We start from the raw sequence: 54,447 nt of genomic DNA, 5'->3' as shown, positions 1-54,447 counted from the left end.
GGCGTTTATCGACCCGGACTTCGTCATCACCGATGATGAAACCCTCCGCCCCTATGAGTGCGACGGTCTGGCCATGTACCGGGAAATGCCGATGCTGGTGGTACTGCCGGAAACGGTGGCGCAGGTGCAGCGGGTGATGCGCATCTGCCGCGAGCACGAGGTCCCGGTGGTGGCGCGGGGAGCCGGAACCGGTCTGTGTGCCGGTGCCATGCCCCACAAGGACGGCGTGGTGCTGTCGCTGGCAAAGTTCAACCGCATTCTGGACATTGACCCGCTGGCCCGCACGGCCCGATTGCAGCCCGGCGTGCGCAACCTGGCGATCAGCGAGGAAGCGGCCCGCTATGGCCTCTACTATGGGCCGGATCCGTCGTCCCAGATTGCCTGCACCATCGGTGGCAACGTGGCCGAGAACTCCGGTGGCGTGCACTGTCTGAAATACGGGCTGACCGTGCATAACCTGCTGAGCGTGCAGATGGTCACCGCCGATGGCGAGCGGGTGACCCTGGGCAGCGATGGCCTCGATGTTTGCGGCATGGACCTGCTGGCGTTGATCACCGGCTCCGAGGGCCTGCTGGGCGTGGTGACCGAGGTCAAGGTCAAACTGCTGCCCCGGCCGGAAGTGGCACAGGTCATCATGGCCGGTTTCGACAGCGTCGAGAAAGCCGGTGACGCGGTGGGCGGCATCATCGCCCATGGCATCATCCCCGGCGGCCTGGAGATGATGGATAGCCACGCCATCATCGCCGCGGACGATTTCGCCGGGGCCGGTTACCCCCGCGAGGCCAAGGCCCTGCTGCTGTGCGAGGTGGACGGAACCCGGGAAGAGGTGCACGAACACATCGCCGAGGCCGAGGCGGTGTTCCGCAAGCTGGGCGCCACCTCGATCCGCACCTCCCAGAGTGAGGAGGAGCGGGCGCTGCTGTGGAAAGGGCGCAAATCCGCGTTCCCGGCGGTGGGGCGGATTTCGCCGGATTACTACTGCATGGACGGCACCATTCCGCGCCGGCACTTGGCCCGGGTGCTGCTGGCCATGGAGGCGATGTCGAAGGAGTTCGGCCTGCGCGTGGCCAACGTATTTCACGCCGGCGACGGCAACTTGCATCCGCTGATCCTGTTCGACGCCAACGTGCCGGGGGAATTCGAGCGCACCGAGGCTTTCGGTAGCCGCATCCTGGCGCTGTGTGTTGACGTCGGCGGCTGCATCACCGGCGAGCACGGCGTGGGCGTTGAAAAGATCCGGCAGATGGCGGTGCAGTTCAACGACCTCGAGCTGCAGCAGTTCCACGACGTGAAGGCCGCGTTTGACCCGAGCGGCATCCTCAACCCCGGTAAGGGGGTGCCGACGCTCAAGTTCTGCCAGGAATACCGCTCGCTTGAACACTCACACAACACGCAGGAATCGACGGACGCCAGCCATGGCTGATCTTACCCAACAGTTGCAGGAGCAGGTGCTCCAGGCCCGGGCACAGGGCCAGAAACTCAATATCGTCGGCGGTGGCACCAAGGTCTTCCTGGGCCGGGCCGCCGACCCGGAAGCCGGCACCCTGAGCCTAGCCGGACACACCGGCATCGTTGAATACCACCCGGTAGAGCTGGTGATGACGGTACGGGCCGGTACGCCGATCCAGGACATCGAGGCGGCCCTGGAGGAACAGGGCCAGGCCCTGCATTTCGAGCCGCCCCGGTTGGGCGCGGCCTCGACCATCGGCGGCACCCTGGCCTGCAATCTCTCCGGCCCGGCCAGGCCCTGGAGCGGTTCGATCCGGGACCAGGTGCTGGGCATCCGGCTGCTCAACGGCAAGGGCGAGCACCTGCGCTTTGGTGGCCAAGTGATGAAGAACGTCGCCGGCTACGATGTCTCCCGGTTGCAGGCCGGGGCCATGGGCACCCTGGGCGTGATCACCGAGATCAGTCTGAAGGTGATGCCAAGCCCGGCGGCGACCCTGACCCTGGTTCAGGACATGGCGATGGACGAGGCCATTGCCTATATGAACCGCCGGGCCGGTGAGCCCAAGCCGCTCAGCGGCGCCTGCTGGCTGGACGGCCGGGTGTACCTGCGTCTGTCTGGCGCCCGCACCGCCGTGGAAGCGACCGCCGAACAGTGGGGTGGGGAGGTGCTGGCGGATGGCGAGGACTTTTGGCAGCGGCTGCGTGACCTGCGGCACGACTTCTTCGCGGATGCCGACGCACCGCTCTGGCGCTTCTCCGTCAACTCGACCGCGCCGACGCCGCCTCTCAACGGCCGCTGGCTGATTGATTGGGCCGGCGCCCAGCGCTGGTATCTTGGCCGGGCGACGCTGGCCGATCTGGCGCCGCTGGCGCGGGAGGCCGGAGGGCAGGTCAGCCTGTTCCGGGGCGGCGACCGCAGTGGCGAGGTGATGCATCCCCAGCCCGAACCGCTGCGGGCGATTCAGCGCCGGCTCAAGCATGCGTTTGACCCCGACGCCCTGTTCAATCCTGGCCGTCTCTACACCTGGTTGTAATTATGCAAACGAATCTGGTTCAACAATTCGCCAATACCCCGGAGGGCCGGGAGGCCGAAGCCATCCTCCGGGCGTGTGTCCATTGCGGCTTCTGCACGGCCACCTGTCCCACCTATCAGGAACTGAACGATGAGCGGGACGGACCGCGCGGCCGCATCTATCTGATGAAAATGTTTCTCGAGGGCGAGCCGGTGACCGAGAAAACCCGGGAGCACCTGGACCGCTGTCTGACCTGTCGCAGTTGCGAAACCACCTGCCCCTCCGGGGTGCAGTACGGGCGCCTGGTGGACATCAGCCGCGCCTTGATCGAGCGGGAAGTGCCGCGCCAGCCCCGAGACCGCTGGCTGCGCTGGGCGCTGGCCCGGGTGCTGCCCAACCGGCACCTGTTCGGAGTGCTCCTGCGTCTGGGGCAGCTGTTTCGGCCGGTGCTGCCGCCGGCACTGAAAACCAAGGTGCCGCCGCGCAAACACGCCAGCCCCTGGCCGACGGCCCGTCACAACCGCATCGTGCTGGGCCTGGCCGGCTGTGTGCAGCCTTCGGCCACACCCAACACCAATGCGGCGGCGGCGCGGGTGCTCGACCGGCTCGGCATTACCCTGGTGGAGGCTACGGAGGCCGGTTGCTGCGGCGCGGTCAATTACCACCTGTCCGAACACGAGCGGGGGCTCGACCGCATGCGCCGCAACATCGATGCCTGGTGGCCCGCCATCGAGGCCGGCGCCGAGGCCATCGTCATGACCGCCTCGGGGTGTGGCGCCATGGTTCAGGACTATGGTCATCTGCTCAAGGACGACCCGGTCTACGCCGCCAAAGCCCGCCGGGTCAGCGAGCTGTGCATCGATCTCGGCGCCTTCCTGCTCAAGCAGGATCTGGAAACGCTCCGGGTCGGGCGGGATCCCGGCAAGGTGGCATTCCATTGCCCGTGCACCTTGCAGCACGCCATGAAACAGAATGGGGTGGTGGAGCAGGTGCTCACACGCGCCGGCGTGACCCTGGCGGAAACCCGGGACAAGCATCTGTGCTGCGGCTCCGCCGGTACCTATTCGGTGTTGCAGCCGGACCTGAGCCAGCGCCTGCTGGACAACAAGCTCAAGGCACTGACCGTGGACAACCCGGACCGTATCGTTACCGCCAACATCGGCTGCCAGATGCATCTGGAAAGCCGTGCTCCGGTTCCGGTTCAGCACTGGATCGAACTGCTGGACGCCTGACTTGGCCGGCGCCTGGCCCGGCCCAGGCACCGACGCTATACTCCGGGGCGACAACCGACGAACCACAGGGAGTGGAATACGATGCCAAGGATGCTGGCTCTGCTGCTGTCGTGCCTGTTGCTGCCAGGCACGGCCCAGTCCGAGGTTTACCGCTGGATCGACAGCCGCGGTTCGGTGCATTTTTCGGACCGGCCGCCGGGCCGGTCCCACCAGACCGTCACCCTGTCACCCACCGTCACCGTGCCCATGGCTGACAATCTGGAGGCATCCCGCCGGGTTACCGAAACCCGCCAGGATGTCAGCCGCCTGCTGTCCGACGGCGACCGACCCGGCAGGCCGGACCGGCCGGCGGTGGCGGATGAACCGGAGCCGGACCCGTGTGACGGGTACCGGCGGAAATTGGAACAGGTGCAGGCGCAACTGCGCGCGGGCTACCGGAACGACCGGGGCAACCGGTTGCGGGCCCGGCGCCGGGAGCTGAGTCAGGCCTACAGCCGTGAATGCGTGCTGCGCTAGGCCGCGCGCTTGAAGCTGGCCAGGGCCACGGCCGCGGTCACGAACAGGCCGCCGAACAGCCGGTTCATTTGCCGTTGCCGGCTGGGCGTGGTCAGGAACCGGAACAGCTGGCTCGCCAGCAGGGCATAGCCCAGCATGACCAGGCAGTCCACCGCGATCAGAGTTATCCCCATGGTCAGCAGCTGCGGGCCGTGGGGCGCATCCGCCACCAGAAACTGGGGAAACAGGGCGATCAAGAACACCGTCGCCTTGGGGTTGGTCAGGTTGACCAGGGCTGCCTGCCAGAACTGCTGGCGGTGGCTGACCACGGCCGAGCCGGTGGTGTTGGCGATATGCACCGGTTCCCGCCACTTCTGCACCCCCATCCAGACCAAGTAGGCCACCCCCAGCCACTTGATGACCAGCAGCGCGGTGGTGGAGGAGGCGACCAGCGCGCCGAGCCCCGCGCCCACCAGGAGGATCTGGGCGCCATAGCCCAGTTGCAGGCCGAGAATCGCGGGCAGGGACCGCCGGACCCCGTATTTGAGCCCGTTGCTCATGGTGTTCACCGCCCCGGCGCCTGGCGACAGGCTGATCAGGACGGCGGCCACGAGGAAGGTTAGCCAGAGGGTGAGGGTCATGACCTGGACTCCTGAATACGGCGCTGGGGGCTGGGTTCTGTCGCGACGTGAACGGCGTCGCGTCAACGGTACATTCTGTACCCATGCCCGGCGGGATTCAAATGGCGGTTGAACGTCCACGCCGGCGGTTTTCCGGGCCCGGCCGGCCGTCTCTTCCGCCGTTGACACAAAAGCTTCACATCCCGTCGGGCCGAACCTGCTACCCTGTTGTGTTTCTTCGAGCACAGAGACGGAGCCAGGGTTCGATGAGAATCATCGCCTTTTACAGCCCCAAGGGCGGCGTGGGCAAAACGGCCGCGGCCGTCAACATCGCGTACCTTGCCAGCCGTGACCAGGTGGCCACCCTGCTGTGGGACCTGGACCCCCAGGGGGCGGCCGGCTTCTATCTTGCCGGCGCCCAGCCGGTCAAGGGCCGCAAGTTGTCCCGCCTGCTGGAGGGCAAGGCGCCCATCGCCCGCTTCGTCCACGATGATGTGTATCCCGGCCTCGATGTGATTCCGTCCCACCCCAGTTTCCGCAATTTCGACATTCGCCTGAACCAGGACGAAGAGGGCAGCCATTCCCTGAAGAAGCTGCTGGCTCCGCTCTCGGAGGAAACCAGCCTGGTGGTGCTGGACTGTCCCCCCACGCTGTCCCGGCTCACCGAGCAGGTGCTGGAGCTGGCCGACCGCGTCTATGTCCCGCTGGTACCCACTTGGCTGTCGCTGAACAGCTGGAAGCAACTGCAGGCATTCGTCAAAAGCCAGAAGCTGCCCGCCAAGAAACTGCGTCCTTACTTCTCGTTGGTGGACCGTCGGAAGAAGCTGCACCGGGAACTGACCGAATCCTCCGACCCAGGCATTGAGCGGCTGCTCGATGTGGCCATTCCCTACGCCAGCGTGGTGGAACAGATGGGCGAGCAGGGACAGCCGTTGGAAGTGCTGGCGCCCAACACCCCTGCCGCAGAAAGTTTCCGGCGACTTTGGCAGCGTATTCGCGAGGACCTTTGGTAGCGGATACCCGGGCGTCGGGTCATCAAACTGTCATTCCTTTTCGTTTGAATGCCTCTGCGGACCGCCCCGGCAACGGGGGATTCGGTCATTCCTGGCCGGGCACACAGCCCCCGGCGTTTTCTGGATGAGCGGAGAAACGACGTGTCGATCATGCTGGAAGCGGTGCAGTCCCTTGCCGTACAGACCGTCTGGCAGGGTGAGGGCGTGGAAGTGGTCGCCCTGGGGACCCGGGATGCAAGCGGGTTTTTCTCACCGCGGCGCTTCGAGGTTCACATCCCCGGAGACGCCGTGCTCTACCGCAGCGACAGCCAAAGCGCCGCCTTTCATTATCTGGACATATTGTTGGGCTATGCTGTGATGGAAAACTGACCCGGCTCAGTTTTTTCCGACGTGACATGATTTACAGTGCGGTTGTTACGTTATGTAACCCTTTCCTGAACAGGAGGCTCCCATGAACGCCCGCCACTTGTCATTGTTCGCCCTTGATGACCCCCTGCTGACCATCCAGCCGCACCCCTCCGAGCCCGGAGCCGAGCCGGACCCGAACAAGGAAACCTTCGACCTGTGCGGCAAGGATGGCCGAGTCCTGGGCTATGTGAAAACCTGGATGCACGCCGACGGCTTTGCCGGTTACGTGCGTTTTGATCTCGACGGCAACATTCAGCAGTGGGAAATCTGCGGCAAGCCCGGCAGCGACCTGCACTGATTCGTCCTGGTGTCTGCCCGCGCCCGTCATGCGATGTGATTGGATCCGGCTCGAGAGTCCGGGGAAAAAACCGTAGTATGGGGTCGGGTGGTTGTGGCTGGCGTTCGCCGGCCCGCCGAGGCGCAAGACACCGGGATGACTCATGAAAGACCTGGATCAACACAAGAAAATTGCTGTATTGATTGACGCCGACAATGCCCAGCTCTCCAAGCTGTCGCTGATACTGGAGGAGCTGTCGTCCCACGGCCACGTGGTGACCAAACGGGCGTACGGAGACTGGTCGGCCGATACCCTGAAAAACTGGAAGACCACACTGAACGAGCTGGCCATTCAGCCCGTCCAGCAGTTCGCCTATACCCGGGGCAAGAACGCCACCGACGCATCGATGATCATCGATGCGATGGACCTGCTGTACTCGAAGAAATTCGATGCCTTTGCCCTGGTCTCCAGCGACAGCGACTTCACCAAACTGGCCTCCCGGCTACGGGAAGACGAAATCTACGTGTTCGGCTTCGGCGAACAGAAAACCCCCGTGTCCTTCCGGAATGCCTGTGACGACTTCCTGTTTACAGAGAATCTCTCGCTCGATCCGGCCGAGGACTTGGCGGAAACCGCCCGGCCGGCCCAGAAATCCGGCCCCACCAAGGCTCCCGAGATCGTCCGCCTGCTTCGCCGTGCCTGGGACCACGTTCAGGATGACCAGGGCTGGGCCACGCTCTCCGCCGCCGGTTCTTTCCTTAAGCGCGCCAAGTCCGACTTTGACCCCCGCACCTACGGGGCGAAAAAATTCTCCGATCTCTTCTCCGACCTGAGCGATTACTTCGAAACGCAGAAGGCGCCGGGCGGCGGTGGCATCCGGGCCTACCGGCCGGCAACGGGGAAGAAGGGGTAGGGGAGCCCGCCCGATACAAGGAGACATACCGTGACAGAACTCTTCGAGCTTGGTCTGAAGATCCTGAAGAGCCAACCGTTCAGCATGCTGCTGGGCACCGAGCTGGAGGTGTTCGAGCCCGGTAAGGCGGTGCTGTCCCTGGCCATCAACGACTCGCTGAAACAACAGCACGGCTTTGTGCACGGCGGCGTGATCAGTTACCTGGCCGACAATGCACTGACGTACGCTGGCGGGTCGCTCCTGGGAGACTCGGTCACCTCCGAGTACAAGATCAATTACCTGCGCCCCGGTATCGGCGACACGCTGGTCGCCCAGGCCTCCGTGTTGTCGTCCGGAAAATCCCAGGCCGTATGTCAGTGCGAAGTCATCGCAATCCAGGACGGAGAACGGCGCACGGTGGCGTTTGCCCTGGGGACCATTCGAAAGGTCGGCGACTGATCGGAATCAGGAAAACCGCAACGCATGGGCCCTGCGGGCCTCGCGATACCCTGATTTCTGCCCGGGGATGACGGAACACCGGCCGCCGAGTCAATCTCCTGACAACGGGAGAAAAAAGAGACGAGGACATTTCGCGGGCATTAGAAGCAACAAAGCCCGCACAAGGCGGGCTTTGTCAGGGAATTCGGATGGTGCCCGGAGGCGGAATCGAACCACCGACACGGGGATTTTCAATCCCCTGCTCTACCAACTGAGCTATCCGGGCGTGTTGCGTGCTGCGCTGCAACGGGGCGCTATTAAACCGGTTTCGATGGGGCGAGTCAAGGCCGTCCGGCAAAAAAAATCCGCATCGTTTCAAGGCCCCGACGCCGGTGTCGAAGCAGGTTATTTTTCCGGCGGAACGTAGCCTTCGGCCTTGTCGAAAGGCTCGTTGTTGAAGAAGCGTTCCATCTGCGCCTGGAGGTATTTCCGGTTGTTCGGGTCCATCAGGTTCAGGTGTTTTTCGTTGATCAGCATGGTCTGCTGGGCCTGCCACTCTTCCCAGGCTTGTTTCGAGACGTTCTCGTAGATGTCCTGGCCCTTGGGGCCGGGCATTGGGGGGAAGTCCAGGCCTTCCATCTCTTTCTGGTATTTGCGACAGAATACGGTGCGGCTCATCTCGGCTCCTGTATCGATTGGCAACCAGCCGGGATCATACCAGATCGACCCCGGCGATGGGGGGCGGCTAGAGCAGGGCGGCCTGTTCGGGTTCGGTGAGCAGGCCGCGGATCGGAGCCGGCAGCCCCAGGGTGAGGGCTTCGTCCCGGTACAGCCAGCGGAACCTGGCCGGCTCGGCGATGGGGGGCTGGGCGAGCACGGTCAGGCGGGCCGGCTGTATGTGCAGGTGGTAGTGGCTAAGGGTATGGCGGAAGGCACCGATCAGTGTGGCCTCGGAGCACGCCAGCCCCAGCTCGCTCAGGCAGGCGTGGGGCAGCTCTTCGGCGGTGTAGGCCGGGTCCAGCTCGGGCAGGCTCCAGAGTCCGCCCCAGATGCCGGTAGGGGGGCGGCGCTCCAGCAGGATGCGGCCGTCCCGGTCTTCCAGGATCACCATCCAGGTGCTCTTTTCCGGTTTGGCCTTTTTCGGACGGGGCTCCGGGAAACGGCCGGTTGCGCCCCGGGCCCGCGCTTCGCACCCGCTGCGCACCGGGCAGGCATCGCAGCGGGGGGCGCTCCGGGTACAGATCAGGGCGCCGAGGTCCATGATGGCCTGGGTGTAGTCCCGCACCCGCTGTTCCGGGGTGTGGGTTTCCGCCAACGTCCACAGGCGGTTGAGCACGCGGGTCTGGCCCGGCCAGCCGGGAACGGCATGGTAACGGGCAAGCACCCGTTTGACGTTGCCGTCGAGGATGGCGGCTCGCCGGCCGTAGGCCTGGGCCACGATGGCGGCGGCGGTGGAGCGGCCAATACCGGCCAGGGTCTCCAGGGTCTCCGGATCCTCGGGGAAGCGACCGCCGAACTGTTCCACGACTTGGCGCGCGGCCTTGTGCAGGTGACGGGCCCGGGCGTAATAGCCCAGCCCGGACCAGTGGCTGAGCACGTCGTCCACCGGGGCCCGGGCTAGGGTTTCCACGTCCGGGAACCGGGCCATGAAGGTTTCGTAGTAGGGGATGACGGTGGCCACCTGGGTCTGTTGGAGCATGATTTCCGAGACCCAGACGCGGTAGGCGGTGCGGTCGTGGTGCCACGGCAGGTCGTGCCTGCCGTGTTGGTCGTACCAGGTGAGCAGTTGCTCGGCGAAACGGTCGGTCATTATTGGAACAGGCCCTTGAGTTTATCTCCCAGTGTGTCTTCAAGCTTTTCTTTGACTTTGTCCTCGGCCTTGCTCCTGGCTTTTTCCAGTTCCTTCTTCGCTTTGGCCTTGGCGGCGTTCGCGGCGATGGTCTTCAGGGTGTCGCGGAAACGGGAGCCGTCGAAGGAGCACAGACCGGCTGGGTCCTCGGTGAAGTTGCCCCGGCATTCCACGGGAATCACCACGTTTTCAACGTATTCGGTGACCCGGCAGGCCGGGTCCCGGTGCACCTCGCCAACGATGCGCAGGCCGGCCTCGTAATCCAGGTGGCTGCGTGCCAGGTCGACGGTACCCTGGCCTTCCAGCTTCATGCCGGCCAGGGAGGCGACCAGTTGGGTGTTGTTCAGGGTATTGCCCTTGATGACGAGGGTGCCGTTCATGTCGTTGAACGGCGTGGTGCTGCCCCAGTCGGTGGTGGTCAGTGATTCCTGGTTGACCAGGGCGATGCCCTGGCAGGCCATGTGGGTCAGGTTCATGCGCCGGAACTCGCCCTGGGCAAGATTGAAACGTACCTGACCGTCGGCGTTTTCCCGCAAGGTGGACAGGCGGTTGCCCCGGCTGTTGAGCTTGAGCTCCAGGTTGGCGCCGCCGGCGAGCAGGTCCATGTCGGCGAGATCCTGCAAAAGCGGCAGGGCCTGAACGTCGGTCACGCTGGAGGCGAGGTTCCAACTTGGGGTGTCGCTGCGAGCATCGAGCGTAGCGTTGGCCGTGAATCCGCCCTGATAAAGCTTGCCTCCGAACTCATCCAGTTTCAGCACGCCGTTGCGGGCAAGGAGGCTGGCCTTGAGGTCGTCGATGGTCAGATGGCTGATCACCAGTTGGCTCAGGCCGAAGTCGATGTCCAGCCGCAGCGAGCGCAAGGTCTCAAGCGGCAGCAGCTCGGCGTCCTCCGATGCTGAGCGGGCCGTGGCGGTGGCCTCGGTGTTTGGGGTGTCGTCGGTCGCCGTGGGTTCAGGTGGCAGGTAGCGGTCGGCGTCAAGCCGGTCACCCTGCAGGCGGAAGACGAGCGCGCCGTCGGCGAGAGTGTAGCGGCCGCCGCCCTGGAAGCGGGTGTCGTCCAGCCTCAGGGTCAGGTTGTTCAAGGCCACCTTGCCCGCTGCGCCGCCGATGTCGGTGGACAGGGCAAGGGCGTTCAGGACATCGTTGTCCCGGGTGTCGATCGGAGCCTGGCCCAGTGCTGAGAGCAGGTTCTTCAGGGAGAATTCCTGAATTGCCAGCGAGCCGTTCAGGGCGGCGTTGTCGCCGAAGCCCTGGATGTTCAGGTCGGTGGTCAGGGTCAGGTCGGCAAGGCTGGCCTTGAGGTTGGACAGACGGGCGGTTTCCGCCGCCAGGTTAACCTGCGTGGCGCCGCTGAGCTCGGCACGGACGGTTTTCCCCGCGAACGGCTCTCCCGTCAGGTCGAAGGTGGCCTGCAGCTGCGAGGCGGTGAAGTCGTTCAGTGCCTCGTTGACAGCGAGTCGGGCATCGATGTGACCCTCCACCGTCAGGTCGGGGTTGGTCGTGCTTACCTGGAACTGGATGGCCAGCGGGAATTCGGAGCCCAGGGTGATGTCACTGGCGGTGAGCGAGAAGCCGTCCAGCGTGACCGACTGGCCAGCCGCCGGGTCCCGGTAGTGGACCCGGGCATCGCGGATTTCCACGTTTTCCACGTTGAAGTCGAGCGGCCGGCGCTCGCCGGTTTCCTCGACCGGAGTGTCGGTTCCGGCGGTGGTCTCGGTGGCAGCGGCCGGGGCGCCGCTCTCCGGCTTCATGATCCGGGTCCAGTTACCCTCACCCTGGGCGTTCACCTCCAGGTTGGCTTCCAGGCCGTCGAGCACGAAGGTGTGGACCCGGGGGGACAGGGTGATCAGGGACCACAAGTCAACCTGCGCGACCAGCTGGCGTAGCGCCACGAAACGCTGACCTTCGAGGGTGGCGTTGACGTCGTTCAGTTCCAGGCCGAGCGGCAGCAGGGACCAGCCAATGTCGCCCTCGAGCTGGAGGTCCAGGCGGGTTTGCCGCTCAACGGCCTGCTCGATCTGGGGCTTGTAGTCGTTGGGGTCGATCACCGCCATGGCGATGGCCACAGCCAGCACGGCGAGCATGACAATGGCGACGATGGCGATCAAAAGGTAGCGCACAGCTTTCATGGTCAAGGCGTCCTTTTCCGGTGAACTTGGGGGGGCCAGGTGCCTACCCGGGCGGATAACGGCAAGGATAACGCAGGGTTAACAAATTAACAGCGCGGGAATATGACAATGCGGTAGTGTTGGTACAGAATATGGAGTCTGATTTTACTGAGCGGCGCGGTTCCGGCTGCCGGGAACATGCGTCTATAAGGACAAGAAGGAGTAGGCTGTGGCGATCACTGTGTCGATCGAGTTGAACCGGGATATTGAACTGCCCGCGGGGTATGACGAAGTCTTTGAGCTGCTGGCCGATGTGCCGCGTTCCGCCAGCCACTTTCCGAAAGTGGACAAGCTGACGGATTTGGGTGACAACTGCTACCGCTGGGAAATGGAGAAGGTGGGCGTGGACAAGCACGCGATTCAGTCCGTGTACGCCTGTCGCTATGTCGCGAACAAGGACGCCGGCCGGATCACCTGGGAGCCGATTCCCGGCGAGGGCAACGGTGTGGTGCGGGGTTCCTGGACCCTCACGGCCAAGGGCGATGCGGTGACCGCCGTCCGGTTCCAGACCAGCGCGGAACTGACGGTACCGCTGCCCAGCCTGCTCAAGCTGGCCATCAGTCCGGTCATCAAGCACGAGTTCAACAGCCTCGTGGATACCTACATGAGCAACCTCAAGAAGGCGTTCTGACGCTATTGCTCCGATAGTGACCGTTGCGGGACTCCGCTGTCCAGAATCGGTATAATCCGCACTCAAAGAGTCGACGGCAGTCCCGCCGGTTACTGATAACGGAGTCTCCATGGCCGAACGCAAGGCTCGGGTAGAGCGCAACACCCTTGAAACCCAGATCACGGTTGAGATCAATCTCGATGGCACCGGCAAGGCCAGTTTCGATACCGGTGTCCCTTTCCTGGAACACATGATGGACCAGATTGCCCGTCACGGGCTGGTCGACCTGAACATCGTGGCCAAGGGCGACCTGCATATCGACGACCACCACACCGTGGAGGACATCGGTATTACCCTCGGTCAGGCGTTCAAACAGGCACTGGGCGACAAGAAAGGCATTCGTCGCTACGGCCATGCCTATGTGCCGCTGGATGAGGCCCTGTCGCGGGTGGTGATCGACCTGTCCGGCCGCCCCGGGCTGTCCATGGATGTGCCCTATACCCGCGCGTCCGTGGGGGGCTTCGACGTGGACCTGTTCGAGGAGTTCTTCCACGGTTTCGTCAATCATTCCATGGTGACCCTGCACATCGATAACCTGAAGGGCAAAAACACCCACCACCAGATCGAGACGGTGTTCAAGGCCTTTGGCCGTGCCCTGCGCATGGCCATCGAAATGGACGAGCGCATGGCCGGGATCACCCCGTCCACCAAGGGTGCGCTGTAACCCGATATCGACAGGACCTCTCACTGACCTATGAAAACCGTCGCCATCATTGACTACGGCATGGGTAACCTGCACTCCGCCCGCAAGGCCGTGGAGCATGTTGCCCCGGACGTCACCGTCCTGGTGACCGACAACGCCGACCACATCCGCGAGGCCGATCATGTCATCCTGCCCGGGGTGGGGGCCATCCGTGACTGCATGGCCGAGATCCGCCGGCTGGGCGTCGATGCCCTGGTCCGGGAGGTTTCCCGGGATCGCCCGTTTCTGGGAATCTGCGTTGGTATGCAGGCGCTGATGGCGCGCAGCGAGGAGAACGGCGGGGTTGACGGCATTGGCCTGTTCCCCTCGGAAGTCCGCTATTTCGGCGACCGCCTGATGGAGCAAGGAGAGCGCCTGAAAGTGCCGCACATGGGCTGGAACGAGGTGTTCCAGACCCAGGCACATCCCCTGTGGCACAAAATTCCCGACGGCGACCGTTTCTACTTCGTGCACAGTTACTACGCCGAGGCCGACGGCAACCCGGACATGGCCGGGCGCGCCCACTATGGCGTCGATCTGGCGGCCGCGGTTGCCCGGGACAACATCTTCGCCGTGCAGTTCCACCCGGAAAAAAGTGCCCGGGCGGGGCTGCAACTGCTGAAAAACTTTGTGGAGTGGTCCGGCAACTGACGGCCACCGGAACGAACAACACGGACATTGCCCTATGCTGATTATTCCCGCCATCGACCTCAAGGACGGTAAATGCGTCCGCCTGCGCCAGGGCCGGATGGACGATTCCACCGTCTTTGGTGACGACCCCGTGGACATGGCTTCCCGCTGGGTGGAGGCCGGTGCCCGCCGCCTGCACCTGGTGGACCTGAACGGCGCCTTCGCCGGCGAGCCGGTGAACGGCGAGATCGTCCAGGCCATCGCCCGAAAATACCCGGATCTGCCGATTCAGATCGGCGGCGGCATCCGCTCCGTCGAGACCATCGAGGCGTACCTGAACGCCGGGGTGCAGTGGGTGATTATTGGCACCAAGGCGGTCAAGGAGCCGGACTTCGTGACGGAGATGTGCCGCCGTTTTCCCGGCCACATCATCGTCGGCCTGGATGCCAAGGACGGGCGGGTCGCCACGGATGGCTGGGCGGAAGTCTCCGAGGTGCAGGCGGTGGACTTGGCCCGGCGCTTTGCCAACGATGGCGTCGAGGCCATCGTCTACACCGACATCAGCCGCGACGGCATGATGCAAGGGGTGAATGTGGAGGCCACCGCGGCGCTGGCCGAGCAGGGCGGCATTCCGGTAATCGCCTCCGGGGGGGTCACCAACATGGACGACATCCGGCGACTGGCGTCGGTGGCGGACCGAGGCATTGTCGGTGCCATCACCGGCCGGGCCATCTACGAGGGTACCCTCGATGTGGCTGAAGCCCAGGCCTTCTGCGACAGCCTGAAGCGCTGAGGGAGCGACCATGGGACTGGCCAAACGCATCATTCCGTGCCTGGATGTGGACAAGGGGCGCGTCGTCAAGGGGGTGAACTTCGTCGACATCCGGGACGCGGGAGATCCGGTGGAAGTGGCCCGCCGGTACAATGAGCAGGGTGCCGACGAGATCACCTTCCTCGATATCACGGCCAGCCACGAGAGCCGGGACACCACCTACGAGACGGTAGAACGCATGGCCGCCGAGGTGTTCATTCCGCTGACCGTCGGTGGTGGCGTGCGCACCGTCGAGGACATCCGCAGGCTGCTCAATGCCGGAGCCGACAAGGTGTCCATCAACACCGCCGCGGTCTTCAATCCGGAGTTCGTGCGCGAAGCGGCCGACCGCTTTGGCAGCCAGTGCATTGTGGTGGCCATCGATGCCAAGCAGGTCAGTGCCGATGGCGAGCCGCCCCGCTGGGAAATCTTCACCCATGGCGGTCGCAAGCCCACCGGGCTCGATGCCGTGGCGTGGGCGCGCCGGATGGTGGAGCTGGGCGCCGGTGAGCTGTTGCTGACCAGCATGGACCGGGACGGAACCAAGATAGGCTTTGATCTGGGCCTGACCCGCGCCATCAGTGACGCGGTGGCGGTGCCGGTGATTGCCTCCGGCGGCGTTGGCGAGCTGCAGCACTTGGCGGACGGGGTCACCAAGGGCGGCGCGGATGCCGTGCTGGCGGCGTCCATTTTCCACTTCGGCCAGCACACCATTCCCGAAGCCAAGGCCTTCATGAAGGCCCAGGGCATCGAGGTCCGGGACTGAGTCCCGGGCCTTTTAGTTCACGCCTGAATCCGTGTGGGCATAGGCCGGCCGGATGGCCTGCTTTTCGCCTTCCGCGAACATTTCCCGATTGTCATTGCGAATGGCCCAGACGCCGCTGACGGTGGCGATGGCAATCCCCTGGGCATCCAGTTCCGGCAGGTGCTTCTCCAGATAGTCCACGGTCACCTTGTGGGGGTGGCCGATGCCGATCGCCGTGCCGTTCTCCCGTGCGCGCCGGATCAGCAGCTTGAACTGGCGGTCGACGAAGGCCTCGGTCTGTTCATGGTCCAGAAATACGTCCCGGCTCAGGGTCGGTATCCGGTAGGCCCGGGCGACGTCGGCAGCCACCGACGAGGCGATGGTACGGCTGTCCACGAAGAACACCGGGTACTTGTACAGCTCCTTCATGACCCAGTCCATGGCCGTCAGTTGCTGGGTCAGCAGGCTGCCCATGTGGTTGTTGACGCCGCTGACATAGGGAATGGACTGAAGTGCCCGGCGCAGCGTGACGGCCAGGGTCTGCTCGTCCATGTCCGGGGTCAGGCCCCCGGGGCCCAGGCCGATGTTGCGGGTATTCGCCATGGGGGCGTGCAGCATGATTTCCTTGTGCTGCTGGTGCGCCAGGCTGGCGAGCTGCTTGGTGAAGGGGCGGTAGGGCAGGAACGCCAGCGTCAGTGGCTGGTCCATCGCCACCAGGCGGCGCCCTTCCTCCAGGTTGTGCCCCATGTCGTCGATGATGATGGCGATCGTCGGGGGCACGGCCCGCTCCGTGTCGCGGGCCAGGGCGGGGGGCGTGGCGCTGGCCAGCAGGCCGAGCGCCGCCAGCAGCAGGGTTCGGAATTCCCTCACTCGTTGCTTTCCTTGCCGGCGTCCGGTGCTTTCCGGTTCAGGATGTGCAGACCCTTGAGCAGGTTGAGCGCAGAGCGCAGCTGGTAGTCCCGATCGGCCGGTTGTGCGGACGGGTCATCGGCCGCCATCGACTCCTCCGGTGCCTGGCCTTCGTCCTGCCCCTGCAGATGACCACTGAGGTCGGCCTCGGTGAAGAAGGGGCGGCTGTCCAGTTCGGTCAGCTCCGCCGGACGCACCACGATGTCCGGGCGGATACCGGTGGCCTGGATGGAGCGGCCGCTCGGGGTGTAGTAGCGGGCCGTGGTCAGTTTGATGGCATGGGTTTCGTCCAGCGGGATGACGGTCTGGACGCTGCCCTTGCCGAAGGATTGGGTTCCCATGATGACCGCGCGCTGATGGTCCTGCAGGGCGCCGGCCAGGATTTCCGACGCGGAGGCGGAGCCGCCGTTGATCAGGACGACGATCGGGGTGCCCGCGACCAGATCGCCGGGCTTGGCGCTGAAGCGCAGGCGGGAGCTCTGGATGCGCCCTTCGGTGTAGACGATCAGGCCGCTGTCCAGCAGCGCGTCGGCGGTTTCAACCGCTGCCTGCAGGACACCGCCGGGGTTGTTGCGCAGGTCGATGACCAGGCCGTCCAGGTCGCCGCCGTGCGCCTCCTTCAGCGCCTGCAGGGCACTGGCGAACTGGCGCCCGGTCTCGGCCTGGAACTGGGTGATGCGGACATAGCCGTAGCCGTCATCGATCAGGCGACTCTTGACGCTGGTCACTTTGATGATATCCCGGGTCACGTCGATCTCGATCGGTGCGCTTTCGCCCTCGCGCATGATGGTCAGCTTCAGGACCGTGCCGGGCTTGCCGCGCATCAGGTTGACGGCTTCCTCCAGCGACATGCCCTTGACCGGCTGCTCGTCGAGTTTGATGATCAGGTCCCCGGCCTGGACGCCGGCCTTCTGGGCCGGGGTGTCGTCGATCGGGGCGATGACTTTGACAAAGCCGTTCTCCATGCCCACCTCGATGCCCAGGCCTCCGAATTCACCGGAGGTGCTTTCCTCCAGCTCCTCGTAGTCCTTGGGGGTCAGATAGGTGGAGTGGGGGTCCAGATCGGACAGCATGCCTTTGATGGCGCTTTCCAGAAGCTTGCTGTCGGACACTTCCTCGACATAGGCGTCTTTGATGCGGCTGAACACTTCCGTGAACTTGCGCAGGTCCTCCAGCGGCAGCTGGGTTTCCGGGTCGGGCAGGGTGATTTCGACCCGTTCGCCCCGCTGGAGGTTATCCAGCATGTCCCCGGCGTCGTCCTGGGCCCAGGTCGGCCCGGAGGGTAGGATGAAACAGGTGGCCAGGGCGAGGGTGCGCAGTGTGGTTGCAGGAAATGTACTTCTTACCCGTTTCATTCACCTATCCCGTATGGTTTCCAGTCGTTTGGCGGATGCGTTCAATGCCAGACAGTATGGCGTCCGCCGTTGCGTTTGTCAGCCTTTGCCGAGCCGGTCCGCTAACGGGCCAGCCAGCGCCTGGGGTTGTCCGGCTTGCCGTTGTGGCGCACTTCAAAATAGAGCACCGGTTCCTCGGTTCCCCCCGTGCGCCCGGCCAGGGCGATGGTCTCGCCGGCCTCGACCCAGTCGCCGGGGCTGGTAAACAGGCTGCTGCTGTGGCCGTACAGGGTCATGTAGCCGTCGCCGTGGTCGATGATGGTGATCAGGCCGAACCCCCGCAGCCAGTTGGCGAACACCACCCGACCATAGTGAATGGCCTTGACCGGGGCGTCCTCGGCGGTGCGTATCAGCAAGCCGGTACGGCGCAGCTTGCCGTCCGCGTAGCGGTCCCCGAAACCGCTGATCACCTTGCCCTGGACCGGCCAGGGCAAGCGGTTCCTGAGCGAGGCAAACGGTTGTGATTCGTTTGGCGCGGGAATATCGGCGATGGCGCGCTGGACTTCCTCCAGCAGCGCCTCCAGGCGCTTGCGGTCGGCCTCCAGTTCGTCGCGCTGGTTCCTGCGGCTGCGGATGTCGGCTTCCAGCGCCGCCAGGGTGCGTTCGCGGGATTGGCGGGTCGCGCTCAGCTGCTGCTGGCGCCGCGCCAGGTCCTGCTCGGATTCGGCCAGGTGGGTCCGGGTGGCCTGTGCCTCGGTCTGGGTCTGCTTCAGGGCCGCCAGGCTGCGGCGGAAGGCTTCCAGGCGCTCGACGGTGTTGCGGCTGAGGTATTCGTAGTAGGTCAGGGTCCGGGCGATGCGGCTTGGGTCCGCCTCGTTCAGCAGGACCTTGAGGGCGGGGGTGTCGCCCTCCATCCAGGCTGCGCGGATTTGTTGGCGGAGGCTGTCGCGCTGGCGTTCAAGGGTGTCACTGAGCCGGGCCGCCTCCTGTTCGAGTTGCTGCAGGCGCTGCTGCTGTTGTTCGATCTGCCGGCGCAGCGCTCGGCGCTCCCGGGTCAGCTGGCCGATGCGACGCTCGGTGGCGCTCAGTTGTCGCTCCAGGGCGGAGCGATCCTCCTCCGCCTCGGCCAGCCACTTGTCGATGGCTCCGATGCGTTCGCGCAGGTCTTCCAGCTGCTCGGGGGTGACGTCGGTGTCCGGCGGCGCGGCCACCGATAGCGCCCCCAGCAACAGGCTGAGGGCTAGCACCGGAATGCGGAGTGCCTTCAAGGCGAGGCTGAGGCCGGGTCAGGACAGTTCGACCAGGCTGTGCCCGGTCATTTCCCCGGGCTGTTCCAGCCCCATCAGTGTCAGCAGGGACGGCGCCACGTCGCTGAGGCTGCCACCGTCCTTGAGGCGCACCTGGCGGGGGCCGGTGTAGACCAGCGGTACCGGGCCAACGGTATGGGCGGTATGCACTTGGCCGGAGTTGGGGTCGGTCATCTGTTCGCAGTTGCCGTGGTCAGCGGTGATCAGGGCTTCGCCCCCCATCTCGTCCAGCGCCTCGACCACGCGCTTGAGGCAGAGGTCCAGGCATTCGGCGGCCTTGATCGCCGCCTCCAGCTTGCCGGTGTGTCCGACCATGTCGCCGTTGGCGTAGTTGCAGATCAGCAGGTCGTACTTGCCGCTGCGGATGGCCTCGACCAGTTTGTCGGTGACCTCCGGAGCGCTCATTTCCGGCTTCAGGTCATAGGTGGCCACCTTCGGAGACGGCACCAGGATCCGGTCTTCGCCCTCGAACGGGGTTTCCAGGCCGCCGTTGAAGAAGAAGGTGACGTGAGCGTATTTCTCCGTCTCGGCGATCCGCAGCTGGGTCTTGCCCAGCTTCGAGACATACTCGCCCAGGCCGTTGGTGAGCTGCTCGGGCGGGTAGGCGCAGGCGGCCTGGATGTCTGCGGCATACTCGGTAAGCATCACGAACTCCGCCAGCTCCGGGACCTTGCGACGGGCAAAGCCTTCGAGGCTCTTCTCCACGAAGGCGCGGGTCATTTCCCGGGCCCGGTCGGCGCGGAAGTTCATGAACAGCACCGTATCGCCATCGTGAATCAGGCCGTCGGGCTCGCCGTTGGCACGGATGAGGGTCGGCTTGACGAACTCGTCGTTCTCGCCGCGCTCGTAGGCCTGATCCAGTGCCTCCAGCGGGTCTGCCGCCGTGAATTCGGCTTCGCCCAGCACCATGGCGTTGTAGGCCGCTTCGATCCGGTCCCAGCGATTGTCCCGGTCCATGGCGTAGTAGCGACCGACGAGGGTGGCGATTCGGCCCACGCCCAGGGACTTCAGTTTGGCGGCGGCCTTTTCCAGGGAGGGGCGGGCGCTCCGCGGCGGCATGTCCCGGCCATCCAGGAACGCATGGATGTAGACGGCCTTGGCCCCCCGGCTGGCGGCCAGCTCGGCGGCGGCCAGGATGTGATCCTCGTGGCTGTGGACCCCGCCGGGCGAGAGCAGGCCCATCAGGTGGACGGCGCGACCGCTGCCGACGGCCTTGTCGATGGCAGCGCAGAGCACCTCATTGTGCTGGAAGTTGCCGTCCTCGATGTCCTTGTCGATGCGCGTCAGGCTCTGGTAGACCACCCGGCCGGCCCCAAGGTTCATGTGGCCGACCTCGGAGTTGCCCATCTGGCCCTGGGGCAGCCCCACGAACATGCCCGAGGTGTTGATCAGGGTCTTGGGCTGCTGGGCCCACAACTGATCCCAGAACGGGGTCCGGGCCCGGCTGATGGCGTTGTCTTCGGCGGGGTCGCGGTGGCCCCAGCCATCCAGGATAATCAGTGCAGTCGGCTTGCGCGTCGCGGTCATCACGTCATCCGGTTGGTTGGATTGGGCTTGATACGGAAAGAAGCCCAGATTGTAACCGTTTTCATTTGTGCAGGCCATGTTGTGTCCTTCTGTGACTGCCTGCGGGTGTGTATAATCGCGCCCAAACAAATTGTCAGGATAAGTTCATGGACCGCTTGTTCGAATTCGTCGTCAATCATTACATCCTTGTGTCTTTGTTCGTGGCCTTCCTGGTGGCGATCCTGATCCTGGAATCCCGTCGTGGCGGCGCCAAGATTTCCGCCCAGGCGGCGGTCAGCCTGATCAACCGGGACGAAGCCGTGGTGGTCGACATCCGGGATCGCAAGGACTTCAACGAAGGCCGCATCACCGGTGCCATCAACATTCCCCTGGCCAGTCTCAAGAGCCGGGTGACGGAACTCAGCAAGTTTAAGGACAAGCAGATCATCGTGGTCGACAAGATGGGCCAGCATGCCGCCATGGCGGTCAAGCAGCTGAACGCGGAGGGTTTTTCCCATGTGGTCCGTCTCAATGGCGGCATCGCCGACTGGAAAGCCAGCAATCTGCCGCTGGTGAAGAAGTAACGGGGCGGACCTTGATCTCGGCCGCGTTCTGCCGCACTGTTTCACATAAGCCGGTCGGGCCAAGCGTTACACTGTGACCGGCAATGACATTTCGATAACAATGGGCCCGGGGCCCACGAACGAGAACGTAAAGGACTGAACATGGCTGACAACCAGCAAGCCGCGGGCAATCAGACCCAGCCGCAATTCGCGCTGCAGCGGATCTACGTCAAAGACCTGTCTTTTGAATCCCCCAACGCGCCTTTGGTGTTCCAGGAGCAGTGGAAACCGCAGGTCAACCTGGATCTGAACACCGCCCACACCAAAATCAGCGACAATCAGTACGAGGTGGTGCTGTCCCTGACGGTCACCGCCAAACTGGGCGACACAGTGGCCTACATCGTTGAGGTGCAGCAGGCGGGCGTGTTCCTGGTGCATGGCATCGAGGGGCCGCAGCTGGGGCAGATGCTGGGGGCCTATTGCCCGACCATCCTGTTCCCGTACGCCCGTGAAACCATCGATAACGTGGTGAACAAGGGCAGCTACCCGGCCCTGATGCTGGCGCCGGTGAACTTCGACGCCATCTACGCCCAGGCGCTCAAGCGTAAGCAGCAGGAAGAGGCCGGCGAGGCCGCCAAGGGCGAGTCCCAGACCCACTGATTCCCCCCCTGAGCGGCTCCCGCCGCGACGGCTTTCCAGAAAACCGGCTTCGGCCGGTTTTTTTGTGCCTGCTTGTCTGTGCACATGGGGCTTGATTGGCAAATGAAAAATAATAATAATCGTTATCATTAAGATTTAGAAATAGGGTGCGTGACCCGTGAACAGTCTGACCAAGAATATGACCGCGCTGTCGGTGCTTACTTCGGTGGCGGTTTGGGGGCCGGCTTCGGCTTGGGCAGAGGATGCCAGCCGGGTGGGCTATCTGGATGAGCTGGTCGTGACCGGAACCCGGACGGAGGAAACCCTGTTCGAAACGCCGGTGCGGACCGAAGTGGTCACTTCGGAGGAGTTGCGCAGGACCCATGCCCGCAACGTCAGGGAAGCCCTGGCGTCGGTGCCTGGGGTGCAGTTGCGCGAAGTACATGGAAAATCCGGCTACGAGGTCTGGATGCAGGGCATCCAAGCCGACCGGGTCCTGGTTCTGGTCGACGGCCTGCCGATGACCGCAACCACCGGCTCGGCGGTGGATGTCAGCCAGCTCTCGATTCTTGATGTTGAGCGGATCGAGGTCGTCAAGGGGGCCGTATCCGCCCAGTACGGCAGTGCCGGCATCGGCGGTGTCGTCAATGTCATCACCCGGCGAATCGAACCCGGCTGGCGCGGGAGCGCAACGATCGACGGCGGCAGCTACGGCGAGCAGAACCCCTCCGGGCGTGAATGGGACCTGGGGCGCTACAGCGGCCGGGCCAGTGTTGAGGGGGGCAATGACCACCTGGCCGCCCGCCTGGCGGTGGCCGGCACCCATACCGACGGTGTCGACCCGGAACCCACCACCTGGGCCCGCCCGGGTGACGAGGTGGACCGGCACGACGTCCGGGCCAGTCTGGACTGGATCCCGGCCGCGGGACACCGGGTGGCTGTCAGTGCTGGCCGCTTCGAAGAAGACAGCAACTCCCGTTTTGTCGAGGAGAATCCCCAGAACCCGGTGGATTTGGGCAAGGATGAGCAGGTCCGGCGCTGGCGCTGGGTGGTGCAGGGCGAGCATGGGGCCGCGACCGGGCTGAGCGGAGGCTGGGCGCTGCTGCGGGAGGATCTGTCCGACGACTCCCGCAAGTTCTCGGTCAACCGCGAATACGACATCCGGGAATCGGAGCAGAGCCTGACCCGCGGCTCTGCGCATCTCGGCGCGCCGCTCGGGGACGAACACTACCTGCTGGCGGGGCTGGACCTGCAGCGGAATACCCTGGAGCAAATGAAGGACGGGGATTCCGAACTGGATGGCAGCGGCACCTTTGCCCATGAAACCCACGAATTGTGGCTGCAGGACACCTGGATGCCCCTGTCCGATCTGGAAATCGTCAGTGGTATTCGGGCCCAGCACGATACGGATTTTGGCCACCATCTGGCGCCGAAGGTGAATGCCCGGTTTGATTTCCGCCATTCCCGGGACCTCACCAGCTTCCTGCGCGGTGGCGTGGGTGCCGGCTACCGGGCCCCGAATCTCAAGGAACGGCACTACCGGTTCGATCACAGCTCCCTGGGCTACGTCGTCCATGGCAACGAGGCACTGCGTCCGGAGCAATCCGTCAGCTATCAGTTCGGTGGCGGCCTTCACTACCGGCATCGGCTGTGGCTGGAGGGCAACCTGTTTTACAACGACATTGACGACCTCATCCAGACCGAGTTGCTGCTCGATGCCGTGGACAACCCCGAGGGCAACTGGGCGGTGTACCGATACGAAAACGTGGCCGAGGCCGAGACCTGGGGCCTGGAAACCACGGCCGGCTGGGAATTTGACGAACACTGGCGCGCGGTGGCCGGCTACACCCTGACCCGGACCCGGGACAAGCAGACCGGGCATGAACTCACCCATCGACCCAGGCACCAGGCCCGTCTGGCCCTGGACGGGCCCCTGCCGGTACCGGGCCTGGCCTGGTCCGTTCGCGTCCGTTACCAGAGTTCGGAATACGTGGACGCCGCCGAGGCGAGCCGCTCCCCCGGCTACGCGGCCGCCGACCTGAAACTCAACTACCAGATCAACCACCGGCTTCGGCTGTTCGCCGGTATCGACAACGTCACCGACGCGCAGCGGGACTTTTCCGACAGCTCGGATTTCCGGCCGGTGGCGGGACGTTTCCTCTACGCCGGCGTGTCCGCGGCGTTCGGTGATTAACCCATGAGTCATGTCAACCTGTACAAAAAGGAATGCATCATGAAGAACCCCTGTGTGACCTCCCGCTGGCTGCCACTGGCTGCGGTGCTTGCTCTGGCCGGCTGTGGTGGCGGCAGCGACAATGAGCCCGGACTGACGTCGGACAACACCGGACTGCCGGAGGGCATGGTCGAGAAAACCCTGCCTGCCGCCAGCGATGAGGTCTATGTCAACCTCGAGACCGGCGAACTGGTAGATCCGAGCGATACCTGGCACCTGAAGGCCAGTCGCCTGACCTTCAACCTGAACGGGGGGGAGTCCGGTACTGGCAACGTCGGCGGTGCCCTGGCCGTGGCCCAGGACGATTTCTACAAGGACAACGGCGACCCGGATGAGAACGTCTTCACCAACGCCAGCGCCAGTTCCGAGCTGGAACACCTGCTGGGCCCGTTCGAGGCCCCGGCGGCATGGCAGACCGACGGCCTTCAGTCCGCGTTCGGGAGCTGGGAAACCTGGTCCAGCTACGACTACAGCACGGGGCAGATCAGCGCCCTGAGCGATATTGGTTACTTGGTGCGATCCGCTGAAGGCAACAGCTTTGCGCGGATGAAGGTGGTGAGCTTCGATTTCCCGACCCGGGCAAACCAGGGCATCCGGGATTTCGAGTTCGAATTCTCGGTACAGGGGGCCGGTGAGGTGGCCTTTTCCGATCAGCCGGTCACCTTCACCCCGCCGGCGGACTATGACGGGGGCGATGCCTGCTTCGACTTTGACTCGGGGCAGGTGGTGGACTGCGACACCAGCGACACCTGGGACGTCATGGTCGGCTTCTCTGGATATAACTGGTACCTGCGCAGCAACAGCGGACCGTCCGGCAGCGGCGATGGCGGTGCGTCGGGCCCCATTGGCTGGGACGAGCTGGACAGCTACGAGGCCGACCCCGGAGTTCCCCAGATCTATGCCCAGGACAGCACCGGTGGCGTGTTCTCGGAGCACACCTGGTACGCCTACAACCTGTTGGGTAACCATAAGATCTGGCCCAATTTCCGGACCTACCTGATCAAGGCCGACATCGACGAGACGGAGGCCTCCGTCTGGGCCCTGCAGATCGTCAATTACTACGACGACGACGGCGTCAGCGGCAATCCCACCATTCGCTGGCATCGGGTGACGCTGAACTGACGGGGGTATGACCATGCAAGCAGCAACGGCACAGCAACAGGACGGGGACCTGCAACAACGCTGGCAGGCCCTGCAGCAAGCCCATCCAGGCCTGCGCATCCGTCAGGCCGCGGCGGAACTCGGGGTGAGTGAAATGGCGCTGGTGCTCCTGCGGCGGGGGACGGGCCTGATGCCCCTCAAGCCCGCCTTCGACACATTGCTGGAAGCCATGCATCAGGTGGGGCCGGTGATGATTCTGACCCGCAATGACCAAGTGGTGCACGAAGTCACGGCGGCGTTTGGCGAATTCAAGACCAGCCGTTCCGGGGCCATGGGACTGGCCGTAGGGGAGATCGACATCCGTGTCTTCTTCAACCAGTGGTGCCACGGCTTCCGGGTGTTGGAAGACGGGCGCTCCGGGCCGCGTGAAAGCCTGCAGTTCTTCGACCGCTACGGTACGGCGGTGCACAAGATCTACCGGGTTGAGGCAACGGACGGTGCGGCTTGGGAGCAGTTGCTGCATCGCTTCGCCGATCCGGACGCCTGGCCCGTACCGCCCTCGGAGGCCCGCCCCGTCCCGGAGCGGGCCGACCCGGCGGCGGTGCCCCTGGCCCCGCTCCGGGCCGACTGGGCGTCGCTGAAGGATGTGCATCATTTCCATGCGCTCTTGAAGAAACATGGTGTCGACCGGCTGACCGCCCTGGAACGGGTGGGGCCGGAATGGGCCCGGCGCCTGGAGAACGATGGCGAGCTTCCGGTGCTGGACCGTCTGCTGGAGCAGCTTCGCGCCGCCGCCTGTCCGGCGATGTACTTCGTCGGTAACCCGGGCATGGTCCAGATCTATACCGGCCGGGTCAGCCACCTGCGTCGCACCGGGCCCTGGATGAATGTGCTGGACCCCGGCTTCTCACTGCACGCCAATACCGACGGTATCGAGGCTTGGTGGGTGGTCCGCCGCCCGTCGGTGGATGGCCTGATTACCTCGGTGGAGGCCTTCAACGGCCAGGGCGAACTGGTCCTGACGGTTTTCGGCGAGCGCAAGCCGGGCATCCCGGAATCCGAGCTGTGGCGGGAACAGGTGGCCCGTTTGGAGGGGCGGTCATGACGCGGGTGGTGTGGTTGGCGGCGTTGTTACTGGCTTGGGCCGGCGTTGTCCGGGCCCAGCCGGTGCCAGAGCGGGTCGTCAGTGCCGATGGTGCCGTCACCGAGTTCGTCTACGCGCTGGGCCAGGGCGAGCGGCTGGTGGGCGTGGACACCACCAGCCGTTATCCGGAGGCCGTGGGCCGGCTGCCCAAGGTGGGGTACCTGCGGGCTCTGCCGTTTGAAGGCGTGCTGGCGCTCAGGCCGGATCTGCTGCTGACCACCGAGGAGGCGGCCCCCGAGCGCAACCTGATGCGGCTGGAAAACGCCGGGGTTCGGGTGGTGCGGCTGCCGGTGGCCTGGACGCTGGCCCAGGTGCGGGAGCGGATCCGGCGCATCGGCCAGACGCTGGCGGCCGAACCGGAGGCCGAACGGCTGATACAGAATTTCGATGTGCGCCTGCAGGCGGTCGAGGCCGACATCCGCCACCGGGGGGCCTCGCCCCGGGTCCTGTTCCTCCTGGTGGCGGGCAGTCATCAGCTGATGGTGGCCGGAGCCAACACCGCCGCCGATGCCCTGCTGGACATCCTGGGTGCCGACAACGCGGCGGGGGCCATGGAAGGCTACAAACCGGCCAGCCGGGAAGCCCTGATCGCCACCCGTCCCGATGCCATCGTGGTGGCCGAAGCCAGCGCCGGCCAGTTCCGGGTATCCGACTGGCCGGAGCTGGCCCTGCTGGATGCCTGGCAACGGGAGCGCGTCTACGTGGGTGACAGCATGTTCCTGCTGGGCTTCGGTCCCAGGCTGCCGGAGGCACTGGAGGCGGTCAATGCAGTCCTCGCGCCTTAGCCCGCGATTTCCGGGCCAGCTGCTGGACCCGGCCGGTCGGCTGCGCTTCGGCGCCTCGCTGGCACTGGTCGTGGCGCTGGCGGTGGTGGCCGCCCTGGTGTCCATTTCCAGCGGGGCCTACCCCATCTCCGTCACCGACATGCTCCGGGTGCTGGCCGGCCAGCCGGGCCAGGACGCCGCCGCGCGACTGGTCTTGATGGAAGTGCGGCTGCCCCGGTTCCTGCTGGGATTCCTGGTGGGGGCCGTGCTGGCCGTGTCCGGCGCCATTCTGCAGGGGCTGTTCCGGAATCCGCTGGCGGATCCGACCCTGATTGGCGTCTCCTCGGGGGCTTCGCTGGCGGCGATCTCCGTTATTGTGCTGGGTGAGGCCCTGCTGGGACACTGGCTGCATCTGGCCGAGACCTGGGCGCTGCCCCTGGCGGCGTTTGCCGGGGGCAGTGGTACCGTGTTCCTGGCCTGGAAAATTGCCCGGCGGGCAGGTCAGGTGTCGGTGGCGACCCTGCTTCTGGCCGGCATTGCCATCAACGCCATCGCCATGGCCGGTACCGGCCTGCTGACCTTCCACGCCAATGACGAACAGCTTCGGTCACTGACGTTCTGGACCATGGGCAGTCTGGGCCATGCTGCCTGGCATGACCTGGTCGTGGCCGGGCCGTGGCTGCTGCTGGCGTTGCTGATGGCGCAGACTTTGGCCACGCCATTGGACGCCTTTCTGATGGGCGAGTCGGTGGTGGGCCATCTGGGCTTCGACACCGAGCGGGTCAAGCGTCGCGCCATCCTGGTCGCGGGGCTCGGCGTGGGTGCGGCGGTGGCCGTCAGCGGCCTGATCGGCTTTGTCGGCCTGGTGGTGCCGCACCTGGTGCGGCAGATGGCCGGCGCCAGTCACCGGACCCTGCTGCCGATTTGCGCCCTGGCCGGCGGCAGCCTGCTGGTGGCGGCCGACAGCCTGGCCCGGGTGGTGGTGGCCCCAGCGGAGTTGCCCATCGGTTTGATGACTGCGCTGATCGGCGGTCCCTTTTTTCTGGTGATCCTGCTTCGGATGAACGTGTCATGACGGTTCTGCAAGCCCGGCAGCTGTCGGTCGCCCTGGCGGGCAAAACCGTGGTCGAGGACCTGGACCTGACCTTGTCGGCCGGGGAAATCACGGTGCTGCTGGGGCCAAACGGCGCGGGCAAGTCGACGCTGCTCGGTGGTCTGGCCGGCGAGCTGCCGATAACCGGCGAACTGAATTTTGGTGGCCGCCCGATGACGGCCTGGGCCCCCGGTGCTCTGGCCCGGCAGCGGGGCGTGATGCCTCAGCGGGTCGAGGTCAACTTTCCGCTGACGGTGGAAGAGGTGGTGCGCCTGGGCCGTACGGGCGGCGACCGGCGGGCGGACGAGGCGATCCTTGCGGAGGTGCTGAGCGCGCTGTCACTGGAGGGGCTCCGTTATCGCAAAATGCCGACGTTGTCCGGTGGTGAGCAGCAGCGGGTGCAGCTGGCCCGGGTGCTGGCCCAGATTCTCGATAGCCAGGGGCCGCGCCTGCTGTTGTTGGATGAATGCACCTCGGCCCTCGATCCCGCGCATCAGCAGCTGGCGCTTGGACTGGTTCGGACCCTGGCGCGGACGCAGGGCATCGCCGTCCTGGCCATCGTCCACGACCTGAATCTGGCGGCTCAGTTCGCGGACCGGCTGGTGGTGCTGAAGGCGGGACGGTGTGTGGCCAGCGGTCCCGCGGAGGAGGTACTGACGCCGTCGATGCTGGCGTCCGTGTATGGTTATCAGGCGCGGGTTGAGCGCCTGGCCGAGGGGTATTCGGTGATCGTGCCGGTGGCGGGCGCAGTTCAGACGGCGCCGGTGAAACCGACCTGCCGCCAGGCTTCGTAGACCACCAACGCGGTGCTGTTGGAGAGATTAAGGCTGCGGCTGTCCGGGCGCATCGGGATCCGCAGCCGACGCTCCGCCGGCAGCGCATCGCGTACCGGCTCGGGCAGGCCTCGGGTTTCCGGGCCGAACATCAGGTAATCGCCGGGCTGAAACCGGACGTCGTGGTAGTAACGCTGGCCCCTGGTGGTGAAGCCGAACAGCCGCTCCGGCTGCTCGGCCGCCAGAAACGCCGCGTAGTCCCGGTGTACACGCACGCGGGCGTATTCCCGGTAGTCCAGCCCCGCCCGCCGCATCTGTTTGTCCTCCAGGGAAAACCCCAGCGGCTCGATCAGGTGCAGCTGGCAGCCGGTGTTGGCGCAGAGCCGGATGATATTGCCCGTGTTGGGGGGAATCTCCGGCTCATACAGAACCACGTGGAACACGGGGTCAGCGTTCCACCGCCAGGGCAACCCCCATGCCGCCGCCGATGCAGAGGGTGGCCAGCCCCTTGTGGGCATTGCGGCGGACCATTTCGTGCAGCAGGGTCACCAGAATGCGGCAGCCGGAGGCGCCGATCGGATGGCCCAGGGCGATGGCACCACCGTTGACGTTGACCTTACCGGTATCCCAACCCAAGCCCCGGTTGACGGAAATCGCCTGGGCCGCGAAGGCTTCGTTGGCTTCGATCAGGTCCAGGTCGTCCACGCTCCAGCCGGCGCGCTTCAGGCAACGTTCGGTGGCCGGGATGGGGCCGGTGCCCATCACCGTGGGGTCGACTCCGGCGCTGGCGTGGGCCCGGATCACCGCCATGGGCGTCAGGCCCAGGGCCTTCGCCCGGTCGGCACTGCACACCAGTACGGCGGCGGCGCCATCGTTCAGGGACGAGGCATTGCCGGCGGTGACGGTGCCGTCCTTCTTGAAGGCTGGGCGCAGCTTGGCCAGGCTGTCGGCGGTCACGCCGTCCCGGGGGCATTCGTCCTGGTCAACCACCAGCGGATCGCCTTTGCGTTGGGGCACGCTCACCGGCACGATCTGGCTGCGGAAGTAGCCGGCGGCCTGGGCGGCCACGGCCTTCTGCTGGGAGGCGGCGGCGAAGGCATCCTGCTCTTCGCGGCTGATGCCGTACTTGGCCACGATGTTCTCGGCGGTGATGCCCATGTGGTAATCGTTGAAGGCGTCCCAGAGGCCGTCGTTGACCATGGTGTCGATCATGGCCCAGTTGCCCATACGCTGGCCGTTTCGGCTGTTGGGCAGCACGTGGGGCGCCTGGCTCATGCTTTCCTGGCCGCCGGCGATCACCATCTCGGCGTCGCCGCAGCGAATGGCCTGCACTGCCAGGTGAACCGCCTTCAGGCCGGAACCGCAGACTTTGTTAATGGTCATGGCTGGCACCGTCTCCGGCAGGCCGGCGCGGAGGGCGGCTTGTCGGGCCGGGTTCTGGCCACAGCCGGCGGTGAGGACTTGGCCCAGCACCACCTCGTCGATCTGATCACCGGCGACGCCGGTGTCCTCCAGCAAGGCCTGGATCACGGCGGTACCGAGCTGATCGGCCCGGAGGCCGGACAGGCCCCCGCCAAAACTTCCGATGGCGGTCCGCTTGGCGGCAACAATCACGACATCACGCATGGAAACTCTCCGGTTGGTAGCGGCGCGAGCGAACACCGTCGCGCTCTTCGTTTTGATCATCAATGGTGGCGGCATTGTAGCCGGAAAGGGGGAGGCGGCCAAAGCCCGTCCATGGCAGGGGCCGGGCGGCGGACTACATGTTCAGGCTGCGGCCGCCATCCACGGAGATGATCTGGCCGGTGATGAAGGGCGCATCACACATCAGAAACACCACGGTGCGGGCGATGTCGTCGGGGTTGCCGGTGGTGGCCAGCGGGGTCTTCTCGACGATCGCTTTCTGATAACTCTTGTCGATAGCGCCGTTGCTTTCCGGCCAAAGAATGGCGCCGGGCGAGACGCCGTTGACGCGGACGTCCGGTGCCAGGTCCTTGGCCCAGGAGCGGGTCAGCGCCGCCAGGCCGGCCTTGCTGGCGCAGTACAGTGGATGGTTGCTCAGGGGCTTTTCGCTGTAGATATCGATCAGGTTGATGACGCTGCCCTTGCTGTTGCGCAGGGCGGTCAGGCACGTCTGTACCAGAAAGAAGGGTGCCTTGAGGTTGGTGTGCATGATCCGGTCCCAATCATCGTGCAGCGCCTCGCCGGTGGGCGTGGGGTAGAACACCGAGGCGTTGTTCACCAGGCCCTCGAGGTGGCCCCAGTGGGCAATGGCTTCCTTGCCCAGCCGATGCACATCGTCGGTACGGGTCAGGTCCGCCTGCAGGCAGATGGCGGAACCCGGACGGACGTCGTTGAGCCGCTCGGCGAGTGCCTGGGCCTGAGCCTGGCGGGTGCGATAGTGAATGACCAGGTTCCAGCCGCGTTCGTGCAGCAGTTCCACGGTGCGGGCTCCGAGCCGATGGGCGGAGCCGGTTACCAGTGCGACAGGCGCATACTCGGTCATGGCGATCCTCGGTGGTTGTGGGCCGACAAGGCCCCTTCTATACGTTTCAGGCGTTCCTGATGAATGGCCTGGCCCAGGGCGGAGCCCCGATAGCCCTGGGCCAGCAATGCCGCGGGCTCCACCCCGGTGGCTACCTGCGCGGCCAGTTCCAGTTGCCGGACGCGGCCGGCGAGGCCCGGTGGTGTGGCGCAATGCAGCACCGTCAGCAGGGCATCGAACCGGGGGCGCCGGCGCCAGACGTCGGCGGTATCCAGCAGTTCGAGCAGCGCCGGGGCCGGCCCTTCCGGCAAGGATAATGCAGTCAGACGGTCGAGGAAATGGCTGGTGAGGCGGGCCATGTCGCGACAATCATTGGGGGCTTTCAGGCACCGGGCCCGGTGCTCGGCCTGGTCAGTGGGCACGGCGGCGAAGAGTCCGGCAAAGCGTTGTCCGGTGCTGGTATCGGGCCGGAGGGCGAGGCAGTCCAGAGCATTGAGGCCGGTGGCCAGTCGGTCGGGTTCATTCAGTTCCGGTATCAGTACCGCCAGCGCCCCGCACTCGGCCAGCACCCGGAAGAAAACGGTGGGGGCGGCCTCGTGCAGAGCCCGCTGGATTTCCTGCCAGACTCGCTCCGGCACCAGGTGCGCCACCTCGCCATCGTCGACCATGCGGCGCATGAGCGTCAGGGTGTCTTCACATACCGAGAAGCCCAGGGGCTGGAATCGGGCTGCGAAGCGGGCAGTACGCAGGATGCGCAGCGGGTCTTCGGCAAAGGCCGGAGACACGTGACGCAGGCGGCGGGCCTTGAGGTCGTCGAGGCCGTGAAAGGGGTCGATCAGTTCGCCGTTTTCTGCCCGCGCCATGGCGTTGATGGTCAGGTCGCGGCGTTGCAGGTCCTGCTCCAGGGTGACATCCGGAGCGCTGTATACGGTGAAACCATGATAGCCCCGGCCCTGCTTGCGTTCGGTGCGGGCCAGGGCGTACTCCTCCTGGGTGCGCGGATGCAGGAACACCGGAAAGTCAGCCCCCACCTGGCGAAAGCCCTGGGCCCGCATCTGTTCCGGCGTGGCCCCGACCACGACCCAATCCCGGTCCTTGACGTCAAGGCCCAGCAGTTCGTCGCGGACGGCGCCACCAACCAGGTAGGTTTGCATGTTGTGCCTGTTCCCTGCGTTGTCTGTCTGTTCCGGGATTATCCGGGCTGGACGGGAGCGAGGCAAATGACGGAAAGGTAGGGAAATCCCGCCCGGCGGAGCCCCGGGCGGGAAGGGGTCAGAACGCGGTGCCCAGCTCCAGGGCCGCGCCGATGTCGGCGTCGCTGTACAGGGCGCCCAGATCCAGGTGCACGCCCAGCAGGTTCAGGCCCAGCCCGGCGGTGAACTGGGTGTCCTCGGCAATGCCGTCGTTGTCGTCATTGCCGGCAAGGTTGTGGCGCACGCCCAGGCGCAGCTGAGCGTAGCGCCAGGCGTCGAACTCGGCGCCCAGGGCCAGCCACTGGGTGTCGTCTTCGTAACCGAAGGCATCCTTTCGGGTCAGGTCCAGCTCGGCGGTCACGACGTGGTATTCGCTGCGGTGGGCGATACCGGCGGTAACCATGGGTTTGAGTTCGAGGGTGTGGGTGTCCTCCAGCAGCGGTTTGCTGCGGGCGGAATCCAGTTCCATGGGAATCAGGTTCTTGACCATCAGGCCGAGGTTCCACTGATGTGAGTCGCCAAAGGCGTAGGCGGCGCCGATATCCAGGTTGAAGCCGCTCTTGTCGGTCTGGTAGTCGTCGCTGTCGAAGTCTTCGTCCTCGAAACCGGATACGGTCTCGGTGTATTGATAAGTGGTCAGCTCCACATACTTGGGCGAGATTCCGATCTGGAGGCGGTTGCCATTGCCCAGGTCCAGGGCATGGGCCACGCTGATACCGGCCTCGAACACGGCGGCGGCGAGGACGCGACCGCGGGATTGCAGGTCGTCCTCCAGGTCGGCGTTCTGAAGCTGCAGCAGGTCGGCGGGGTTGTTCGGATCAAGCGCCACCAGGGTTTCCAGGGTGGCCCGGTCATCTTCGTCGAACTCGCCCCGGACCGTGGCCACCAGGTTGCCGTTGGTGAACACGCCGAACGCCAGAGACCGGCTGGGAACGGCCAGAGCCAGCCCCAGCCCGGCGTTGACCCGGGCGGTGTCCCGGTCGAACCGGTCGAGTCGCTCCAGCAGCTCGGCGGCGAGCGCCTGGGCCTCTTCCGGGCGGGTGCTTCGGTCAAGCTGTTGGAACCGGTCGATCACATCCTGGATATCGTCCACTTGGTCCACCGTTTCTTCCTCATCGGCGATGCGGGCATTGACCGAGGGCAGCATCAGGCCGAAATCGTCGGCCCAGTCATGGTGGTCCGCCGCCAGCATGGCGGGATTGGCACCGGGTGCGGCCGAGGGTTGGGCGATGGCAACGCCGGTTCCGGCCATGGCGAATGACCGGGTCGACATCGGGGATTGAGGGTTGGCCAGGGTTGCGCCCGAACAGGCCGCAAGGCCTGTGGCGATGGCAAGCTTGGTCAGACGGTGTCCGATCATGGCTGGTCCTTTGTGGGTCTGGATGGATAGCGAATGAAACAGATGCGGAACTCAGGTTAGGGCAGAACTCGGTCGCGAACATGACAGAAGCGGTAACGGTTTGTTCTTGATGTGTAAATGGAGGCAGCGTTTTGCCGCTTTTCCCGCCCGGCGGTTGGTGTTGTCCGCTCTATTGTCATGAGATCAGTGGGTTATGGAACTTGGCGTGTTTTTTTCATGGTAGGCTGGAAACGCCTGTTTTGCGGAGAATGTGTGATGGTTATGCGACGGACCCTGGTTCTCGCTCTGGTGTCGCTGGCCTGGGGGCTGTCGGCTTGTGCCCCGGTTGGTGGCTACCGGAACACCGAATCGTCCGCCAACCCGGAATCGCTGGCGCCGATCGTGGTCCGTGCCAGTGGCTTCGGTACCTACGAGAATGTCTCGACGGATCGGCTGGATCCGCGCCTGCGCCTGCTGGCGCGCCGTGCCTCCCGTCTCGATGCCTACCGGAACCTGGCGGAGCGTGTCTATGGCACGGTCGTTTACGGAGGCGCCACGGTGAATGATTTCGTGCTGCGCAACGACCTGTTCCGCGTCTATGTGGACAGCTACATCCGCGGCGCCAAGGTGGTGGCGGTCAACGAGCACAGTGACGGCGTGGTGGAAACCGTCATGGAGTTGAAGCTGGAGCCCCGGTTCCGCGCCTGCGTTTCCGGTGTGGACGATGACCAGGTACGGGCGCTTTGCCCGATTCCCATGCCCCGGGGCCGAGATGCCGGCGGCGATATCGAAAGCCGGTCGGCCGATTCCCTTTACTATCTGGAGTGATCATGGTGTGTTCTCAGTCTGCTGCGTCCCGTTACCGGAGGCCCGGCCGGCGGCTCGCCGCTGGCCTGCTGGCCGGGTTCCTAGCCATGCTGGCGCCGGCGGCGGGCGCGGTGATTCTGGAAGGGGTGGGGCATGCGGTGATTCTGAACGGTGATCTGGATTCGGCCCGCGCGGCCGCGCGGGAAGCGGCGCTACGGGATCTGGCCCTGCGCTACGAAGCCCGGGTCAGTACCCGGGAAACGGTGGAAAACGGCGTGTTGACCGAGTCCCGGGTGGACGTGGCGACTCAGGCCCGCGCCCGGCATGTCGAGATCGTCTCCGAGCAGCGGACCGGTGACCGCCTGCGTCTGGTGGTGCGTGCCGACATGACGGAGCCGCCGGCGATCTGTCGCGCGGCCGAGGCGGCACGCCTGAAAAAACGGGTGGCGATCACCGGTTTCCCGTTGCTGCAACCGGGCCAGGCCCAGACCGGCCGGCTGGACGACGCCGGCGAGGTCCTGCCGCAGCGGTTGCAGGCCGGCCTGCGTGACAGCGGCCGGCTCGAGGTGCTGTCGGCCACGGGCCTGTCCCTGTTCGGCGATGCCGTGGACGCGCCGACTTGGCAGGGCAACGACAATCGCTTAAGCAACGTGGCCCGTTTGGCCCGCGAGCTGGGGGCCCAGTTTGTGGTGACCGGTGTCATCCGGGACCTGGGGTTCACCGATCCGACGGCCTGGGACACCTCGGTATGGGGCGGATTCAAGCGCAGTCTCGGTGCGGTGGATCAGAACCGGCGGTTCGTGGTCGACCTCATGGTTTTCGACGGTTTCAGCGGCTCACCGTTCTATCAGGAACGGTTCGCCACCGAGGCCGAGTGGCGGACCGTGTCGGGGCGTTCCACCGGCTTTGCCTCGGCCGGATTCGAGAGCACCGCCTATGGCCAGGCCGTGACGCGGACACTGGCGGAGATGACCCAGGCGGTGGTGGATGTGCTGGCCTGCCAGCCCTTCATGACCCGGGTGGTTCGGGTGGAGGGGCCGTCGGTGACGCTGGCCTCAGGGGCCACGGCCGGGTTGCGTCCGGGCGATGAATTGCATGTGTACCGGAGTGCCCGGCACTGGGACGCCCTGGCCGGGGCGCCAGAGCTGAGGGATGCCGGGGTGAGCGTGACCCTGAACAACGTGCACCCGGAGTTCAGCAGCGGCCGGATGCCGAAGCTGGCGGGCCAGGTCAACGTACAGCGGGACGACCTGGCCATCATCTGGTAACCGGGACGGTTCAGTCGCGCTCCAGCTGGGCCGCGGCGATGTCCCGGATGCGGCTGACCATGGCGCGCAGGCCATTGCCCCGGGTGGGGGAAATGTGCCGGAACAGGTCCAGTTGTTCGAACAGTTCGTCGATGTCGGTGGTGAGCAGGTCCCGGGGGCTCTTGCCGTTCAGGGCCACCAGGATGATGGCGGCCAGGCCGCGCACGATCATGGCGTCCGAGTCGATCAGCAGGTACAGCCGGTCCCGGGCATCGTCATAGTGGTGGATGAGCCAGACTTGGCTCTGGCAGCCGTGCACATAGTTGTCCTCCACCCGGGCTTCGTCCGGGAAGGGCGGCAGCTGCTTGCCCAGGTCAATGATGTAGGCGTAGCGTTCTTCCCAGTCGTCTAGGAATTCGAAGGCGTCGAGGACATCCTTCAGGGTGGTCTCGGTGCCCAGCGGGTTGTCGAGAAAAGCCCGTGTCTGCACCGTCATCACAGCATCCCCAGTTCCAGTTTGGCCTCGTCGGTGAGCATGTCGTTGCTCCAGGGCGGGTCGAAGGTCAGCTCGACGGTGACCTTGTCAACGTTGGGCACGTGCTCCACCTTCCGCTTGACGTCTTCGGTGATCACCGGCCCCATGCCACAACCCGGCGCGGTCAGTGTCATCCGGATGTGGACGTGGTTGCCGTCCTCGGTGCCGTTCTCGATTCGGCAGTCGTAGATCAGGCCCAGATCCACCACGTTGACGGGAATCTCGGGGTCGTAGCAGTTGCGCAGGGCTTCCCAGACCTGGTTTTCGTTCACGGTGCCATCGGCCGGGGTTTCGAAACTGCTCTCCAGCGGCTGCTTGCCCAGGGCGTCGGCGTCATGCCCCTCGATCCGGGCCAGGTTGCCATTGACCGCCACGGTGAAGGTGCCACCCAGCGACTGGGTGATGGTCACGAAGGTGTCCGCCGGAATCATGATTTCCGTGCCGGAGGGGACGAGCCGGGCTTCCACCTCGCGCTTGGTCAGGACCACTTCCCGTTCTTGCATGCCCACGTTGGCCTCGCTGTCTGGTGTATCAGGCTATGGTAAAGCTTTCGCCGCACCCGCACTCCGCCGTGGCGTTGGGGTTGCGGTACTTGAACAAGGAGTTGACCCCCTCGGTGACGAAATCGATCTCGATGCCGTTGACCAGGGGCAGGTGCTCCTCCTTAACGTACACATCGACGCCGTCGATGTGAAACACCCGGTCGTCCGGCGCCGCCTCGCTCACCCACTGGGTGTCGTACTTGAAACCGGAACAGCCGCTTTTCTTGATGGCCAGGCGAATGCCCCGGGCCTCCGGGTGCTTGTCCAGTTGCTTGCGAACGTGCCGGACCGCGCTCGGCGTCATGGTCACGGAGACGTCCTTGCTTGGGGTGAAGACTTCGGCTGTCATGATTCCACCTCCTTCAGGCAAACAGGCGCTGAATCTTGCGCAGGCCGGCGAACAGCTGTTCAACCTCATCCAGCGTATTGTAGAACGCGAACGATGCCCGCGCCGTGCCGGGCACTGCGTAGAAGTCCATCAGCGGCATCGCGCAATGGTGTCCGGTGCGGATGGCGATGCCCTGCTGGTCCAGCAGCGTACCTATATCACTGGGGTGCAGGCCGGCGATTTTAAAGGACAGGACGGGAACCTTGCGGCGGGCGGTGCCGATGATTTCCATGCCGGGTACAGTATCGACCAGGGCGTTGGCCCGCGCCAGCAGGGCGTCCTCGGCCGCGGCCAGCGCCGTCCGGTCGAGGCGGTCCAGGTAGTCGATGGCGGCGCCGAGGCCGACCGCCTCGGCGATGGCCGGGGTGCCGGCCTCGAATTTGTAGGGCAGCTGGTTCCAGGTGGTCCGCTCGAACGACACCCGCTCGATCATTTCGCCCCCGCCCTGGTAGGGGGGCATGGCCTCCAGCAGCGCCTCTTTGCCGTAGAGCACGCCGATGCCGGTGGGGCCGAACATCTTGTGGGACGAGAACGCGTAGAAGTCGCAATCCAGCGCCTGCACATCGGGCCGGAAGTGGGGCACCGCCTGGGCTCCGTCGATCACCGTCACGACGCCCAGAGCGCGGGCCTCGGCGATCAGCTCCGCCACGGGGTTGATGGTGCCCAGCACGTTGGAAACATGGGCAATGGCCAGTACCCGGGTCCGGTCACCCAGGCGCTGACGGAAGGCGTCCATGTCCAGCTCGCCCTCGGCGGTGAGTTCGATGGGCACGACCCGGGCGCCGGTGCGCTCGGCCACCATCTGCCAGGGCACGATGTTGGCGTGGTGCTCCATGCGGCTGACCAGGATTTCGTCGCCTTCCCTCAGGCGGGGCGCCAGGCCGTTGGCCACCAGGTTGATGGCCTCGGTGGTGCCACGGGTCCAGATGATTTCTCGGGTGCTGGCCGCGTTCAGGAACCGGCGCACTGTTTCCCGGGCGCCCTCGAAGGCAGCCGTGGCCCGATCCCCCAGGGTGTGGGCGCCCCGGTGCACGTTGGCGTGCATTTCCCGGTAATAGCGGTCCATGGCGTCCAGAACGGCAACCGGTTTCTGCGCCGAGGCGCCGTTGTCCAGGTACACCAGGGGCTTGCCGTTCACCTGCTGGGACAGGATTGGAAAGTCCCGGCGGAGGGCCTCGACATCCAAAGCGGCGGTGCTGGCCTCGGACAGGTTGCTCATGGCGGTCATGCCTCCTGGAAGGTTGCCTCGAAGAACTGGTTCAGCCGGGTTTGGGCGGTTTCCCGGACCGCCGGCACCGGAATCTGCGCCACCAGCTCGTTGATGAAGGCCATGGTCAGCAGGACATGGGCCTCGCGCCGGCCGATGCCACGGGAGACCAGATAAAAGACGGATGTTTTGTCGAGCTGGCCGATGGTGGCTCCGTGGGCGCATTTGACGTCGTCGGCGTAAATCTCCAGCTCCGGCTTGGTATCGATTTCGGCACCGTTGGACAACAGCAGGTTCTTGTTGTTCATCTCGGCGTTCGACTTCTGGGCATCCGGATGAATGTGAATGCGGCCGTTGAACACCACGTGGGCCTGGTCGGCGGCGATGTTGCGATAGGTTTCCTCGCTGTTGCAGTGGCCGACCACGTGTTCGATGTTGGTGTGGTTGTCGTAGTGTTGCGCCCCCTGAGCGACCACCACGCCATTGAGCTTGCACTCGGCGCCTTCGCCTTCCAGACGCACCTGCAGGTCATGCCGGCGCAGGGCACCGCCAAAACCGACGCAATGGCTTTCGAAGCGGGAGTTACGCTGCTGACGCACACCGGTGGCGCCGATGTGCTGGATGCTATCGCCTTCCATATCCAGGCGAATGCTGGTCAGGTGGGCGCCTTCGTCGAGGCAGAATTCGGTAACCGCGTTGACCAGGACCTGAGCTTGGCCGTTGCTGCCGCTGGAAATGAATTCCTCGACCAGCGTCAGGCGGCTGTGGCGCCCGGCATCCACGAAAATCCGGGGAAAGGCGGAGCCACTGGCGTCGGCGTTGACTTCGTGGATGATGTACAACGGCTGATCCAGAACGGCATCCGGTTGCAGGCGGATCAACAGGCCATCCTCGAAGCGGGCGCTGTTCAGCTGTGCCAGTTGCACCGACTGCGGCGTCAGCGTGTGGTCCAGGCGGCCGGCCAGTTCCCGCGCTTCCTGTTCGTCCAGGTCGCTGAAACTGGTGATGGTGATGCCGTCCAGGTCCGGAAACTCGCTGGCCTCGGGCAGCATGACGCCGTTCAGGAACACCACCTTGTAGCCGGGAACCGCCAGGCTGGTGCCGGTCTTGCCTTCCGCCGGCAGGGAAATGGCCATGTCGTCGGCCAGTTTCAGGTGCCGGGCGGAGTATTTCCAGTTCTCGGTTTTCCGGGTCGGCAGCGGCATGCCCAGCAGGGCGGCGGCGCGCTGCTTGCGCAGCGCCAGCAGGGGCTGGGGCAGGCTCTGGCCGGCCGGGTGCAGAAACGCGGAGGATAGGGTAGGGGCTGGCTTCATTCCGCGAACTCCTCAGTTGGCCGGTGCGTCGGCGGCGTCTTCGTCCTTGATGCCGAGCCAGCCGTAGCCTTTCTCTTCCAGCTCCAGGGCCAGTTCACGGCCGCCGGATTTGATGATCCGGCCTCCGGCCAGCACGTGCACGTAGTCGGGCACGATGTGGTTCAGCAGGCGCTGGTAGTGGGTGACCATCAGGATTGCCCGGTCCGGGGAGCGCAGGGCGTTGACGCCGTCGGCGACGACCTTCAGGGCGTCGATGTCCAGCCCGGAGTCGGTTTCGTCGAGAATCGCCAGTTTCGGCTGCAACAGCAGCGCCTGCATGATTTCGTTACGTTTCTTTTCACCGCCGGAAAAGCCCTCGTTGACTCCCCGCTTGAGGAAGGACGGGTCCAGGTCCACCTGCTTGCACACCTCGCGGGCCAGTTTCATGAACTCGGCCGCGTTCATGTCCTCCTCGCCCCGGTGCTTGCGCATGGCGTTGACGGCGGTGCGCAGGAACTGCAGGTTGCTGACGCCGGGGATTTCGACCGGGTACTGGAAGGCCAGGAAGATGCCTTCGCGTGCCCGCTCCTCGGTCTCCAGCTCCAGCAGGTTCTGGCCATTCAGGGTCACCTCGCCCTCGGTTACTTCAAATGCTTCGTTGCCTGCCAGCACCTGGGACAGGGTGCTCTTGCCGGAACCGTTCGGGCCCATGATGGCGTGGACTTCGCCCGCCTTGATCTCCAGGTTGATACCTTTGAGGATTTCCTTGTCCTCAACGGATGCGTGCAGGTTCTTGATGCTCAGCATTTGTGGGGTTCTCTCTCGTCAATCGGTGTGAATTCGTTCGCCAATGCCCGCGGGGCGAGGTCAGCCCACGGACCCCTCCAGGCTGACTTCCAGCAGCTTGCCGGCCTCGACCGCAAACTCCATGGGCAGCTCCTTGAACACCTCCTTGCAGAAACCGTTCACGATCATCGAGACGGCCTGTTCCGGGTCGATGCCCCGTTGCCGGCACAGGAACAGCTGCTCGTCACTCACCTTGGAGGTGGTGGCCTCGTGCTCGACGATGGCGGACTTGTTCCGGCTCTCGATGTAGGGGAAGGTGTGGGCACCGCAGCGGTCGCCGATCAGCAACGAGTCGCATTGGGTGAAGTTGCGTGCGCCCTCGGCGCCCGGGCCGAACTTCACCAGGCCCCGGTAGGCATTGGAGCTGCGGCCGGCGGAGATGCCCTTGGAGATGATGGTGCTTTTGGTGTTCTTGCCCAGGTGGATCATTTTGGTACCGGTATCCGCCTGCTGGTAGTTGTGGGTCAGCGCCACGGAATAGAATTCGCCGACGCTGTTGTCGCCCCGCAGCACGCAGCTGGGATACTTCCAGGTGATGGCGGAACCGGTTTCCACCTGGGTCCAGGAGATCTTGGAGTTCTTGCCGATGCAGGCGCCGCGCTTGGTGACGAAGTTGTAGATGCCGCCTTTGCCCTCTTCGTCGCCCGGGTACCAGTTCTGGACGGTGGAGTACTTGATCTGGGCGTCGTCCAGCGCCACCAGTTCGACCACCGCCGCGTGCAGCTGATTCTCGTCGCGCATCGGCGCGGTGCAGCCTTCCAGGTAGCTGACGTAGCTGCCTTCGTCGGCGATGATCAGGGTGCGTTCGAACTGACCGGTGTTGGCGGCGTTGATGCGGAAGTAAGTGGACAGCTCCAGCGGGCAGCGCACGCCTTTGGGGATGTAGACGAAGGAACCGTCGGAGAATACCGCCGAGTTGAGCGCGGCGAAGTAGTTGTCACTGGGGGGGACCACGCTGCCCAGGTACTTCTGGACCAGCTCGGGGTATTTCTGGACCGCCTCGGAAATCGGGCAGAAGATCACGCCGGCCTCGGCCAGCTGTTCCTTGAAGGTGGTGGCCACGGACACGGAGTCGAACACCGCATCCACCGCCACGCCCGCGAGTTTGGCCCGCTCGTGCAGGGGAATGCCGAGCTTCTCGTAGGTTCTGAGCAGCTCCGGATCCACCTCGTCCAGACTCTGGGGCATGTCTTCCCGTTTCTTGGGAGCGGAGTAATAGGAAATGGCGTTGTAGTCCACTTTCGGGAAGTGGACGTGGGCCCAGTCCGGTTCGTCCATTTCCAGCCAGCGACGGTAGGCTTTCAGGCGCCACTCGAGCATGAACTCAGGTTCCCGCTTCACCTCGGAGAGGCGGCGGATAACGTCTTCGTTGAGACCGGGCTCGAAGGTATCGGCTTCGATTTCGGTCACGAAGCCGTGCTCGTATTCCCGTTTGATCAGCTCTTTCACCTCGTTGTCGGTGGTCGCCATGATCGTCGCTCCGTAATCTCTCATCGCGGGCTTATGGCCCTTGGTTTCTTCGCCGGCCGCCGGCTCGGCGGGCGAACGTGGTGTCTCGTTGGTGTTGCCGCGGACGTTCTTCCGTCGCTTCTGGCGAGCGATTATACAATACCAGAGTAAAATAGTCAGGTATTAAATCGGGCGTGGGGGGATTATACCTTAATCCCCCGGTCGGGCACTAAAGTCCAGGCCATGGCGGTGATCGACGGGGCCGCGGGTGGCCCCGCAGGTTCAGGCGCTGGCCTCGGCGGTCCCGGCGGGGGTCAGGATGCGGGTCAGGTAGCTGTGTTCGAGGCTCGGCGGCAGGTTGTCCGGGCGCGGAATGCGCACCACGTGGCCACTGCCGGGGGCGTAGGCCATGGTCTCGCCCTGCCGGTTTTCCATGGTGTTCGCGCAGAAACGGAGGTTGTCGGCCGGGGTGATCAGCTCCAGCGTGTCGCCCGGGGCGAACTTGTTTTTTACCTCGATGGTCAGCCAGCGGTCGTCGCAGTCGGCGACGGTGCCCACCACTTGCTGGGTGCCCAGATAGGAGGTGCCCTGTTCGTACGTCTGGTACTCCTCGGGCAGGTGCCGGCGCAGGAAACCTTCGGTGTAACCCCGGTGCGACAGCGCTTCCAGCTCGTCCATCAGCTGTTTGTCGAACGGCCTGCCGTGCAGGGCGTCGTCGATGGCGCGGCGGTAGACCTGGGTGGTCCGGGCCACGTAATAGGTGCTCTTGGTGCGGCCCTCGATTTTCAGCGAGTGCACGCCGATGTTGATGAGCTCCGCCACGTGCTGCACCGCGCGCAGGTCCTTGGAGTTCATGATGTAGGTGCCGTGCTCGTCCTCGTAGGCGGGGATGAAACTGCCCGGCCGGTTCGGTTCCTCCAGCAGCATTTCCCTGGGTTCGACCTGCTGGACCCGGGGCTGGGACGAGGTGGCGATCAGGTCGCCGGTGTCGTCGTGGCCGTGTTGCACGGTTTTGTAGTTCCAGCGGCAGGCATTGGTGCAGGCGCCCTGATTGGCGTCCCGGTGATTCATATAGCCGGACAGCAGGCAGCGGCCGGAGTAGGCCATGCACAGGGCGCCGTGCACGAACACTTCCAGTTCCATCTCCGGCACCCGTTCACGGATCTCCCGGATTTCGTCCAGGGCCAGCTCCCGGGACAGGATGACCCGGCTGATGCCCTGGCGGCGCCAGAACTCTACGGTCGCCCAGTTCACGGCGTTGGCCTGCACCGACAGGTGGATCGGCTGGTCCGGCCAAGTTTCCCGGACCAGCATGATCAGCCCGGGGTCGGACATGATCAGGGCGTCTGGCTTCAGTTCGATCACCGGTGCCAGGTCGTCCAGGTAGGTTCGGACCTTGCTGTTGTGCGGGGCGATGTTGGACACCAAATAGAACTGTTTGCCCAGGGCGTGGGCACGGTCGATGCCTTCGGCCAGGGCTGCAACATCCTTGAAACTGTTGTTCCTTACTCTCAGCGAGTAGCGCGGCTGGCCCGCGTACACCGCATCCGCGCCGTAGGCGAAGGCGGTTTCCAGGTGTTCCAGCGTGCCGGCAGGGGCAAGCAGTTCCGGGTAGGTCATGAAACTCGGCTCCGGGTTGGAATGGACTGTGGCGCGTTATTTTACTGGGGTTGGCGATGGAGTGCACGACTGTGGCAGGGTGTCGGGATCCGGACATTCCGTGATCTCGCTCAAAGGTCGTATTGTGTGTTTTCGGCTAACATGTGTACGCTGAAAAAGTGCGAAACTAGGACACAGTGTCAAAAGGAGGAGTCGTGCATGGCGGATGAGCCACTGACGTCGGAGGTGGCGCGGATGTCACTGAGTACCCGGGTGCGGTCGCTGATTGCCCACCAGCTCGCCCGGGGCAAGGTTGGGGTGGAGGCGGTGGCGTCGCAGCTGCACATGAGCCGCTACACCCTGCACAAGAAGCTCAAGCGGGAAGGGTTGACCTTCGCCAGTCTGCTGGAGGAGGTGCGCCGCACCCAGGCGCTGAGCTATCTGCAGGATCGGTCCAAGCCGCTCGTGGAAATCGCCGAGCAGCTTGGTTTTTCCGAGTTGAGCGCCTTCAGCCGGGCGTTCAAGCGCTGGATGGGAACGTCCCCGGCTGAATACCGGTCGGTCAGATTTTCCTGAACACCAGGGTGGCGTTGGTGCCGCCAAAGCCGAAGCTGTTGCTCATCACTAGGCCGAGGTTTTGGTTGTCCATGCGCTCGCGGACAATCGGGTAGCCCTCGGCACCCTCGTCCAGGGTCTGGATATTGGCGGACGGCGTGATGAAGCCGTCCCGCTGCATGATCAGCGTGTAGATGGCCTCGTGCACCCCCGCGGCCCCCAGCGCGTGCCCCGACAGCGGCTTGGTGGAGCTGATCGGCGGCATCCGGTCGCCAAAGGTTTCCCGGATTGCCTTCAGCTCGGTGATGTCGCCGGCCGGCGTGCTGGTGCCATGGGTGTTGATGTAGGCGATCTCGCCCTCGATGTTTTTCATGGCCTGACGCATGCAGCGCACCGCGCCTTCACCGCTGGGCGCGACCATGTCGGCGCCGTCGGAGGTGGCGCCAAAACCGACGATTTCGGCGATGATGTTGGCGCCCCGGGCCTCGGCGTGCTCCAGGGCCTCCAGGGCCAGAACGCCGCCGCCGCCGGAGATCACGAAGCCGTCCCGGTCGGCATCGTAGGTGCGAGAGGCCAGTTCCGGGGTGTCGTTGTACTTGGTGGAAAGCGCCCCCATGGCGTCGAACAGCAGGCTCAGGCTCCAGTGGATGTCCTCGCCGCCGCCGGCGAACATGATGTCCTGGCGGCCCAGGGCAATCAGGTCGGCGGCATGGCCGATGGCATGGGCGCTGGTGGCGCAGGCGGAGGTGATGCCGTAGTTGATACCCCGGATGCCGAACGCGGTGGCCAGGGAGGCGTTGATGGCGCTGCCCATGGTGCGCGGTACCCGGTAGGGGCCGACCCGGCGGATCCCTTTCTCTCGGTGGGTGTCGATGGAATCCAGCAACTCCACCGTGGAGGCGCCGCCCTGGCCGAAAATCAGGCCGGTACTGTCGGAGCGGATGTGCTCCTCGGTCAGGCCGGCCTGTTCGATGGCCTCGCGCATGGCCAGGTAGGTGTAGCCGGAGGCCGGGCACATGAAGCGCCAGAGCTTGCGGTCGATCAGCTCCGGCAGGTTCAGGTTGATCTGACCGCAGACATGGCTGCGCAGGCCATTGTCCTTCGCTTCCTGGCTGAAGCCGATGCCGGAACGGGTCGCCTTGAGGGATTCGGCGACTTCCTTCTGGTTGGAGCCCAGGCTGGAGACAATCCCCATGCCGGTAATGACAACGCGACGCATGTTGCTAACTCCTGCTAGAAATCATCGGTGGAGGTGAACAGGCCGACCCGGAGGTCCTTGGCGGTGTAGATTTCCCGGCCATCCACTTCCAGGCGGCCATCGGCGATGGCCATGGTGAGCTTGCGCCTGATCATCCGTTTGATATCCAGGTAGTAGCGCACCCGTTTGTTGCTGGGCAGGACCTGGCCGAAAAACTTCACTTCGCCGGCGCCCAGCGCCCGCCCCCGGCCTTCGCCACCGCTCCAGGCCAGGAAGAACCCCACCAGTTGCCACATGGCGTCGAGGCCCAGGCAGCCGGGCATCACCGGGTCACCCTCGAAATGGACCTTGAAGAACCAGAGATCCGGGTCGATGTCGAGCTCGGCCACCAGGCTGCCCTTGCCGTACAGCCCGTCGTCGGCGGCGATGTGGGTGATGCGGTCCACCATGAGCATTTCATCGATGGGCAGGCGCATGTCGCCAGGGAAGAGTTCGCCATGACCACACTTGATCAGGTCTTCTTTGTCAAAATGATCCGGGTACATAGTGCCAATATCTCGGTTACAGAATGGTGTCTCCAATACTGTACCGCGTATTCGGAAAGGCACTATTGACCTTTAGTGGATAACTGCAGAATGCATGTGTGTATCGTTGGGTGTGTCACCCGTCCTGGCCATCTGTCCGGGGGCGGGCAAGGACACCGGTGTATCGGATCAGGAACAGTCCGTAGGCGAGGGTCCAGAGTAGGCTGGCCGAGCCGATGCCGGCATGCCAGGGAATGAACTTGAACGCCGTCAGCACTCTCAGCAAGGCCGCAATCTGGATGGCAATAAAGGCGGTGACCATGCCACGCGGCAGCACCAGTGGCCGGCCGGTGTGGCCCAGGGACACTCGGGCAATCACGCCAAGAATCAGGCCGCCGATGGCGCCGGCACCCGCCGCGTGGCTCCAGGCATTGGCGGGCCAGCCCGCCAGGAGGGAGCCGGCAAGCAGAACCAGGGCCGCCGGTACCCAGAGAATGGACAGATGCAGTACCCAGAGCAAAGGCTCCCGGCGGGTCAGCCAGCCCTTCCAGTGGAACAGGCGTGTCAGCATGAGCACTGCGGCAATCAGGGACAGGATGGCGGTTGTCCGGGGCATGCCGGCGAGCATGCCAGCGAGTACCAGAATCAGGCTTAACAGGGTGATGAGATCCAGGGCCGGGATCATGCGTACCGCCGGACTGTTGATGCCCTGACGCTTCAGCCAGCCGGAGGTGAAAGCCGGGGTGATGCGCCCGCCAATGATGCTGATCAGGGCCATGGCCATGATCAGGGCGCCATGACTGAACGCCATGTCCAGCCGGGTAATGAAGCCAATCTGCATGGCCCAGAGCAGGCCAAGGACCACCAGGATGGGCACCTGGCGTTTCTGTTTGGCTCGCCAGATGCGCCATCCGGCATCCATCATCACCAGTGGCAGGAAGGCCAGATTCAGTCCCTGGACAAGCCATTCCGGCCAGCCAGCGCCGAAGGCCAGGGACAGCCGGCCTGCCAGCCACACGCCCCAGAGCAGGAGCAATGGCACGCCGTGCATGCGGTTGGTCTGGGTCCAGACGCAGACCGCCGTCAGCAGGAACCCGGCGATACCGGCCGACAGGAACCCGAACAGCATTTCGTGCTGGTGCCAGAGCAGGCCGGGCATGGCCAGAGGCAACTGAATGGCGCCGGACACCTGCAGTACCCAGGCCGGGATGGCCAGCACCGAGAGCAGGGCCATGGACAGGAAGAAAATCCGGAACGGATAGGCAAACAACTGTCGGACGCTTGCTCTGGGTGGTTCGGGGGAAGTGGGGATAGCCTGCATGATTCGGCTCCGTGAACATTCATTTGTCGTGAATGTTATATCCGGGTCGGCTTCCTGGCCATACCTGTCTGGAGGTATTTTGCGTACAATGGCCGGCACTTTTACGAACCGGATCGGGAATCTTTATGACTGCCTACGCGATTCTGAAGCACCTGCACATGACCACCGCCTACCTGACGGTGACCCTGTTTGCCCTGCGACTGCTGCTGGATGCGGTGGGGCGGCCGGGCTGGCGCCAGACGCCGCTGCGCTGGATTCCCCATGCCAATGACACGATCCTGCTGGTGGCGGCCATCGCCCTGCTGTTCGTCACCGGGTACATTTCCGATATGCCCGGCTGGGTCATCGCCAAGATTGTTCTGTTGATCGGCTATATCGCCGCCGGCGTGTTCGCCATGAAGCCCGCTTTTGGCAAGCCGGTACGGGTGACGGCTTCCATTGCCGCGCTGGTATGTGTCAGCGCCATTTTCCATCTGGCCATGGCCAAACCGGCCTTCGGCTGATTCACTCCTGCCGGTCGCCCACCTGCCTGCTCAGTTCCTGTAGCTGTTCCTGAACAGCCCGGAGCTGGCGGGCAATCTCATCACGCTCGTCATGGGCCTGCTGGGCGGCCCTGGCGTTCTGCTCCTCGCTCATCACCTCCAGTATGGCGCCGATCATCATGTTCAGGAAGATGAAGGCGGTCAGGAAAATGAAGGTCAGATAGTACAGCCAGCTGAGCGGATAGTGCTCCATGGTGGCGTACATCACGTCGGTCCAGTCCTCGAACGTCGCTACCCGGAACAGGGTCAACATGGCGATCGCGACATCGCCCCACAGGGTTTCGTCGATGTGGCTGAAGAACATCGCGCCCATGGCGGCGTAGATGTAGAAAATGATGAACATCAGTAGGGCAATGTAGCCCATGCGGGGGATGGCCTTGAGCAGCGAGTTGATCAGGAAACGCAGCTCCGGCACCACAGACACCAGCCGCAGCACCCGGAAAATCCGCAGCAAACGGCCGAGCAGCACGGCATCGGAATTGTCCAGCGGGATCAGGCTACCGATCACCACCAGAGTATCAAACAGGTTCCAGCCGTCGAGCAGGAAGCGGCGTTTGGCCGGGCAGGCGGCGAAGCGGAACAGGATTTCCACCAGGAAGAAAACGGTAATGGCGTTGTCCAACACCGTGAGGGTCTGTTCCACCAGGGCAGGCAGATCGTAGGTCTTGGCGCCGATGGTCAGGGCGGACAGAATGATGATGGCGATGACGGCGCCCTGAAAGATCTTGCTGGACTCGATCTGGCGCAAGGTGTGGAAACCGGCGACGGACTGGCTTTTCGTGGACATGCAAAGACTCCCGTGGATTCAGGACGGCGCAATTTTACTCACGGGGCGGCCCCGGCGGTAGCGTTTTCGGGGCGCGGTCAGCGGTGGGCCAGAATGATCCGCCAGGCGTCTTCGCTGACCGGCATCACCGACAGCCGGTTGCCCTTGCGCAGGAGCGGCAGCGACGCCAGGCCGGGCAGGTTGCGCAGTTCGTCCAGGGGCAGCAGCCGGGGCAGTTTGCGCTCGAAGATCAGATCGACCGCGTCCCAGCGGGGCTGTTCCGGGCGGCTTTTCGGATCGTGGTAGGGGGATGTCGGATCGAACTGGGTTGGGTCCGGGTAGGCGGGCCGGACGACCCGGGCGATGCCGGCAATGCCGATGTGCCGGCAGCTGGAGTGATAGATGAAGACGCTATCGCCCGCCTGCATCTGGCGCAGGAAATTCCGGGCCTGGTAGTTGCGCACGCCATCCCAGGGTACCGGCGTGTCCGGCGCCCGGGCAAAGTCATCGATACTGCATTCGTCCGGTTCGGTCTTGACCAGCCATTTCGCCATGCTGCGGGCCCCGTTCAGGCGGTGTGGGGCAGGACGCCATAATAGATGGCGCTGAAATGGCAGGCGCTGCCGCCGATCACGAACAGGTGCCAGACCGAATGCATGTACGGGATGCGGTCGGCCAGATAGAACGCCACCCCGGCGGTGTAGACGATGCCACCGGCGATGGTCAGGTTCAGAGCGGTCTCACTCAGGCTGGCCACCAGGTCCGAGGAGGCGAAGGTGATCAGCCAGCCCATGGCTATGTAGATGCCGACCCGAACCAGCTTGTAGCGGTTCTTGAAAATCACCTTGAGCACCACCCCGGTCAGCGCCAGCGACCAGATGACGGCGAACAGGGTCCAGCCCACGGTGCCGCGCATGTTGACCAGCAGGAACGGCGTATAGGTTCCGGCGATCAGCAGGAAAATGGCGCAGTGATCGAGGGTCTTGAAGGCACGCTTGAGCTCTGGTCGGCGGGCGCCGTGGTAGAGCGCCGAGGCCAGGTAAAGCAGGATCAGGGATGCGCCGAATATGCTGAAACTGACAATCTTCCAGGCATCGCCGGACTGGCTCGCGCCGGTGATCAGGGCGACGGTGCCAATGACACTGAGCAGGGCGCCAATGCCATGGGTGGCGCTGTTCAGCCACTCTTCGATGCGGTGGTGAATGGATTCGAAAGAGGAGGATGCGTGAGTCATTGCGGGGGTATCCGTGTTAGCCATAGGTCTAAAGGTACTTCAGCGTACACTTGTACGCAATGGCCGGAAGGTGACAATTCGGTCGTGTTCCGGCCGCGCCCCCCCTGCAATGGGCCCTGGCCGGTGATACACTCCTCGGCCATTCGTGTGTGACTGGTTGTACGGAGTTCCCATGGCCGCTGCCCTGGCACTGTTCGTCAAGCTGATTCCGCTGTATCTCACCGTGGCCCTGGGTTGGGTGGCCGGCCGCTATCTGGAGGCCAGCGGCCGGCAGCTGGCCGGCATCATGCTGTACATCGTGACCCCCTCGGTGGTGTTCTCCGGTGTCATGGCCGCGCCCCTGTCGCCGGAAGTGGTGCTGCTGCCGTTCCTGACCTTCGGTCTCTCCTGCGTGCTGGGGATCAGTCAGCTGAAGCTGGCCAGAAAGGTGGTGACCGACGGCAGTGCCAACATCATTCCGCTGTGCGTCGGGTCCGGTAACACCGGCTATTTCGGCGTGCCGGTGGCTCTGCTGCTGTTCGGCGAAGAGGGGCTGGGGCTGTATATCGTGTGCATGCTGGGGACCACGCTGTTCGAAAATTCGGTGGGGTTCTACCTGGCCGCACGGGGGCGCTACGATCTGCGGGATGCGCTGTTGCGGGTGCTGAAGCTGCCCTCGGTGTACGCTTTTCTGGCGGCGGTGGCTCTGAACCTGTCCGGCTTTCGCATCCCCGATGTCTTCGTGCCCCTGTTCGACAACCTGCGCGGGGCGTACAGCGTGCTTGGCATGATGATCATCGGCATGAGCATCACCAGCTTCCGCGGGCTGGCGGGTAACCTCCGGTTCACCGGCCTGGCGTTCTTCGGCAAGTTCGTGGTCTGGCCGCTGGTGGCGACCCTGTTCTGGTGGCTGGACGCCCACATCTTGGGCATCTACGACACCGCCGTACATCAGGCCATGTTTCTGATTGCCATCACCCCCATCGCCGCCAACACGGTGGTGATCGCGACGCTGCTGGACACCGCGCCACGCCAGGCTGCCGGCACCGTACTGCTGACCACCCTGTTCGCGCTGGTTTTCATTCCGGTGATGATTTCCCTGGCGTTCTAGGTGTCGGACGGCTCCGCCCGGCGAAGCCGCTCGCGAGTTTCCCCGTGCGCGGTGTCGAGGGTACGGCCGCGCCATGGTGTCCGGCCGAGGTCAGCAGTACGCCATGTTCGGGCAGCCGCTGGCGGACTGCTCCACCTGGATGGTGACGTGGCGGATGTTGAAATCGTGCGCCAGCATTTCGGTGGCGGCCTCGATCACTTCGTCGTTGTGGCCGGGTTCCGGTTTGACCAGGTGCACGGTGAGGGCGTTTTCCGTGGTGCTCAGGCCCCAGATATGGAGATGGTGCACGGAGGTGACGCCCGGTAGCTGCCGCAGGCGCTGAAACACCGCATCCGGGTCAATGTCCCTTGGCACCGCGTCCACCGCCAGATTCAGCGAGTCCTTCAGCAGCCGCCAGGTGCCGATGAAAATCACCACGGCAATCACCAGGCTGACCAGGGGATCGATCCACGCTTGTCCGGTGATCATGATCAGCAGCCCGGCCACCACCACGCCCACCGAGACGGCGGTGTCCGCCGCCATGTGCAGGAACGCGCCCCGGATGTTGAGGTCGTCGTCCTGCCCTTTCAGAAACAGCAGCATGGTGGCGCCATTGACCAGCACCCCGATGCCGGCCACCACCAGGACGGTGAGTCCGGTGACCTCGGCGGGGTCGCTGAAGCGGCGGATGGCTTCCCAGGCAATGCCGCCGACGGCAGCAATCAGGAACAGGGCGTTGAACAGCGCCGCCAGCACGGTGGATTTTTTCAGGCCGTAGGTGTTCCTGTCCGTGGCTTTGCGGGTGGCCAGCCAGCTGGCCCCCCAGGCCATCACCAGCCCCAGTACGTCGCTCAGGTTGTGGCCGGCGTCCGCCAGCAGCGCCAGGGAGCCGGACAGGAGGCCGTAGGCAGCCTCAATGGCGACGAAGGCGAGGTTGAGTGTTACCCCAAGGGCGAAGGCCCGGCTGTGGGTGTTGAAATGGTGGGCGTGGCCGTGTCCGTGATCCGGGTGGCTGTGCATGCGCGCGTGTCCTCCGTTGTTCGCGGTGATGCCCTGTATTTAAAACCCTGTAGTGACGACAGGGTCAAGTCACAGGGCGCGGGACTCGCGGATCAGTCGCGCCAGGTCCTCGCTGATCTGTTGCGGGGACAGCCCCGGGCGCAGCAGCAGTCGGGCGCGGCCGGTACCGTCGAAGACATACACGGCGCTGCCATGGGAGACGTTGTAGTTGCCCTCGGCATCGGGCTGGTCGTAACCGAAGGTGGTGCGGTAGCGCCGGGTCAGGGTGCGCAACGCGGGGATCGGTCCGGTCAGGCCGGTGACCTGTTCACCGTAGAAACCGGCATAACTGGACAGTCGCTCCGGCGTATCCCGGCGGGGGTCGACGCTGACGAACAGCACCTCGACCGCGTCGCGTTCAGCTTCCGGCAGTCGCCGGATCGCCTGGCGCAGGCCGGCCAGGGTGCTCGGGCAGACATCGGGACAGGACGTGTAGCCGAAATACAGCAGCCGCACCTTGCCCGCCGAGGCCTCCGGGGTCACCGGTGCGCCGCTGGGGGCGTTCAGCCGGAATGCCAGGTCGGGCATCAGCCCGCGGATGTCCTTGCCGTGCCACTGTGGATCCTGGCCGAGGCACCCGGTCAGGATCAGGGCGGCCATCAGCAGCAGTCCAGTGTAAGCGCGAGTCATGGGGAACGACCTCCTGTGACGGGTTGGCTGGCCAGCGCCTGGCCGTCCTCGTGCAGGGCCCGGCGCAACAGCAGCAGGATACCGAGCACGCTCATCATGGCCGGGGGAATCCAGGTGAGCAGTCCGCCCAGGAGCTGATCGGTCTCCGGTGCCATTGGCCAGGCCCGGCCGCACACCTCGTAGACGTCGTACACCTGGCCCCGGGAGAACACGATCCAGGCGCCCAGCAGCATTTGTGGCAGCGCCACCAGCGCCAGGATCAGGATGCGTTTGCCATAGCCGAGGGTCCGCCCGCCCGCCGGGGAGCGGGCATCGAGCATCAACCACCAGAACAGCAGGCCATCCAGCAGCATGCTCCAGTTCATGGTCCAGTACAGCGGGCGCGAGAGCATGGCGTCGAAGTGGATTGGCGGCCACAGCCACAGATAGATCAGCCCCACGAACAGCAGCGCCGCCACCACCGGCTGCTGCAGCGCCCGGTACAGGGTACCGACCGGGCGCAGCAGGGGGTGACCATCGGGAGCCAGGCGTGCCCGCCAGAACCGGAAGACCGGCAGAGGGTTGGACAGGGCGATCAGGAACGGGCCCAGGTGATGCAGGATCAGGTGCTGGCCCCGGTGCACGAAGAACATGTACTGGGCGTAGTAGTCGAACCGGGTCTGCATCACCCCGTAACACAGCAGCAGCCCGAGGCCGAACGCCAGTACCCGCAGCGCCCCTGGCCGCTGGTTCCGGGGCAGACGTGGTAGGGCATAGCCGTAGCTGGCCGCGGCCAGGACGAACACCAGGATGGTCAGGGGCGAGGCATCGTAGGGTGCCAGGACTCCAAGTTCGGGCATGGAAACCACTCCGTGTGCAAACACGGCCAATCGGGCTTATCTTTGTTATCAGTCCACTTCGAGTGTTGACTCCCGGCGCGTGGATTTCAAGGCGTGTTCCGGCATTGTCGACGGAGGTAACGGATGGCTCGGTTCGACGAGGCGATGCGACCGCCTTCGGTTCTGATCTTTGACTGGCACGGCACCCTGGTGGATACCCACGATGCCATGTTCAGTGCCATGGAAGAGATGCTGCCCCAGCTGGAGGCGCTGGGGCTGGTGGAACGCCTGTTGCCGGAGGCCCGGTGCCGCACTCGGGACGACGCCCGCCTGGTCCGCTACATCCGCGTGTTCCGGCGTCTGCACCCACGCATCCTGGCCGAGCGGCGGGTATCCCGGACCGATATCTTCAACGCCATTTTCGGGGACGACCGGGACGCCAAGCTGATCGCCCATCGTGCCTACAATGCGGCGTACCGCAAGTATTTCGGCCGGGTGAAACCGTTCCAGCCGGGTGCCTATGAATACCTGGGGGCTCTGAAGGCCCTGGGCATCCGGCTGGCGGTGTGCACCAACCGCAACCGGGAGTTTCTCGACCGGGAGCTGGCGACGGTGGACGAAGGCCGCTGGTCCGGCCTGTTCGATGCCACGGTCTGTGCCGACGACGTCACCGAGTACAAGCCGGACCCCCAGGTCCTGCTGAAGGTGCTGGAAACCCTGGCGTTACCGCCGGACAGCCGGGCCTGGTACATCGGCGACAGCTATGTGGACATGCTCACCGCGCACCGGGCTGGGATCTGCGGGGTGTTCTTCAACGGCGCGGGCTGGGAGCCGGAACGGATCGACAGCTGGTTCACCCGGCGCGACGCGCCGGCCGCGATCCTGGACACCTTCGAGGACCTGATGGACCTGCTGGCGTTGCTGGAGCGCCGGGAACCGGCGGCGTTCCGGTGTCAGCCGGCGGCGGTGCGACCCCGACCCTTCCCGCCACCCGAGCGCCCGGCGCCCCGTGTCGAGCCGGACTGGCATCCGGCGGTGGCAAAG

At 64.7% G+C, this 54,447-nt stretch carries 58 protein-coding genes and 1 tRNA gene (2 of these 59 cut by a window edge); 28 read left to right on the top strand and 31 right to left on the bottom strand.

What is annotated here, in order from left to right; genetic code table 11:
• The 4 genes from BTO32_RS10900 to BTO32_RS10885 all read left to right on the top strand — a co-directional run.
• On the top strand, positions 1 to 1,423 hold the 3' portion of the coding sequence (locus BTO32_RS10900) for an FAD-linked oxidase C-terminal domain-containing protein (protein ID WP_076724666.1). 50 nt of this gene lie to the left of the window's left edge; only the last 1,423 of its 1,473 coding nucleotides appear in the window; its start codon lies off the left edge, out of view; the stop codon is at positions 1,421 to 1,423.
• The gene (gene glcE, locus BTO32_RS10895) at positions 1,416 to 2,483 is read left to right on the top strand and encodes a glycolate oxidase subunit GlcE (protein WP_076724665.1); all 1,068 of its coding nucleotides are present in this window, start codon (positions 1,416 to 1,418) and stop codon (positions 2,481 to 2,483) included. Before BTO32_RS10900 ends, glcE begins: the two co-directional genes overlap by 8 nt.
• A gap of 2 nt (positions 2,484 to 2,485) precedes the next feature.
• Positions 2,486 to 3,694: a glycolate oxidase subunit GlcF gene (glcF, locus tag BTO32_RS10890; protein WP_076724664.1), complete on the top strand. Its 1,209-nt coding sequence runs from the start codon at positions 2,486 to 2,488 to the stop codon at positions 3,692 to 3,694.
• A gap of 81 nt (positions 3,695 to 3,775) precedes the next feature.
• Positions 3,776 to 4,210, top strand: coding sequence for a DUF4124 domain-containing protein (locus BTO32_RS10885; RefSeq protein ID WP_076724663.1), 435 nt, complete (start codon positions 3,776 to 3,778; stop codon positions 4,208 to 4,210).
• Here the strand turns inward: BTO32_RS10885 and rhtB are convergent.
• The gene (gene rhtB / locus BTO32_RS10880; protein WP_076724662.1) at positions 4,207 to 4,830 is read right to left on the bottom strand and encodes a homoserine/homoserine lactone efflux protein; all 624 of its coding nucleotides are present in this window, start codon (positions 4,828 to 4,830) and stop codon (positions 4,207 to 4,209) included. The genes BTO32_RS10885 and rhtB overlap by 4 nt on opposite strands.
• A gap of 245 nt (positions 4,831 to 5,075) precedes the next feature.
• Here rhtB and BTO32_RS10875 point away from each other — a divergent pair, with 245 nt between their 5' ends.
• The 5 genes from BTO32_RS10875 (at position 5,076) to BTO32_RS10855 (ending at position 7,858) form a co-directional block, all read left to right on the top strand.
• Positions 5,076 to 5,822, top strand: coding sequence for a ParA family protein (locus tag BTO32_RS10875; protein ID WP_076724661.1), 747 nt, complete (start codon positions 5,076 to 5,078; stop codon positions 5,820 to 5,822).
• A 141-nt stretch (positions 5,823 to 5,963) separates the two neighbouring features.
• Positions 5,964 to 6,191: a hypothetical protein gene (locus tag BTO32_RS10870; protein WP_139339059.1), complete on the top strand. Its 228-nt coding sequence runs from the start codon at positions 5,964 to 5,966 to the stop codon at positions 6,189 to 6,191.
• 82 nt (positions 6,192 to 6,273) lie between these two features.
• A complete protein-coding gene (locus BTO32_RS10865; protein ID WP_076724659.1) occupies positions 6,274 to 6,528 on the top strand; it encodes a hypothetical protein in 255 nt (84 codons plus the stop codon).
• Between the two features lie 142 nt (positions 6,529 to 6,670).
• Positions 6,671 to 7,420, top strand: coding sequence for an NYN domain-containing protein (locus tag BTO32_RS10860; RefSeq protein ID WP_076724658.1), 750 nt, complete (start codon positions 6,671 to 6,673; stop codon positions 7,418 to 7,420).
• Between the two features lie 30 nt (positions 7,421 to 7,450).
• The gene (locus tag BTO32_RS10855; protein WP_245820318.1) at positions 7,451 to 7,858 is read left to right on the top strand and encodes a PaaI family thioesterase; all 408 of its coding nucleotides are present in this window, start codon (positions 7,451 to 7,453) and stop codon (positions 7,856 to 7,858) included.
• Positions 7,859 to 8,047: 189 nt separating this feature from the next.
• Here BTO32_RS10855 and BTO32_RS10850 read toward each other — a convergent pair.
• The 4 genes from BTO32_RS10850 to BTO32_RS10835 form a co-directional block, all read right to left on the bottom strand.
• Positions 8,048 to 8,123, bottom strand: a tRNA-Phe gene (locus BTO32_RS10850).
• A gap of 119 nt (positions 8,124 to 8,242) precedes the next feature.
• Positions 8,243 to 8,515 (bottom strand): oxidative damage protection protein, encoded by a 273-nt coding sequence (locus BTO32_RS10845; protein ID WP_076724657.1) that lies wholly within the window; start codon positions 8,513 to 8,515, stop codon positions 8,243 to 8,245.
• A gap of 67 nt (positions 8,516 to 8,582) precedes the next feature.
• Positions 8,583 to 9,647 carry an A/G-specific adenine glycosylase gene (mutY, locus tag BTO32_RS10840; RefSeq protein WP_076724656.1) on the bottom strand — a complete coding sequence of 355 codons (1,065 nt, stop codon included), beginning with the start codon at positions 9,645 to 9,647 and terminating at the stop codon, positions 8,583 to 8,585.
• On the bottom strand, positions 9,647 to 11,815 hold the full coding sequence (locus tag BTO32_RS10835; RefSeq protein ID WP_076724655.1) for an AsmA family protein: 2,169 nt from the start codon (positions 11,813 to 11,815) through the stop codon (positions 9,647 to 9,649). Before BTO32_RS10835 ends, mutY begins: the two co-directional genes overlap by 1 nt.
• A 208-nt stretch (positions 11,816 to 12,023) precedes the next feature.
• On the opposite strand from BTO32_RS10835, the gene BTO32_RS10830 reads away from it, so the two are divergent.
• From BTO32_RS10830 to hisF, 5 genes are all read left to right on the top strand, one after another.
• Positions 12,024 to 12,485, top strand: coding sequence for an SRPBCC family protein (locus BTO32_RS10830; protein WP_076724654.1), 462 nt, complete (start codon positions 12,024 to 12,026; stop codon positions 12,483 to 12,485).
• 109 nt (positions 12,486 to 12,594) lie between these two features.
• On the top strand, positions 12,595 to 13,188 hold the full coding sequence (gene hisB, locus BTO32_RS10825; protein ID WP_076724653.1) for an imidazoleglycerol-phosphate dehydratase HisB: 594 nt from the start codon (positions 12,595 to 12,597) through the stop codon (positions 13,186 to 13,188).
• 30 nt (positions 13,189 to 13,218) lie between these two features.
• Positions 13,219 to 13,857, top strand: a complete 639-nt coding sequence (gene hisH / locus BTO32_RS10820) for an imidazole glycerol phosphate synthase subunit HisH (RefSeq protein ID WP_076724652.1) — start codon at positions 13,219 to 13,221, stop codon at positions 13,855 to 13,857.
• Positions 13,858 to 13,891: 34 nt separating this feature from the next.
• Entirely contained in the window at positions 13,892 to 14,629 is a 738-nt protein-coding gene (gene hisA / locus BTO32_RS10815) for a 1-(5-phosphoribosyl)-5-[(5-phosphoribosylamino)methylideneamino]imidazole-4-carboxamide isomerase (RefSeq protein ID WP_076724651.1), read from the top strand.
• Positions 14,630 to 14,639: 10 nt separating this feature from the next.
• Positions 14,640 to 15,413, top strand: a complete 774-nt coding sequence (hisF, locus tag BTO32_RS10810; protein ID WP_076724650.1) for an imidazole glycerol phosphate synthase subunit HisF — start codon at positions 14,640 to 14,642, stop codon at positions 15,411 to 15,413.
• Between the two features lie 12 nt (positions 15,414 to 15,425).
• Here hisF and BTO32_RS10805 read toward each other — a convergent pair whose 3' ends face one another.
• The 4 genes from BTO32_RS10805 to gpmI all read right to left on the bottom strand — a co-directional run bounded on the left by BTO32_RS10805 (position 15,426) and on the right by gpmI (position 20,469).
• A complete protein-coding gene (locus tag BTO32_RS10805; RefSeq protein WP_425435226.1) occupies positions 15,426 to 16,262 on the bottom strand; it encodes a divergent polysaccharide deacetylase family protein in 837 nt (278 codons plus the stop codon).
• On the bottom strand, positions 16,259 to 17,656 hold the full coding sequence (locus BTO32_RS10800) for a S41 family peptidase (RefSeq protein ID WP_076724649.1): 1,398 nt from the start codon (positions 17,654 to 17,656) through the stop codon (positions 16,259 to 16,261). Before BTO32_RS10800 ends, BTO32_RS10805 begins: the two co-directional genes overlap by 4 nt.
• A gap of 101 nt (positions 17,657 to 17,757) precedes the next feature.
• Positions 17,758 to 18,903 carry a murein hydrolase activator EnvC family protein gene (locus BTO32_RS10795; RefSeq protein ID WP_139339058.1) on the bottom strand — a complete coding sequence of 382 codons (1,146 nt, stop codon included), beginning with the start codon at positions 18,901 to 18,903 and terminating at the stop codon, positions 17,758 to 17,760.
• A gap of 18 nt (positions 18,904 to 18,921) precedes the next feature.
• Positions 18,922 to 20,469 (bottom strand): 2,3-bisphosphoglycerate-independent phosphoglycerate mutase, encoded by a 1,548-nt coding sequence (gene gpmI / locus BTO32_RS10790; RefSeq protein ID WP_076725079.1) that lies wholly within the window; start codon positions 20,467 to 20,469, stop codon positions 18,922 to 18,924.
• Between the two features lie 146 nt (positions 20,470 to 20,615).
• Between gpmI and BTO32_RS10785 the strand changes: the two genes are divergently transcribed.
• From BTO32_RS10785 to BTO32_RS10750, 8 genes are all read left to right on the top strand, one after another.
• The gene (locus BTO32_RS10785; protein ID WP_076724648.1) at positions 20,616 to 21,032 is read left to right on the top strand and encodes a rhodanese-like domain-containing protein; all 417 of its coding nucleotides are present in this window, start codon (positions 20,616 to 20,618) and stop codon (positions 21,030 to 21,032) included.
• 141 nt (positions 21,033 to 21,173) lie between these two features.
• Positions 21,174 to 21,671 carry a protein-export chaperone SecB gene (gene secB / locus BTO32_RS10780; protein ID WP_076724647.1) on the top strand — a complete coding sequence of 166 codons (498 nt, stop codon included), beginning with the start codon at positions 21,174 to 21,176 and terminating at the stop codon, positions 21,669 to 21,671.
• 157 nt (positions 21,672 to 21,828) lie between these two features.
• The gene (locus BTO32_RS10775; protein ID WP_245820317.1) at positions 21,829 to 23,844 is read left to right on the top strand and encodes a TonB-dependent receptor plug domain-containing protein; all 2,016 of its coding nucleotides are present in this window, start codon (positions 21,829 to 21,831) and stop codon (positions 23,842 to 23,844) included.
• Between the two features lie 3 nt (positions 23,845 to 23,847).
• The gene (locus tag BTO32_RS10770; protein WP_084206833.1) at positions 23,848 to 25,005 is read left to right on the top strand and encodes an HmuY family protein; all 1,158 of its coding nucleotides are present in this window, start codon (positions 23,848 to 23,850) and stop codon (positions 25,003 to 25,005) included.
• Positions 25,006 to 25,018: 13 nt separating this feature from the next.
• Positions 25,019 to 26,089, top strand: coding sequence for a hemin-degrading factor (locus BTO32_RS10765; RefSeq protein ID WP_245820316.1), 1,071 nt, complete (start codon positions 25,019 to 25,021; stop codon positions 26,087 to 26,089).
• The gene (locus BTO32_RS10760; protein ID WP_076724644.1) at positions 26,086 to 26,913 is read left to right on the top strand and encodes a heme/hemin ABC transporter substrate-binding protein; all 828 of its coding nucleotides are present in this window, start codon (positions 26,086 to 26,088) and stop codon (positions 26,911 to 26,913) included. The genes BTO32_RS10765 and BTO32_RS10760 overlap by 4 nt, the downstream gene beginning before the upstream one ends.
• A gap of 82 nt (positions 26,914 to 26,995) precedes the next feature.
• On the top strand, positions 26,996 to 27,967 hold the full coding sequence (locus BTO32_RS10755; RefSeq protein ID WP_425435228.1) for a FecCD family ABC transporter permease: 972 nt from the start codon (positions 26,996 to 26,998) through the stop codon (positions 27,965 to 27,967).
• Positions 27,964 to 28,779, top strand: a complete 816-nt coding sequence (locus tag BTO32_RS10750; RefSeq protein ID WP_076724643.1) for a heme ABC transporter ATP-binding protein — start codon at positions 27,964 to 27,966, stop codon at positions 28,777 to 28,779. The genes BTO32_RS10755 and BTO32_RS10750 overlap by 4 nt, the downstream gene beginning before the upstream one ends.
• Here the strand turns inward: BTO32_RS10750 and trmL are convergent.
• From trmL to traF, 5 genes are all read right to left on the bottom strand, one after another.
• On the bottom strand, positions 28,737 to 29,201 hold the full coding sequence (gene trmL, locus BTO32_RS10745) for a tRNA (uridine(34)/cytosine(34)/5-carboxymethylaminomethyluridine(34)-2'-O)-methyltransferase TrmL (RefSeq protein ID WP_076724642.1): 465 nt from the start codon (positions 29,199 to 29,201) through the stop codon (positions 28,737 to 28,739). The genes BTO32_RS10750 and trmL overlap by 43 nt on opposite strands.
• Before the next feature lie 4 nt (positions 29,202 to 29,205).
• On the bottom strand, positions 29,206 to 30,384 hold the full coding sequence (locus tag BTO32_RS10740) for an acetyl-CoA C-acetyltransferase (protein ID WP_076724641.1): 1,179 nt from the start codon (positions 30,382 to 30,384) through the stop codon (positions 29,206 to 29,208).
• A gap of 133 nt (positions 30,385 to 30,517) precedes the next feature.
• On the bottom strand, positions 30,518 to 31,264 hold the full coding sequence (locus tag BTO32_RS10735) for a pteridine reductase (protein WP_076724640.1): 747 nt from the start codon (positions 31,262 to 31,264) through the stop codon (positions 30,518 to 30,520).
• On the bottom strand, positions 31,261 to 32,397 hold the full coding sequence (locus tag BTO32_RS10730) for a tRNA nucleotidyltransferase/poly(A) polymerase-related protein (RefSeq protein ID WP_076724639.1): 1,137 nt from the start codon (positions 32,395 to 32,397) through the stop codon (positions 31,261 to 31,263). Before BTO32_RS10730 ends, BTO32_RS10735 begins: the two co-directional genes overlap by 4 nt.
• Before the next feature lie 118 nt (positions 32,398 to 32,515).
• Positions 32,516 to 33,796: a conjugal transfer protein TraF gene (gene traF, locus BTO32_RS10725; protein WP_076724638.1), complete on the bottom strand. Its 1,281-nt coding sequence runs from the start codon at positions 33,794 to 33,796 to the stop codon at positions 32,516 to 32,518.
• A 255-nt stretch (positions 33,797 to 34,051) separates the two neighbouring features.
• On the opposite strand from traF, the gene BTO32_RS10720 reads away from it, so the two are divergent.
• A complete protein-coding gene (locus BTO32_RS10720; RefSeq protein ID WP_245820315.1) occupies positions 34,052 to 34,603 on the top strand; it encodes an LPP20 family lipoprotein in 552 nt (183 codons plus the stop codon).
• Between the two features lie 2 nt (positions 34,604 to 34,605).
• Positions 34,606 to 35,850, top strand: a complete 1,245-nt coding sequence (locus BTO32_RS10715) for a flagellar assembly protein T N-terminal domain-containing protein (RefSeq protein WP_076724636.1) — start codon at positions 34,606 to 34,608, stop codon at positions 35,848 to 35,850.
• 10 nt (positions 35,851 to 35,860) lie between these two features.
• Here the strand turns inward: BTO32_RS10715 and BTO32_RS10710 are convergent, their stop codons facing one another.
• From BTO32_RS10710 to trhP, 8 genes are all read right to left on the bottom strand, one after another.
• Positions 35,861 to 36,325, bottom strand: coding sequence for a SufE family protein (locus tag BTO32_RS10710; RefSeq protein ID WP_076724635.1), 465 nt, complete (start codon positions 36,323 to 36,325; stop codon positions 35,861 to 35,863).
• Entirely contained in the window at positions 36,325 to 36,867 is a 543-nt protein-coding gene (gene sufT / locus BTO32_RS10705) for a putative Fe-S cluster assembly protein SufT (protein WP_076724634.1), read from the bottom strand. Before sufT ends, BTO32_RS10710 begins: the two co-directional genes overlap by 1 nt.
• A 28-nt stretch (positions 36,868 to 36,895) precedes the next feature.
• Positions 36,896 to 37,255, bottom strand: coding sequence for a HesB/IscA family protein (locus BTO32_RS10700; RefSeq protein ID WP_076724633.1), 360 nt, complete (start codon positions 37,253 to 37,255; stop codon positions 36,896 to 36,898).
• Between the two features lie 13 nt (positions 37,256 to 37,268).
• Complete coding sequence (locus BTO32_RS10695; RefSeq protein ID WP_076725076.1) at positions 37,269 to 38,513, bottom strand: cysteine desulfurase; 1,245 nt, start codon at positions 38,511 to 38,513, stop codon at positions 37,269 to 37,271.
• A gap of 5 nt (positions 38,514 to 38,518) precedes the next feature.
• On the bottom strand, positions 38,519 to 39,814 hold the full coding sequence (gene sufD / locus BTO32_RS10690; protein WP_076724632.1) for a Fe-S cluster assembly protein SufD: 1,296 nt from the start codon (positions 39,812 to 39,814) through the stop codon (positions 38,519 to 38,521).
• A 12-nt stretch (positions 39,815 to 39,826) separates the two neighbouring features.
• On the bottom strand, positions 39,827 to 40,600 hold the full coding sequence (gene sufC, locus BTO32_RS10685) for a Fe-S cluster assembly ATPase SufC (protein WP_076724631.1): 774 nt from the start codon (positions 40,598 to 40,600) through the stop codon (positions 39,827 to 39,829).
• A 60-nt stretch (positions 40,601 to 40,660) separates the two neighbouring features.
• Positions 40,661 to 42,109: a Fe-S cluster assembly protein SufB gene (gene sufB / locus BTO32_RS10680; RefSeq protein WP_076724630.1), complete on the bottom strand. Its 1,449-nt coding sequence runs from the start codon at positions 42,107 to 42,109 to the stop codon at positions 40,661 to 40,663.
• Between the two features lie 261 nt (positions 42,110 to 42,370).
• The gene (gene trhP, locus BTO32_RS10675) at positions 42,371 to 43,708 is read right to left on the bottom strand and encodes a prephenate-dependent tRNA uridine(34) hydroxylase TrhP (protein WP_076724629.1); all 1,338 of its coding nucleotides are present in this window, start codon (positions 43,706 to 43,708) and stop codon (positions 42,371 to 42,373) included.
• A gap of 198 nt (positions 43,709 to 43,906) precedes the next feature.
• Between trhP and BTO32_RS10670 the strand changes: the two genes are divergently transcribed.
• Positions 43,907 to 44,263 (top strand): helix-turn-helix transcriptional regulator, encoded by a 357-nt coding sequence (locus BTO32_RS10670; protein ID WP_076724628.1) that lies wholly within the window; start codon positions 43,907 to 43,909, stop codon positions 44,261 to 44,263.
• Here BTO32_RS10670 and fabB read toward each other — a convergent pair.
• The 3 genes from fabB to BTO32_RS10655 form a co-directional block, all read right to left on the bottom strand.
• A complete protein-coding gene (gene fabB, locus BTO32_RS10665; RefSeq protein ID WP_076724627.1) occupies positions 44,250 to 45,461 on the bottom strand; it encodes a beta-ketoacyl-ACP synthase I in 1,212 nt (403 codons plus the stop codon). The two genes, BTO32_RS10670 and fabB, sit on opposite strands and share 14 nt — an antisense overlap.
• 14 nt (positions 45,462 to 45,475) lie before the next feature.
• Positions 45,476 to 45,985: a bifunctional 3-hydroxydecanoyl-ACP dehydratase/trans-2-decenoyl-ACP isomerase gene (fabA, locus tag BTO32_RS10660; protein ID WP_076724626.1), complete on the bottom strand. Its 510-nt coding sequence runs from the start codon at positions 45,983 to 45,985 to the stop codon at positions 45,476 to 45,478.
• 115 nt (positions 45,986 to 46,100) lie between these two features.
• On the bottom strand, positions 46,101 to 47,285 hold the full coding sequence (locus BTO32_RS10655; RefSeq protein WP_076724625.1) for an NnrS family protein: 1,185 nt from the start codon (positions 47,283 to 47,285) through the stop codon (positions 46,101 to 46,103).
• Positions 47,286 to 47,410: 125 nt separating this feature from the next.
• Between BTO32_RS10655 and BTO32_RS10650 the strand changes: the two genes are divergently transcribed.
• Complete coding sequence (locus BTO32_RS10650) at positions 47,411 to 47,788, top strand: SirB2 family protein (protein ID WP_076724624.1); 378 nt, start codon at positions 47,411 to 47,413, stop codon at positions 47,786 to 47,788.
• A 1-nt stretch (position 47,789) separates the two neighbouring features.
• Here BTO32_RS10650 and BTO32_RS10645 read toward each other — a convergent pair whose 3' ends face one another.
• The 3 genes from BTO32_RS10645 to trhA all read right to left on the bottom strand — a co-directional run bounded on the left by BTO32_RS10645 (position 47,790) and on the right by trhA (position 49,827).
• Positions 47,790 to 48,614, bottom strand: a complete 825-nt coding sequence (locus BTO32_RS10645; RefSeq protein ID WP_076724623.1) for an ion transporter — start codon at positions 48,612 to 48,614, stop codon at positions 47,790 to 47,792.
• 77 nt (positions 48,615 to 48,691) lie between these two features.
• Positions 48,692 to 49,147, bottom strand: a complete 456-nt coding sequence (locus BTO32_RS10640; RefSeq protein WP_076724622.1) for an EVE domain-containing protein — start codon at positions 49,145 to 49,147, stop codon at positions 48,692 to 48,694.
• A gap of 14 nt (positions 49,148 to 49,161) precedes the next feature.
• Entirely contained in the window at positions 49,162 to 49,827 is a 666-nt protein-coding gene (gene trhA / locus BTO32_RS10635) for a PAQR family membrane homeostasis protein TrhA (RefSeq protein WP_076724621.1), read from the bottom strand.
• Positions 49,828 to 49,999: 172 nt separating this feature from the next.
• On the opposite strand from trhA, the gene BTO32_RS10630 reads away from it, so the two are divergent.
• Entirely contained in the window at positions 50,000 to 50,917 is a 918-nt protein-coding gene (locus BTO32_RS10630) for an AEC family transporter (RefSeq protein WP_076724620.1), read from the top strand.
• 90 nt (positions 50,918 to 51,007) lie between these two features.
• Here BTO32_RS10630 and BTO32_RS10625 read toward each other — a convergent pair whose 3' ends face one another.
• From BTO32_RS10625 to BTO32_RS10615, 3 genes are all read right to left on the bottom strand, one after another.
• Positions 51,008 to 51,916 (bottom strand): cation diffusion facilitator family transporter, encoded by a 909-nt coding sequence (locus BTO32_RS10625; RefSeq protein ID WP_076724619.1) that lies wholly within the window; start codon positions 51,914 to 51,916, stop codon positions 51,008 to 51,010.
• Between the two features lie 69 nt (positions 51,917 to 51,985).
• Positions 51,986 to 52,585 (bottom strand): SCO family protein, encoded by a 600-nt coding sequence (locus BTO32_RS10620; protein ID WP_076724618.1) that lies wholly within the window; start codon positions 52,583 to 52,585, stop codon positions 51,986 to 51,988.
• The gene (locus BTO32_RS10615) at positions 52,582 to 53,424 is read right to left on the bottom strand and encodes a cytochrome c oxidase assembly protein (protein WP_076724617.1); all 843 of its coding nucleotides are present in this window, start codon (positions 53,422 to 53,424) and stop codon (positions 52,582 to 52,584) included. The genes BTO32_RS10620 and BTO32_RS10615 overlap by 4 nt, the downstream gene beginning before the upstream one ends.
• A 123-nt stretch (positions 53,425 to 53,547) precedes the next feature.
• Between BTO32_RS10615 and BTO32_RS10610 the strand changes: the two genes are divergently transcribed.
• Positions 53,548 to 54,447: the 5' portion of an HAD family hydrolase gene (locus BTO32_RS10610; protein ID WP_076724616.1), read on the top strand. The gene runs 789 nt beyond the window's last position; the window shows 900 of its 1,689 coding nt (coding positions 1-900); it begins with the start codon at positions 53,548 to 53,550; its stop codon lies off the right edge, out of view.

It is taken from the genome of Marinobacter lutaoensis (assembly GCF_001981305.1).
Lineage (GTDB): Bacteria > Pseudomonadota > Gammaproteobacteria > Pseudomonadales > Oleiphilaceae > Marinobacter > Marinobacter lutaoensis.
This window is presented reverse-complemented; position numbering and strand designations above follow the sequence as displayed.

Excerpts from the sequence above, each read along its gene's own strand:
- BTO32_RS10710 (WP_076724635.1), bottom strand. The coding sequence starts at position 36,325 with ATGACGGTGCAGACACGGGCTTTTCTCGACAACCCGCTGGGCACCGAG.
- BTO32_RS10770 (WP_084206833.1), top strand. The coding sequence starts at position 23,848 with ATGAGTCATGTCAACCTGTACAAAAAGGAATGCATCATGAAGAACCCC.
- hisH (WP_076724652.1), top strand. The coding sequence starts at position 13,219 with ATGAAAACCGTCGCCATCATTGACTACGGCATGGGTAACCTGCACTCC.
- sufD (WP_076724632.1), bottom strand. The coding sequence starts at position 39,814 with ATGAAGCCAGCCCCTACCCTATCCTCCGCGTTTCTGCACCCGGCCGGC.
- secB (WP_076724647.1), top strand. The coding sequence starts at position 21,174 with ATGGCTGACAACCAGCAAGCCGCGGGCAATCAGACCCAGCCGCAATTC.
- BTO32_RS10750 (WP_076724643.1), top strand. The coding sequence starts at position 27,964 with ATGACGGTTCTGCAAGCCCGGCAGCTGTCGGTCGCCCTGGCGGGCAAA.
- hisB (WP_076724653.1), top strand. The coding sequence starts at position 12,595 with ATGGCCGAACGCAAGGCTCGGGTAGAGCGCAACACCCTTGAAACCCAG.
- BTO32_RS10715 (WP_076724636.1), top strand. The coding sequence starts at position 34,606 with ATGGTGTGTTCTCAGTCTGCTGCGTCCCGTTACCGGAGGCCCGGCCGG.
- BTO32_RS10835 (WP_076724655.1), bottom strand. The coding sequence starts at position 11,815 with ATGAAAGCTGTGCGCTACCTTTTGATCGCCATCGTCGCCATTGTCATG.
- BTO32_RS10655 (WP_076724625.1), bottom strand. The coding sequence starts at position 47,285 with ATGCAGGCTATCCCCACTTCCCCCGAACCACCCAGAGCAAGCGTCCGA.
- traF (WP_076724638.1), bottom strand. The coding sequence starts at position 33,796 with ATGATCGGACACCGTCTGACCAAGCTTGCCATCGCCACAGGCCTTGCG.
- sufC (WP_076724631.1), bottom strand. The coding sequence starts at position 40,600 with ATGCTGAGCATCAAGAACCTGCACGCATCCGTTGAGGACAAGGAAATC.
- sufB (WP_076724630.1), bottom strand. The coding sequence starts at position 42,109 with ATGGCGACCACCGACAACGAGGTGAAAGAGCTGATCAAACGGGAATAC.
- BTO32_RS10720 (WP_245820315.1), top strand. The coding sequence starts at position 34,052 with ATGGTTATGCGACGGACCCTGGTTCTCGCTCTGGTGTCGCTGGCCTGG.
- BTO32_RS10740 (WP_076724641.1), bottom strand. The coding sequence starts at position 30,384 with ATGCGTGATGTCGTGATTGTTGCCGCCAAGCGGACCGCCATCGGAAGT.
- BTO32_RS10845 (WP_076724657.1), bottom strand. The coding sequence starts at position 8,515 with ATGAGCCGCACCGTATTCTGTCGCAAATACCAGAAAGAGATGGAAGGC.
- sufT (WP_076724634.1), bottom strand. The coding sequence starts at position 36,867 with ATGCAAGAACGGGAAGTGGTCCTGACCAAGCGCGAGGTGGAAGCCCGG.
- fabB (WP_076724627.1), bottom strand. The coding sequence starts at position 45,461 with ATGCGTCGCGTTGTCATTACCGGCATGGGGATTGTCTCCAGCCTGGGC.
- BTO32_RS10645 (WP_076724623.1), bottom strand. The coding sequence starts at position 48,614 with ATGTCCACGAAAAGCCAGTCCGTCGCCGGTTTCCACACCTTGCGCCAG.
- glcE (WP_076724665.1), top strand. The coding sequence starts at position 1,416 with ATGGCTGATCTTACCCAACAGTTGCAGGAGCAGGTGCTCCAGGCCCGG.
- BTO32_RS10630 (WP_076724620.1), top strand. The coding sequence starts at position 50,000 with ATGGCCGCTGCCCTGGCACTGTTCGTCAAGCTGATTCCGCTGTATCTC.
- BTO32_RS10865 (WP_076724659.1), top strand. The coding sequence starts at position 6,274 with ATGAACGCCCGCCACTTGTCATTGTTCGCCCTTGATGACCCCCTGCTG.
- BTO32_RS10670 (WP_076724628.1), top strand. The coding sequence starts at position 43,907 with ATGGCGGATGAGCCACTGACGTCGGAGGTGGCGCGGATGTCACTGAGT.
- BTO32_RS10615 (WP_076724617.1), bottom strand. The coding sequence starts at position 53,424 with ATGCCCGAACTTGGAGTCCTGGCACCCTACGATGCCTCGCCCCTGACC.
- hisF (WP_076724650.1), top strand. The coding sequence starts at position 14,640 with ATGGGACTGGCCAAACGCATCATTCCGTGCCTGGATGTGGACAAGGGG.
- BTO32_RS10875 (WP_076724661.1), top strand. The coding sequence starts at position 5,076 with ATGAGAATCATCGCCTTTTACAGCCCCAAGGGCGGCGTGGGCAAAACG.
- BTO32_RS10860 (WP_076724658.1), top strand. The coding sequence starts at position 6,671 with ATGAAAGACCTGGATCAACACAAGAAAATTGCTGTATTGATTGACGCC.
- BTO32_RS10885 (WP_076724663.1), top strand. The coding sequence starts at position 3,776 with ATGCCAAGGATGCTGGCTCTGCTGCTGTCGTGCCTGTTGCTGCCAGGC.
- BTO32_RS10640 (WP_076724622.1), bottom strand. The coding sequence starts at position 49,147 with ATGGCGAAATGGCTGGTCAAGACCGAACCGGACGAATGCAGTATCGAT.
- glcF (WP_076724664.1), top strand. The coding sequence starts at position 2,486 with ATGCAAACGAATCTGGTTCAACAATTCGCCAATACCCCGGAGGGCCGG.
- mutY (WP_076724656.1), bottom strand. The coding sequence starts at position 9,647 with ATGACCGACCGTTTCGCCGAGCAACTGCTCACCTGGTACGACCAACAC.
- gpmI (WP_076725079.1), bottom strand. The coding sequence starts at position 20,469 with ATGACCGCGACGCGCAAGCCGACTGCACTGATTATCCTGGATGGCTGG.
- BTO32_RS10620 (WP_076724618.1), bottom strand. The coding sequence starts at position 52,585 with ATGACTCGCGCTTACACTGGACTGCTGCTGATGGCCGCCCTGATCCTG.
- BTO32_RS10735 (WP_076724640.1), bottom strand. The coding sequence starts at position 31,264 with ATGACCGAGTATGCGCCTGTCGCACTGGTAACCGGCTCCGCCCATCGG.
- fabA (WP_076724626.1), bottom strand. The coding sequence starts at position 45,985 with ATGTACCCGGATCATTTTGACAAAGAAGACCTGATCAAGTGTGGTCAT.
- BTO32_RS10625 (WP_076724619.1), bottom strand. The coding sequence starts at position 51,916 with ATGCACAGCCACCCGGATCACGGACACGGCCACGCCCACCATTTCAAC.
- BTO32_RS10800 (WP_076724649.1), bottom strand. The coding sequence starts at position 17,656 with ATGAAACGGGTAAGAAGTACATTTCCTGCAACCACACTGCGCACCCTC.
- rhtB (WP_076724662.1), bottom strand. The coding sequence starts at position 4,830 with ATGACCCTCACCCTCTGGCTAACCTTCCTCGTGGCCGCCGTCCTGATC.
- BTO32_RS10695 (WP_076725076.1), bottom strand. The coding sequence starts at position 38,513 with ATGAGCAACCTGTCCGAGGCCAGCACCGCCGCTTTGGATGTCGAGGCC.
- BTO32_RS10765 (WP_245820316.1), top strand. The coding sequence starts at position 25,019 with ATGCAAGCAGCAACGGCACAGCAACAGGACGGGGACCTGCAACAACGC.
- BTO32_RS10700 (WP_076724633.1), bottom strand. The coding sequence starts at position 37,255 with ATGACAGCCGAAGTCTTCACCCCAAGCAAGGACGTCTCCGTGACCATG.
- trhA (WP_076724621.1), bottom strand. The coding sequence starts at position 49,827 with ATGACTCACGCATCCTCCTCTTTCGAATCCATTCACCACCGCATCGAA.
- BTO32_RS10650 (WP_076724624.1), top strand. The coding sequence starts at position 47,411 with ATGACTGCCTACGCGATTCTGAAGCACCTGCACATGACCACCGCCTAC.
- hisA (WP_076724651.1), top strand. The coding sequence starts at position 13,892 with ATGCTGATTATTCCCGCCATCGACCTCAAGGACGGTAAATGCGTCCGC.
- BTO32_RS10730 (WP_076724639.1), bottom strand. The coding sequence starts at position 32,397 with ATGCAAACCTACCTGGTTGGTGGCGCCGTCCGCGACGAACTGCTGGGC.
- BTO32_RS10760 (WP_076724644.1), top strand. The coding sequence starts at position 26,086 with ATGACGCGGGTGGTGTGGTTGGCGGCGTTGTTACTGGCTTGGGCCGGC.
- trhP (WP_076724629.1), bottom strand. The coding sequence starts at position 43,708 with ATGACCTACCCGGAACTGCTTGCCCCTGCCGGCACGCTGGAACACCTG.
- BTO32_RS10785 (WP_076724648.1), top strand. The coding sequence starts at position 20,616 with ATGGACCGCTTGTTCGAATTCGTCGTCAATCATTACATCCTTGTGTCT.